Genomic DNA, 57671 nt, shown 5'->3' on the forward strand with positions numbered 1-57671 from the left:
AAAATCGGACGCTCATGACCATCCATGGCAAGCCGTTCACGGTCGGGGAATTTTTCGAAGAATTCGAAGAGTTTCCCGCTAAAGAACGGGAACGTTACGGAGATTTCGAAAGCAAGAAAAAACTCCTCGATAAAATGGTCGATCGACTGTTGCTGGTTGAAGACAGCTACGATCAGATGTTGAGCACGGAGACCAAGGATCAACGTGATCATATACGGCAAGATATCCTCAAAAAGCTACTTCATCAGGAAGAGGTGGACGATCAAATCCAGGTGTCGGAGGAAGAGATGCAAGCCTTTTTCGAGAAGAACTCCGAACTCTTTATCGAACCGCCGCAAGTGCGGATCAACTATATTCGCATAAGTGCCGGTCAAACGGACGCCGAGAGAAACCAAGCCGAAAAGAAAGTCAAAGATGCCTATAGCAAGCTAAAACCCGGACTGTTCAAGAAAGCCGAGCCTTTTGCCAAGATCGCTGAGGAATATTCCGAAGACCCCGAAACAGCGAAAAACGGCGGCGCTCTGGAGGGATGGATTTCCGAAAAAACCGAGATGATCGAAGAAATCGCCAGCCACGGATTCCACGAAAACGTTCTTGGGCTTGGGGAACAGGACATCAGCTTGCCCTTCATATATTTCAACAGCTACTACATCGTCCAAGTGCGGGAACGTCAGGAGCCGAGCCACATGGCTTTTGAACAGGCCCGTGAGACAGTGAAAATGGAGATTAATGCACGTAAACATGAGGAAAAAACTCTGCAAATGGAGAAGGCCCTGCGGAAACAGGCTGGTCTGATCATTTTCGATAAAACTCTAGATTCGATGCTTTAAGACGACGCATAAGGAGGAGGACTCAACGTGCAACTAAACAGAAAAGAGCGAACACTGGCCGTGACCATCGGGGTCAACGTCGGCCTGATACTCATAAAATTCGGCCTGGCCTGGTATTCCGGCAGCCTGGCCCTGAAAGCGGGAGCCTGGCATTCTTTCTCGGATATTTTTGTCTCGGGAATTGTGTTGTCAGGCCTAATCTTGGCACATAAGGAAGACGTGCAGGGCAGCCACGGTATCAGCCGTATTGAAAATGGCGTGGCACTGCTCATAGGTCTCTTGATTCTCTATGTCGGCTACGACATTTTTATGGAAGTTGTCCAGGGCAGCCAAATAGCCCTGGCCAACGTGCCGGTGGTCATCGGTGGCGCCGGTCTGACCATCGTCGTCAGTTACTTCATGGCCCGCTATAAGATTTTTGTGGGCCGTGCAACCGACTCGCCCAGCTTGATCGCCGACGGTTTTCACTCCAAGTTAGACATGTACAGTTCCATTGTAGTGGTCTTCGGATTGATCGGCTACCAAATCGGCCTGACCACCATGGATCGTATGGCGGCGGTTGTCGTGGTTGCTCTGGTAGCCTGGGCCGGATTGGAGATTATGTTCGGCGCATCTCTTGCCTTGCGGGCCGGTGGCTTGCCCGATGTGCTGCACGGCAACTATTTGTTGCGCCATACCGTCAAGTGGACCCCATTTCTCCGTAAGGTCGGTGCACCGATCCTGCTGATAGCCTATTTGACCACCGGCATCTATTCAGTCGGGTCGGATCAGGTGGGTATCGAAAAGCGGTTTGGTAAAGCTACGGCGAAAGATATTCAACCCGGCTTGCACTATCGCTTGCCGTGGCCCTTCAGCACCGTCGATCTTGTCAATGTTGCAAAGGTACGTTCAGCCGAAACCGTGAAATCGCTGATGCTCACCGGCGACGAAAACCTGATCGAAGTCGGAGCCACGGTGCACTATTCGGTGCAGAATGCCTTTGATTTTGCCTACAGCATCGCCGGTCCCGAGAAACTTGTGGCGCTGGCCACTGAATCCGCCCTGCGCCAGATCATCAGTCGCCGGCAGGTGGATGCCGTGCTCACCGAGGGTAAAGCCGAAATACAGGAACAGACGCTCGCCGCAGCCCAGGAAATACTTGACAAGGCACAAGCCGGTGTTCGTCTTATCGCGGTTCAGTTGGTTAAAGCCAAACCGCCTGATGAGGTATTGCCGGCATTTCAGGATGTGGCCAGCGCCAAGGAAGACCAAGTCACCTATCTCAATGAGGCCTATGCCTACAAAAATGAAGTCATCCCGGCCAGCCGTGGCAAGGCCGCCGAAATTACCGCCGTGGCCGAAGCCTACCGAGAGGAAAAGATCACCCGCAGTCGGGGTGACGCCGGTTCTTTCCAAACCCGTCTGACGGCTTTCAATGAAAACAAGGAAATAACCCAAACCCGCCTGTATATCGAAACCATGGAACGCATACTGCCGGGGGTCGACAAGCTGATCGTCGACAAACGCATCGATATCCAGGCCACCGATTTATGGATGCTCAACGGCCGCTTGGATGGCGGACCATTTCTGGAGGGAGTGAAAAAGTGAAAACAACAAAAATGATGGTCATTTTAACAAGTTTTTTAGCAGCGGGGTTTTTCGCTGTCAATCTGATTTTTTTCCAGGTCGACCAGACCGAATATGTTGTGGTTACCGAGTTCGGTAAGCCGGTTCGGGCACTCAAGGAGCCAGGACTTTATTGGAAACTGCCCGATCCGATCCAAAGTGTTCGGCGTTACGATAATCGGGTGATGGTCTACCTGCCGAATCAAACCGAATTTTTAACCAAAGACAAAAAAAATATCGTCACTGAGTCCTACCCCGTCTGGCGCATCGAAGATCCCGTGCTCTTTATGAAGACGGTTCGCGATACGGCCGGCGCCCGTGATCGTCTGACGGATATCATCTCTTCGGAACTCGGTGTGGCCTTTGGTCAATACGATCTTTCTTCATTGATCACCACCGATGAAACCGGAATGAAACTGCCGGAGATGATGGAGCAGGTGACACGTATAGCCAAAGGAAAGGTTGAACCTTATGGCATGAAGGTGGTGGATGTTCGGGTTAAGGTTTTGAATTTTCCGGAAAAAAATAAGCTCAGCGTCTTTCAGCGGATGCGAGCGGAACGCGAGCGCATTGCTCGTAAATACCGCTCCGAAGGTGCCGAAGAGGCGTCCAAGATCCGCGCCGAGACTGACAAGGAAAAACAGGTGTTATTGTCCCAGGCGCGTGAAACGGCCGAGATTATCAAAGGAGAAGGCGATGCCCAGGCTATTCGGGTATACGCGAGCGCTTACCAAAAAGGACCTGAATTTTACCAATTCACCCGTTCTTTAGAGGCTTATGAAAAATTCGTTAATGAAAAAACCACCACCATTTTGCCGAGCGATGCAAAAATATTGAAATATTTCGGCAACAACGGACCGGCAGACAGCAACGAAGGAGGTCTTTTGAAAAATGAACGATCAAAGCGATAAAACACATGAAATAAATTCACAGCCGGACGGGCGCAAGCCGCCGATGGATAGAGTATCGACTGGGGATAGCCCCCCTGTGCTCGCCGAACTTTTCATCCGCGGGGTTGCTTTTTTGCAGACACTTCAAGGGGGTGCCCGCTTTGTGGCCGGCTTTTTTCAGACCGGCAGAGGCGATGGCGGATCGGTGCGGGGAGATGTCCGTCGGGCTTTCGCCAATTTAAGTTTTCGGAAAATATTTATCGGCGGTGGATTGCTCGCCGTTCTGCTCTACGTGGTAAGTGGGGTTTATGTGGTCAATCCCGGCGAGGTTGCGGTGGTACGGCTTTTTGGCAAGGAGGTCGATCAAGGCATTAATGAAGGGATGCACTACCGTCTGCCCTGGCCTTTTCAGGAGGTTGACATCGTCAATGTTGCTACTGTCCGCCGGGAGGGGATCGGCGTTCTGCTGCCGGAGCATGAGTCGATCCACTCGTCACCGGAGGTGATCCAGTTTCTCTCCGGAGACGATAATATCGTTGATATCCAGGCTGTTGTTCAGTACCGCATCAAGGATGCATCCGCCTATCTGTACAATGTCGATTATCGGGATTGCCAGTTGATCAACGAAGTCATACGCAGTTCCATTACCGAAATCGGCGGCGGGATGCGGGTTGATGATATCTTGACTATCGGCAAGGAGCGTCTTCAGGAGCTGATTCAGGTAAAAGCGCAGGGTGTGCTCGATCGATACGGAAGTGGGCTGGAATTGGTGGGGATCAACCTCAATAAGGTGTATCCGCCGGAAGAGGTGGCTGAAGCATTCCGAGATGTCTCAAATGCCAAGCAGGACCGCGAGAAGACCGTCAACGATGCCTGGGGATATCAAAACACCGTTGTCCCTCAAGCAAGAGGCGATGCGGCAAGGATTCTTCAAGAGGCGGAGGCATACAAAATAGCCGCCATCAATAAGGCCGGTGGTGAAGCCGGCCGCTTCCAGCAAATGTTGGCTGAATATGAACAAGGTCTGCAAAAAGGCGCAGCAGATGTCACCGTGACTCGTCTGTATTTAGAGAGCATGGAGAAGGTGATGGCGAAGGTGAAAAAATACATAGTTGACCCACAGGACGGTGGAAAAATGAATTTGCGCCTCCTGCAAAAATAATAGTTTTCAGGATAGAGCGGAGAATTGGTGCTCGCTCTTCAACATCAATCCGGAAGAAATGTGAGAGACCCATATGATTCAGATAATTTTCAAGAATTTGAAACGATCAGAACTGGTAAGAGCAGCTGTAACACGACGGCTGAAAAGCGTGGTCGATAGGTTTCCAGCTTTGAAAGAGTGCCGAATCCATGCTACTCTAGAAATGCACAATTCACCGATACAAGCTCGGCCCGATCTCTTCACGGTCAAAGTCCTTGTTCGAAACGGTCGGTATCGTGGGGTCAAACTGAAGAAATCCGCTCAAAATCTTTATGTCGCACTCGCGGATGTAATGGAACACACGCTTGAAAAGTTCAACCGCTTCGGTGATCGGTTACGTGTTAAAGAGAGAAGTAGAGAAAGACAGAAGAAAGTTTGCCGCTTGGACCAAGAGTCCTGGAGTCTTGAATAGTCAATTTGATAAATTATAGTTTCGTTGGAACAGGGGTGTTTCACCCCGGGGTGAAGGCGGCGCTTGGCGCCGCCTTCCTTTTTGGCGCGGGAACATCGCTTGCCAAAACTCCTGTTGAGCTGTGTTAGCCCCGGATGCTGGCCGGTTTGCTGTATTTTGGTTCAGGTGTTGGTCTTGCGCTATATCGTCTGTTGCGTCATGTCCCTATAGGTGTAGGTTGGCATGAGGCGAGGTTCCATGGTTTGCTGCGCCTATATTGATTATGGCAGCTCTTCACCCCTATATTTTTGCCGCTCTAAGCGGCGTTGGCCTTTGGCTGGCCTTTCCCGGCGGCGGTGCCATGCCCCAGCTGCTGCCTCTTGTATTGGTACCACTGCTGCATGCGGTTGCCGTCGGCTCGCTGCGACAAGCGACTCTTGTCGGTCTCGTCGGCGGCCTCGTCCATTTTTTGTTGCTGCTCTACTGGATCGTTATAGTCCTCAACACTTACGGCGGCTTGTCTTGGTTTTTTTCACTGTTGGCATTGGTGCTACTGGCGTCGTACATGAGCATCTACATCGCCATCTTCGCGGCAATCACCCGTTTCAGTCTTGAGGCTTTACCTCCGGCCATTAACCTCTGGCTGCTACCGGCTCTGTGGGTCGGACTCGACTGGCTGCGCAGCATCCTGTTCAGCGGCTTCCCCTGGATGGACCTCGGCTACGCTTTGTACAACCTTCCCACCGTCATCCAAATCGCTGATCTCGTTGGCCACTATGGGTTAACCTACCTGATCGTCATGCTCAATCTTCTGATATTTTTTTTCAGTAAAAGTCGCCGAAACTCTCTGACCCAGAGTCAGCTTATCCTGCCGGTCTGCCTATTGCTGCTGGTTGTCGTCTACAGCCAGCGGCGGATGCAACAGATCCAACAACAGGCGAATGCGGCACCTCACATGACTATCGGGGTGGTCCAAGGCAATATCGACCAGAGTGTCAAATGGCTGCCGGCGCAGCAAAAAACAACGGTCGATACCTACCTGCGCCTGAGCAATTCCCTTACTAATAGTTCTGCACCGTCGTTGATCGTCTGGCCGGAGACGGCCTTGCCCGTTTACCCGCTTACCGAAGCTCAGATGGCACCTTTGCACACCTTGTTAAGACAAGGAGACTTCGCTCTGCTCAGTGGTGTCCCTTTGCACGAAACCATAAATCGAAACATCAAGCCCAAGCTTTACAACAGTGCTTTGTTACTCAAGCCGGATGGGACCACCGTCGGCACCTATCATAAATCGCACCTCGTGCCCTTTGGGGAATATGTGCCATTACAAGATGTTTTTCCCTTTATATCGCCCTTGGTGCAAGCGGTTGGCAACTTCAGCGCAGGCACCATTGACCAACCTCTACCCCGACAGGAAGCCAAACTCGGTATCCTGATCTGTTTCGAATCAGTTTTTGCCGATCTTTCGCGACAGTGGGTCAAAGCAGGGGCCAATCTTTTAGTGAATTTGACTAACGACGCCTGGTACGGTCGCTCAAGCGCCCCTTACCACAGTTTGGCCATGGCGGTGTTCCGTGCCGTGGAAACGAGGCGCAGCCTGGTGCGCTCCGCCAATACCGGGATTTCGGCCTTCATCGAACCAACCGGGACGATTGCCGAGCAATCGGAGATTTTCATCCAATGGGCCAAATCCGCCGAAATATCCCTTCTCACCGGCAAAACCGTCTGGGTTCGTTTCGGCTACCTTTTTGCTCCAGCATGTCTCACCCTTAGTCTTATCATCAGTGCAAGCACGCTGTCTATTCGACGACTGAGAACATAGCATATTGTCGACGTAGTAGCTTATCTGACAGCAGCACCGACGATGAAGACGGGCTATAGCCGTTCTTGCCCTGCCCGAACTTCCCTTCAATCGGAAGCCGCTCCAGAGCATCCTGTTTTTGCAGTTTCTTTTCCAGTTTGATCTGCGCTGCATTCTGGTTGGTGTGTTTCATCGGTCGCCCCAGTGGCTTGCACTAGGCCGGTTGAGTGTCTTCATTTTGATAAAGATTACTCAATAATCTGCGGTATCCGGTAATACATCTCCAGATCGGGTTCAAAAACATCCATCATTTGGCGTTCGCCTTCCAATTCAGGATGGTCTCCAAATTTTTCCAGGACCAGCTGCTCCGGTTGCGCAGGCGTGTCATATTTCTTGACGATAGTCCGGTCGAGAATAGCCCATTCGGCCACCAGGACACTCTTTTGGCCATATTCGCCGCTGACAACCTTGTCGATAGAATAAGTGTTGACTACCAGAGCTCGGCGGTAGGCGCCAATGGAATCAGGTGCCGGGATCTCTGTCCTTTCAGCCAGTTTCCCCTCGACCACAAGCCTCTCGGACCGTTTAGCTTCTCTGTTGCGTTCTTCCGCCATACGGCTGTTTGCTGCTATTTCAGAAGGTTCAAGCGCTTGGTCATAGATCGCTATTCCGGCCAGGGTACCGCGCCAGCCACCGGCCGGGTCACCAAAACTCAGAGAGTCAACAGTTGTCTCGGAAAAATCAATTTTCCCTGCTTTTTTCCCAAGGCTTTTTCCGTTCGCAAAAAGCTCCAGACTGTCTCCGGTATTGGTAACAACAAGGTGGAGAGGTTTCCCGGCCACAAGGATTCCAGGCCACGAGACCTGCTCACCTACAGTATGTATCAAGAGATTATCCCCTTGCTGCTGAATTATTACCCCTGGTTTCTCTCCAGCCGTTAGAGAGATTATCCTTCCGTGTTGATTTGGTTCCGGTATAAGAGAAAATTCCACTGTGGCCCGACTGGTTCGAGCTAAGGCCGCGCCGACTTTTTTTCCCGTCTCACCTGTATCACCCCATCCGCCATTGGTTGCTATCTGGAAATTATTGGTATGGAGAGATTTACCCCTGAGGTTGATATTGCATTGCAAAAAACCAACCGGACTATTCTCGTCCAGCTGATTGGCAGCCTTCATGTTCTCCCAGACGAACACCAGACGCTCTCGCGAGAAAGGCCAGTTCATGGTCTTAACAGGCGCGCTCTTCTGCGCGACGCTGTCAGCGAGTTTGACTTCGTTGCCTCCTTCAATCCACAGATCGGGATAGAAATCAGCCCGGCCGTTATTGGTCACCTTTAACCAGTCCACGACGTTTCGCGCCCGTTCATCGAAACGACCGATGTGGATCTCGACCTTTTCACCGCCGCCGCCGATCCTGTTGCCGCCATCTCCTTTTTCATAAGGACCGGTGATTACGAAGTAGCGGGGATGGTTGCTCCAACGCGGGTGATACACTTCATAGCCACCAACGTCGGGTGCCCCATTGATCTTCACATTCCAACTGTCTCCGCCGATAACGCTATGCATCTGAATATTACGGTGCAAGCCATCGAAGACCCACAGTAACTTGGAATTATCGGGACTGATCGAGGTCCAACAACCGTTGCCGAGTCTCTGCCACCGCTTATCCTTGGTCCACAGCACACCTGCGTCCGGCCAGGGGAAAACCCCGCCAAGGATCTCTCCGTCGCGAGAAAGCTGGATGTTCGACCAGGCGAGATTGGTCTTGTCCCAGATCAATTCCTTTTTGGCCGGCTTTTCCAGTTGGAAGCGGTAAAGGGGTTGACTCGTGCCGTACTTGTTTTCGGGCTGCGGTCCATCAAAACTATAGACCCAGGTCGTCTTTTTGCGCAACAGGAGACTGGGGTGGGGATCCTGCCAGACCGCCACCGCAACACCTGAACCAAGTTCCAGCACCTTGCCGCTTTCCCACTCCACCAAGTACATCTGCCGCGATAATCGGTTGCTGACGATCACCTGTTTGCCATCGGGGGTGATGAGCGGCAAGAAAAAATTGTCGACATTCGGCAGCAACGGCCGCTCGCCTTTGCCATCTTCGGAATCATAGCCATAGAGTTTGAGATTCTTGCCTAGCGCCAAGGTATCGGCGCCATCACCCTGATCCTGCACCCATACCAATCGGGTGTGTCTGCCGGTCCATTGACCGATTTTGTCGCCGTTTTTTGCCTCACCCATCGTCAGTCCAGGAAACAATGCCACCAGTAGCAACAAGAGACTGACCTGCCAATATTTTCCACATGTTGTCATATTGTTAATCCATTTGTGTCCTTGTGTTCCAAAGTGCGTTTTTCGAGCATACGTCAACAGAAATATTAATCAGGTTAAAGAGTGAAATGTAAAGGGAGAAAACAAAAAGATTGAAACCTAGCCATTATTCATTGTAATTCGACCATTCCCAACTATTTCATCATTCTCCGAGAGGTGGTTCAGGGGATCTGAAAGTTTACCGGCAACAACTACCTCAAAATGAAGATTTGCACCGGTAGTTCGCCCGGTTTCACCTACTTGTCCGAGGAGTTGGCCCTTACTGATTTTTTGGCCCTTGCGAATATTTGTTAGGTTGAGGTGAGCGTACCGGGTTTTTATGCCATTCGGATGAACGATCTCTACAGTTAATCCGTATCCACGCAGCCATCCGGTTCGCGCCACCACACCATTGGCCCAGGCGAACACCTCCGTTCCCGTTGGCCGAGATATGTCGATGCCTTTATGAAACTTCGGACTATTATTAAGTGGATCGGCTCTTTTGCCAAAGCCGGAGGAGATATTGTCATTGTCGGTGAGCTGTTGTAAATCCTCACTACTTGTTGCTTGGTTATTCAATATCTGTCTTTTCTTGGCGACTGGGGATATAACAACCACAGATGTTTTGCGATTGTTGTTGAGCATTTTTTTTCCATGGCTTGCTTTTATTATAACTTTTCCATTCTTGTCTGATTGACGCAGTGGCTTCTCCGTTTGGAGATCTTGGTTATTGATGTATTGATTTGCCGACAAAAACTCCTCAAGGGGGATGTCGGCAGAATCCAATTCATAACTATCTAAAAGCAAAGGTATATCCAGTGTATTTAAAGAAAACATAAGGCAGAGTAATGGCAGTAGTACCGTCATATTATCAAGTCTCGTCAGATGTTTTTAAGCGGCAACAAATTGTCTTACGTGAATTATTTTTTTCTAATGAGCAAATCGGAATGCTTTCAAGTTTGATCCGTTAATAACGGAGTTGGTAGCAAAAGAAAGCCCACCACTCGCTTCGATCAAATCTCGCAAGCCGAGATTTGATCGAAGGTCTACCGCTCAATTAACCTGCGTCGAGCAGGCCCGGTTATTACTTAGCGAGAGGTGTTTTATGAAAAGCTCCATCAAGCATTCAATCAACCTTGAGACTCTCCATCATTTCGTTGGTTTGCTCAATTCCTCGTCGATCAACCTTTGCAGCTCTTCAATGGTGCGTTGATTCAGTTTTTTACCATTGACAAACACGGCGGGAGTTCCAGTTATGCCAAACTTATATGCCTCAGCCATATCCTTGTTGAGCTTTTGGACTAACAGTGGTGATTTCTGGTCAGCGTTGAAACGTTCTTGGTTTAAGCCAAGTTCGGTGGCGATTTTGCTGAAAGAGTCAGTAGTAACTTTTTCTTCGGCAAACAAACGGTCATGAAACTCCCAAAATTTTCCTTGTTCTTTGGCAGCCAAAGCGGCTAAAGCCGCAGGCCCGGCCATTTTGTGATTTTGAAGAGGAAAGTTCTTGAAGGCAATTTTTACAGTTTCAGGATTTCGCTTGAGGGCTTGTTCGAGAATTGGCAATAATTTGCTGCAATAGGAGCATTCAAAATCGGAAAAAACGGCAACGGTGACCGGCGCACCGATTTTCCCCTTGATCGGAGAATCCGAAATGTCTATGTCGAGGATAAAATCGACTGCCAGGGTCGAAAGACGATTATCTTTGCTATCAATAAGATATAGGAATTCACCACGAGGCGAAATATCGATTGCCGACACCCCTTCGCCAGCTGGAATTCGTCCTTGCAGTTTCCCTTGCTGATTGTAGACCAAAACCTGCTTGCTGTCCGTCAGAATAAAGGCGTAATTGCCGTCCAAAGAATAGGCAATATCCAGGGGTTTGTTGGGTAATTGCAGATCACTGACCTGAGTCCATTGAACTCGATCATCTTGACCGTTGCCGGCAGTAGCGGCAAAAGCAGGCAATGTGATTGCGACCATGGCTAACGCCAAGCTGGGGATAATGTATTTGAGATGTTTCATCTAGAATACTCCTTGTATTATTAGTTATTGTGATTGAGCAGGCGACACCAATTTTGCTAGTTCTTTATTAAGCCACTCAGTATCAGTTCAATTGTTGGATTTATCGGATCGTTGGTCTTAACAGTAATTACCCGACGATAGTTGAGGTTTTTTCCCTTGCTTATCGTGGCCTTAATAAGAATATTTCCCTCGCCACCGGCGGGGATTTGTCTCGGGTACGAGACGGCGGCGCAGCCTCAACCGGTTTTTACCTCGGAGATAATCAATTCACCCGCACCTCGATTTTTGATAAGAAAGTCATGAACGACCTCGCGCCCGTTGGCAACCTCGCCGAAATCGTATTGTTTCTCTGTAATTTCAGCTACGGGATCATTGCTCCCGAAAACCGTTGCGGGCAGGTATGTCAGAAAGAGCACTAAAAAACTCATCGCAAATATAAAGCTCATGAGGACAAAACGGTTTGTAACCTGCTTTATCTGTGCGACCTGAACGATGCTAGAGTGTCTTTTTGTATTCATCTTTCTCCTTGTATTTCCGTGTTTATGTTGTTTATGCCAGGGTGTCGTTCTCAATTGTGTTGGTATCATCACCCGCCGCCATAACTATGCAGTCCCGAGAGGAGGAAGTTGACCCCGTAATAGGTGAAAACAACCGACAGTAAACCGAGCAGGGCAATCCAGGCCATGCGGGTTCCGCTCCAGCCTCTCGTGTAACGGGCATGCAGAGCAAGTGCATAAATGAACCAGGTGATGAGTGACCACGTTTCTTTTGGGTCCCAACTCCAGTAAGTACCCCAGGCTGAATTTGCCCAGACCGCACCGGTGATGATTCCAGCGGTCAGCCAAAGGAAGCCGAACATAATCATTTTATAGATTATGATATCGAGTTGCTCCAAATCCATTCCTGTGGTTCCAAGTGTCTGCGGCTTTTGCCGAGCCTTCTTTGCCGAACCTCTGGACCTCACCAGATACAGGATTGCCAAGCCACCCGCTATGGTAAAAGCGGCATACCCGATGAAACAGGTAATGACATGAGCCGCCAGCCAATTACTTTGCAGGGCCGGTAGGAGAGGCTTTATATCCTTTGAGAATTCCGTAGAAAACGAAGCATAGGCCATTGTTAAAAACGCGAAGGATACTATGTAACTCCCCAGGTATTTTGTTTTATAGATATGCTCAATCGCCAGATAAACCATGGCAATCGACCAGGCAAAAAATACCAACGACTCATACATGTTGGAAAGAGGTACATAACCGATACCCTGCTGATAGGACTCGCTCCATCGCAAGCCTATGCCGATGCTATTGGTCAATACACCAATGATTGTCAAGACAGTAGCAAACAGTCCCAGTTTTTCGATCCGGAAAATTGCCAGGGCGACATAGGAAACAGTCGCGGCGAGATAAATAAACGTCGTATATCCTAGAAATTGTGAAGAATCCACGTTATATCCTCCTGAGTTCGAGAGTTTTCTCGTTAAGTAAACCATGGGCAATATCCTCAAGAGTCTTGGAAAATCCAGCCTGGTTTTTATTGCTGGAACCACTCAGGATAATAGTCACTGTTGCTCCGGTTTTTTGGACGGCGAGCCATAACCGCCGATGAGACATGAAAAATGCAACGTACATGCCAAACAGCATCAAGCCGAATCCCGCATAGACGATCCAGACACCGGGATCTTTTACCACCTGAAGCCCTGTGGCAAAGCGTTGCTTCATCGTAAAACTGTATGATGTGTCGCCACGTTTAATAGTCGCCGGCTTTTTGTCTTCGATGACAAGTTCAACGGGTTCTCCCAATTCATCATCGAACCATACCTTATACGGACCATGACCATGTCCATCTGCTCCCGTTCCAACGATTTCGTAACGTACCTGATTGTCTTGCAAAGTGTGTTTTTTAAAGGGTGCAACATAGTTTTTTTGTCCTATACCGGTGAGTTGATTTTTCTCTCCGGAAGGAGATTGTTTGGTGATCTGCACTGTGTACTGGTTGCTCACAGGCTCATAACTCGACTGGTAAAAGGTCATCCCTGAATAGCTGAGGGGATCGTTTACGGTAATCCGCTTTTTCATGATTTCTTTGCCACCTTCAAGGACAACCAGATCAGAGCGGTATTCCTTCGGCATGCCATTGGCGTAGTAATCAATATCAAAAGCGTCACAGCGCAATTTAAACGACAAGGGAATTTGAGTCTCATCATCCTTCCTGCTGGTGATGGCATCGACAGCCTCTCCTTCCGGTACCATCACAAAGGCCTTAAAGCCAAAAGTGCTGCCAATGACGGCACCGAGGATAATGACGAGAATGCTTACGTGCACAAGATATGCCCCTAACCTCGACCAAGCGCACTTTTCTGAAAAGATCAGGAAAAAATTGGCATCGCGCTTCGAGCGTATTTTCCATCCTTTTCTTTCAAGTGCTGCTTGCACAGCGGTTTCGGCGGTTTGCGTGTCGCTGGTGGAGGTGAAGACTATCTTATCTTTGTTTCGCTTTAATTTGCCTACATCATGGCTCAAGTTATCCTTTTTTATAAACTGCAACACTTGAGGAATGCGATCCAACGAACAGACCATAAGGTTAAGACAGAAAATATGAAGGAGGAATTGAAACCATACGGAGGTATACGTGTTGGTGAACCCAAATATTTCAAGAATAATGGTGTTTGCCTGTCCATATTTTTCCACATACAATCCCAATGGCTGCCCTTGGGGAAGAATGGTCCCTATAATAGAGGTCGCCACGAGCAGAGAGATAATGAAGAAAGCAAAACGGACAGAAGAGAAAAGCTCCACGATGGGATTTTCTTTAAATGTCATAATATTACCTATAGTTAAACTGATGCATTTTAGACCAAGATGAGACAGACAGTTATTTGATACGTTCTAATAGCTGCAGAATAGTTTGACCTGTGGAAACGGTGTAATCTGGTCGCAGCTTTGCCACTTCCTGCCATGCCTTTATCGCTCCTTCCTTGTCGTTCATATCGTGAAAGAGGACGACCCCTTTGTTGAATCGCGATTGAGCATGATTCGGGTCAATCTGTGCAGCTTTATCAAAGACCTCGATAGCCTTTTCCGACTGTTTGTTGCGACGGTACAATACTCCGAGGTCGGTAAGGACGTCGGGATTATCCGGAGACAGGGCGAGTGCTTTGAGATACGCATTGATGGCCTTATCAGTAAATTTTGAATCGAAGTAGGCATTGCCGAGGTTTATCCACATTTTGACATCTTGCGGATCTTTAGCTACCTCTGTTTCCATATGCTTGATATGTTTTTCAATTTCTTTTGTCGTGGGGCCATTTTGCTGCGTTTGCGGGATTTTCGCCAGTATCGATGGGACGGTGTAGGCAGCAACAATAACGCCAGCGGCAAATCCGACAAACAGGGCAAGTACAATGGCAATAAAGGGTCGTGACTGACTTTGGGTATTCTTCATAAATAACTCCAGGGAAGGGTTGCTTCCTTCATCCAAATTATTCCGGGTGATGGCTAATGCCGAATGCCAAGGAACAAGCTGGATTTTTCTTAAAATCAAGTATTATCAATTACGTATAGAGTTATTAGCTAATGAATTTCATGAGTTAATAATCTCGCAAAAGTGACGTAACACCGGAAATGGTTTGGAAACAGACAGGCTGTCTGATCGCAGGAATTGAAGTTGTCTTCTTTGATATGGCGGCAACCAAAGAGGACTACGACAAATCAATTAGATTCAGGCAGTAGGGAAGGGTATCAAATGAGAAGAACAACAGTGCGGATGGCTTTGTTTTGCAGGGTTTGGCGTGTGGATGATTGATCAATCACCACTTTGTCGCCTGGCGAAGTAATGGCAAAGGTTTTAAGGGCTGAATATTGTTGAGGGGAGGTAATAGTGTTACTGGGTGGCGGGGAAACGAGAGATTCGATAGAATCATCAAACAGTTTGGTTGCAAGAATTTCAGGCCTGACGTCGTAGCAGGTTGTACAGTGTGGTTTGTCTGTTGAGTGTGTCGTCAGAACGTTGAAAAAAGTGGTATCATCGCAAGTCGAAAAGTCTGAATGGCAATCCGACAAGGCAATGTGGGAACCGACATTCTCGTTCCGACTCTCAACACACCACCCTTGGACGCTTGAAAAGCTCGAGGTTGCAAAGACAAGAATCAGTAATAATGAATAAAAATATGGGATTTTGATTGTTCGGAGCATGGTTATATGTGCCACAATGGAGTATTTCTGATATTTTTACCACGGAAAGAATTCCTTTTCAAGGAGAGTCTCCCCATAATCCATGATATCTTGTCTTTGAGCTTCATATTGGTTCTCCTGTTTTATTGTCTCGTAAACAAATAATAACAGAAAAATCCTTATGAAGCTCAACTATTTCATATACATATTCGAATAACCCCAGAACACCGGCTGAATCGCTACGGTCAATTGCCAGAGACTTTTGCAAGAGGCTCAAGGAGATAATCATATCCTTCCGGTACTGGGGCCAGGGAGCAATGTGAGGCAAAACCCTGTTAAGTAGCCAAGGTGTCTGGACTGCATCCTGGCCGTAGCTCGCTTTGATTTTTCTGTTTCTGACATAGCAAAAGAAAGAGGAATGATAAGTATTTTTCAGAAAAAGAGTGTCAACTTGCGTGTCAGCGTAGGGAAAATTACCTCAAACAGGTACTTGCAGGACTAAAAATCATATATGGCGTAGACGGTTAAGCTGGCAGAGCTGTTTATAAGGATTTAATGTTTACATCTTAAGTTTAGAGTTTGACACCCCCGTCATGCGGCGGGCGGTGGTTTTTCCCCACCGAAATGTTCTTTGAACCCTTTATATTCGCTGGATTGCCCCGAGTTGTTACTTGCTGACAAGAATCCGGCCCCTTTGGTGGCTGGAATTTTCTGTATTTCGGGTTCCACCAGTCCCGAATACGGACATTACTTAAAATATTCTGCAATCCCATCCGCACCCTGCCTGCGGTTACCTGGCTTTTCTTTCTCCAGGGTGTCAAGTCCATCATGCTTTGCACTTGATCACCGCAATACATCGCCAGAAGTTGTGGCAACGCATAGGCAAGAGAAAGAATTTGCGTCCACCGGTGCAGAACCTGCCGTGATTGTTGCCAGGTTTCCCGCCATCCCCATCTGTTCTTCATTTGATTGAACAGGTCTTCAATGGACCACCTTCTCGCATAATGCTGGAAAACTTCCTCGGCAGTTAGCGTGGCACACGTCGAAAGAAGAAGGCGTTGCTTGCTCAACTTGCCGGCGTAATCTTCAAACTGCATCCAAACTGCCCTGACCTTGCGACCCTTCATAAATCTTGCGAGGCAAACCACACTTCGATAGCGAACCCACTGCATCTTCCCGTAAATAAAGACTTCGCGGCGGTGTTCTTGAAGGCTGTTGACGAGTTCCGGAGTGTATTTATCCCCGTACTTTCTCGGTCGACCTTTTCCTCCATGCTGCACAGGCATAGCATACAAAGCCGTATCCCGGCGCACTTGGCCAATGGTATCAATGCCAAGTTTGAGTGCGGAACGGACATACTTCCATTTCATGTACCAGCTGTCGACCAAGGTGAAAACCGGCCCGTTTGCGGTAAAGATTGGAGCAATAACCGCCAGCAGGGAGATCGCCGCATCCAGCTTGCTGACATTGCCGCTGGCCCGCATTAACCGTGACAGAAGAGGCACGGCAGAGTGCCGCACTCCGGCGGTAATGGACAGGGCCACGGTTACCCAACATTGGCCCCTAGCATATTTCGGCCGGTTGGTCTTGTTGCCGTGTTGGTGATGAATCTTGCTTCCCGGAGCCTTCTTCGAACTGCGGTAGATGATGGTGTCGTCAAAGATCAAGAACCAGGCCGATTGCGGGAATCGTGTCACCACCAACCGGGCCAGCTGCACGCCAAGTGCAACCCATGACCACTTGCCTTTCTGGAGCCATTTGTAATAGGCGGTCCAACTGCGCAAGGGCGTAATCGCTAGCCACGCTTCAGTGACGAAGCCGGTTTGCGTCAACATTGCCCCGATCAACAACTCGATAAATGTCGGGACAGAACGAACAGGTAGAACCCTGGCAAGAAATGTGATACTTTCAAACAGGGTGCTGGGGATAGTGGAGTATCCCTTGATTCCCATAGCGGCCTCCAGAAGATGGAATTTGAACTCCTTCTTCTGAAGGCCGCGCTTTCTCAGCCGAATAGCGCTGTATCTACTACTCTCTTCCGCTTTTCGGCTGAGAAAGCGCGGCTACCGCCATTATTTAATGATGTCAATAGCTTTCTTGCTTCTCCATGCGTTTTTTAAGTGAATCTTATGCTGTCGTCGCCATATCTTCGGTACCAGCGCGGATGACCTGAAACTCTAAACTCCAGGTTTACATCTGAAGTGGATGAAAGATGAGTGCATCGTTACGTATTAGATTGAGTGATGAAGTAAAGGAAGATCACTTCACCACATCATTACGATGACCGTCAGTTGGAGCAAAATTGGATTGATCAATCTGAAAAAATAAGTATAAATAAATACTTATTGTGATACAAGCGCAGGATTCCTAAGGCGGCGATACTGCAGTTAAACCGAGTGGGGCGCGTATCAGTTCGATGGAAGAAGCGTTGGTGGTTCTGCAAGGGTTCGCATTTCTTCTGGGACTATCCTCGCCCGGCAAAGGAAATTATTTTATTACGCGAATTTTCATCCCTTTGGCCTTCATTGTTTCGGATAAAATATCGTCAACAGTATCAGAAGCTCGGCGCAAAGCCTCATCCCGGTAATGGATGTAGCGTTGCGTCATTTGGGGGCTCTTGTGCGTCAGGAGCTTTTGCAGGGTAAACATATCCACCTTGCCTGAACTGGCCAGCATTGTGGCGTAAACATGCCGTAAACCATGCAGGGGCCGGAAGTCGGTTGGTAAGCCTGCGGCCTCTTTGATTTCTCGCAGATCTTTGGAAATATCCTTCCGGGGGCCGCCGTTTTTTGCCGGAAACACGTATTCACTTGTTTTTGGAATGGCTGAAAAAACCTCTTCGGCGTTTTTGTTCATCGGTATCTTCTGGCTCTTTCCGCCCTTTGGTTCAACGATAGAAATAAAGCCTCTGTGAAAATCCAGGTCATCCCAGCGTAATTTAAATATTTCTCCACGCCTCATCCCGGTAAAAAGTGCCAGCTTCATCATGGCGGCCGCCGTTTGGTGGGGTGTCGATTCTATGACAGTAAAAAGGGCTTGTAGATGGTCCGGTGAAAGATCTTCGGTCTTGAGGTTGTCAACAGGGGGCAAGCTGATTTTAAAAGGCAGGGGAGGGCATAGGCCGTGGTCTACACCAAAGTTGATTATACGGCGAAGTAGGGCTAGGACATGTTTGACGGTTTGCGGGGATTTGTTTTTAAGCATGTTGATACGCAAGCGGTCCAAATCCAGTTTCACCAGTGTTTTAGGCTCCTTGGGGCCGAAGTTGTTTTTTAAATAGACTTTCCAGAAAGAGATATCAGACCTGTTAGCACCGTCTGATAGGTGAGCTTTGTATTGATCCCATAATCTTTCGATTGTCCATCGATCTGCAAGTTGCGCCTTTGTTTCACGGGTTTTTTGGTTGCTCAGTTGTTTTCCCTCAATTTTTTGCGCTCGGATGCCTGCAGCTCTCGCGGGCGTCATATCATCCTGATATTGTCGGCCTGCCTTTTCCTCCGTCAACTTGCCATCGCGCTTATAGCGGATGTAATAAATCTTCTCGGTGCCGGTTCTCCCCACGGCTATTCCTTCGATGTAAAAAACGCCAGGATATGATGTCTTGAATCTCTCTTTTATTGCCATGCCAGCCCCTAAGCTGAAAGCCTATTCCCCACCGTATTCCCCACCAATTCTATAAATATAACGGTATGGTGTGGGAAGTCAATATAAAAGAAATATGAATTAACATTTTGAAATTATATATATAAAGTATAGTGAGGTAATGCCAGGTAAAAGAAAAAATGCAGCTTCCCAAGCTGAAAGTCGCGCGTTCGAATCGCGTATCCCGCTCCAAAGAAATTTTAAGGCACTTAGCGAGAAATCGCTAAGTGCCTTTTTTGTTTTCCGCTTGTGTAATTATTGGCAGGTCCTGGTGCCCGTTTCTGGGTCTAAGTCAAAGAAGGGGATGGCTTATCCTGGTGGCCACATTTTTCAATCTGTGTCACAGTTTCCAATGGCGGACAAAGATGAACTGAGCAAGTCGCAAAGCGCACTTTACAATCAGACTTCATTTATGATTATGGGTTGTTCTTGGGGCGGAGCCTAGTTAAGCGGCTGAAAAACGGCAAATCTTTTCTGCAGATAAGGACGGATGTTTGTGCAGATTCTGGCAAAGATGTGGAATTAAACCAGATAATCGGATCGATTCAGAAACCCGGAAGTGGCGGTATACTGACCCGAGTTCAATAATTCAGCCTTCCCTAGCACCGCCTTAGTCGTCGCCTCTGCCTCGGTGCCGTTGTTCAAAGCTGATGAAATGCTCTTGAACTGAATAACGTTCCAATCGTACACAAAATAGCCTGAACCCGGATATCCATATTTCTCAGTTATGTCGAAGAACGATTCGTGCCCTTGGTTTACGAAGTAGTCGGTCTCTTCGACAAGAATTCCTTCTTTTTCAAACACGTCCGAAATTCCTTTCATTGCAAAACCGTGCTTCAGCTGAAGCAATTCAAGTGGTTTCCCCTCTTCCGGGTCCACAAGGTGATTATATGGCTCGAATGATACAGTGAAATCGGTTTCGGTCTCATTGAAACTAGCTCGTAGGATGCGGTTATGCTTAGGCTCTGTATCGTACTCCAAATACGAGCCGTTCTCGGTGGGATCTATCTCTCCGATCGTTAGATTGTGGTTTGTGATGGCGTTGTGGACATCAACCTTCTTTTTGATAGTCTTATCACGTGATACTGTAAACAGATTGAATCGTTTCTTTTTTAAACTGCTCCACTGGATGCCCGGGAATTTATCCGTATATTTTTTTTCTTCGCTGCTGTTGCCGATTAACGTGGCCACTACTGGTGCATCCAGAGCCTCAGACAAAGCGACAGCAAAATGCGTGTGTTCAAGAAAGTATGCCTTACCCACTTGTCCACGCTCCTTGTAAGAGCATTCGTGCAATGTAGCGGCAAACTTTATATTGAACCCCTCTTTCCCACTGTGTTTAGCGACGGCAGCGTAGAGCGGTTGAACACCCAGAGGAAACGCCGGCAAAGCTTCTTCCAGTTTAATCTGAAGCACCAGGTCTTCATCGGTGAATCCATCTCGGTTTACAAAGTGGAACACGTTGCACCCCCATATCTTCACGTAAAACCCCGGTGCTCGCTTGTCACGGATGGTCACTAGTACGGACCGGGGCTTGGGTGGCGATGTGGAGAGATCGAAGTAATCGTTGAGGCCTGTCACTTCTGAGTAGCCGAAACCTGCATGTCCGTAGATACCTTGGATACTGGCGTGTGATGCAAAGTGAATGCAACTCACAGTCTCAGGCGCTGGAATATTCCCAATTCCGTTAGCAATATAGTCGAGGACGACGTTCAACAAGCCCTTTTCGGGCTTCGTTATTTCCCCGAAGAGTGGAAATGCATCTTCATCGGCTGTAAATTGCAGCACCAGCTTGTAGAGGCTGAAGAACACTGTCACGGTCGAGATATTATTATAATCGATGTGTCGAAGCAACACCCGTATCGTATGGACGCCCCCGGGATTTTGTGTTTTTTCGCCGTCCGCACCGATTACCAAGATCAGATCGCTCATGGCTGTGTAGAAACCGATGCCGATCCGTTCTGACCTGCATCAAGACTCAAATTCACCGTAACTCCTGGCGGCGCCGTGATTCGGTGTTCTTTCACGGTGTCGATTGCCCGCAGGCGCTGGAAGTCGAGGATTGCTTGATCGTATTCGGCGCGATCTGGGTAATCATCTCGCGCTGGAGCCTGAGCTTTTCGAGTCTGCGACAACTGTTCCTTCTCACGTTCCAAACCGAAAGCTGTACGTTCTATCTCGAGTTCTTTCTGGCGCACATCAAGTTCGCGGTGGCGGGTAGCGTATTCTTCCAGAGCTCCGCATTGTCCGAGCATGTTCTCGGCGTAAACGCCGTTTGTATTAACGACATAGTCGTGTGTCGCTAGGAGTTTTGGCAGGGCAAGGGCTCCTTCTGCCGGAGAAACGTAACGGGAATTAAGAGCTGCTGTCTGCTTCCTGCGAAGATCGAGATTCGGAAGGGGGTGGGCCAGCGCGGTGCCTTCCATCTCGATGCGATCCGCACAAACGAGGGCACCCCGTATCGGTGCAGTATGTGTCCAGTCATCCTGTGTTTTTCCCTCATGAGGCCACAGGTCCGGTGCCTCGACTTTTCCAAAGGGAAACGCACAAACGGCCAATCCTTCGGGTGAGGCTTGACCTCCTCCGATCATGGTCCAAAGCTGTTCGTTGATTTCCCGTGCTTTGGTAAATGACAGGTTTCCGACCAAGAACGCGTTCACGTTGGAAAACGGGATGCTCACCGTAAATGGAGTCGCCAGTATCACGATCACCGCATCGTTGGGAAATTCGTCCCAGAGCTCCGATGGCAGCGGTGCCACCAAACCGAATGCTAGCAGCGATCTGTAATCCACACCTGTTTCCGCTGCGAGGTCAGCGAGCAATGGATGAGCACCCAAAATACGCTCCGCTTCTTGGGTGGTAATGGCGTGAGGAACAAAAATCTTCATGATCGGGAATCTGCCCGATGAATAGTAGAAACGGAGATCGTCCAAGTAGATCGCGGAACGGTGTTTTCGAGTCACCTGGAAAAAGTTTACGGTCAGGTTCTTCTCTTTATTGAGATTGCTATAGGAACGTGTCGTTTTTGTGGACTCCTCCGATTCGCGCTCCACGGTTTTGTCGATTTTAAGATCCAATTGTACCTGCCGCTTTTGTGATAATTTGGTCGAAAGTTTCTGCAGGAGATTGTTCACACGGTCCGAAAAAGCGCGTTCTTCGTCCATGGACGACCATTTCCCGGAAGCTTTGGCATCAATATTTATGATGCCGAACAGATCCCCGGACGCACTTGCGCCCACTTCTGTCTCTGAGGTGTGGCTTTCGCGGTTCTCATTCTGCAATTGTAGTCGCAGATCAGCGGTAAACTCGTCGAGCGTTTCTGTACTCGCTTCTTCGAAGATGTGTTCTGCTGAAGATTGCGTTTCCGTCTCCTTCTGACGAACGCGTGAGGCAATCTCGATGGAAACAGTCTCGCCAGGGAAAAGCGTTTGCGAGTAAAGATGTTTTCCAAGGCCGAAACCGGCGTGTTGAAGTTCGAGGCGATACTCTTTCATTACGCCAACGCTGGGGCGCTGGACAAAAAAATTCGTTTCGCGTGACACCGGAATTCTTTCCAGATATTTACTGGAACCGAGTGCGGAAACGGCGGAAGCAGAACGCAGAACGAGCGGCTGGAAGGAATCTGTGAGGATGCGTTTCTTCTGGCATGCTGCACTGAGAAGGGAAGCGGTGATGGAAGCCCACTCTTGGTAGAAAAGACCGTTGGTCACTTCTTTTTCCACCGCGAGGTATGCGTTGATGTGTTGACGGTGCCGCATGCGAATCGCTTCCAACGCGCGGCTCAGTGCCACTTCGGCCGAAGCATCCAGAGCGACAACGGCTTCAGCCTGCACCTTCACTGTTTCAACGAACAAGAGATAGTCGGAATGTAATTTCCATGGTTTAGCGATCTCCCAGTCCTCGAACAGCTCGCTTGCTGCAGTGAACAAATCTGTGAGATCGACAAGCTGTTGTTTTATCACTGTCTTATTGGCCACATAAAAAGTGGTCGGCGCGGCCAGGAAATTTCGAACAAAATGGATGTCCAAATTGCTAGGAGGTAATCCAAAAACCGGGAGCTGGAGACTCTCTTTGGACTTGCTAGAACTGCCCGCGAAATAGAGGTAACGAAGTGCTTTAGCGGCGAGTGCAATGATCAACCGATCATCTGGCTCTGAGTTTCCCTGAGTTTGCCCGATCGCGCTTGCTAACTCAGAGTTCATATACCCGATCGCCCGGGACCGAGCAGTGGCAATTTCCTGCGACCAGAATTGCTGCGCTCCTTCCCGCAGGAATGGGAGGCGTGAAATCTCCTGTGAGAGCGTTTCCGGTGCGTAAAAGGACGGTGCAGGAGACCGAGGTGTCCACGCTCCGGAAGCGGAGAGGGTCCCCCAGTTAAGAACGTGTTTACGGAACTCGAACACGTCAGCCACAACGTTGCCTCCCAGCTTGCTCACGGCGGATGGCGGGTTGAACAGGAGATGAGCCGTCATACTGTCGCGCAAGCTCTCGCGGAGCTGTGCTGCTGTGGGCGGTTGATCGGTCGCATAGGAGTCCTGCGTTCGCCGAAACATCGAAGCGGATGCCACGTAAAAATAGCGCATCGACCCATGTTTGCTGGCGTAATTGCGCAACAACGTCGCATAGTCGATCGGGGCATCCTCCGGCAAAGAATCAGAATCGAGGGGTTTGCCAGCCAAAAACGCCTCTGCGGGAAGGTCAACGGCTAGAGCATTGCCGAGGGCCAGAGGCGCGAAAATTGTCATGGGCAAGTCGTCCACCTTGCCGTACTTCGCAATAAACCCCGTTTCCTCTGGGGTCAGAGCCTCCACCTCGACACTTTGGCGCGCGCCGGGCTTGATAATGTTTGTTTCCGAAAAGAGCGGTAGCTTGGGAGTGTGTAGCTGTGGGCGGTTCTTCCGAGCCGCCGACAGGCGGTTCGCGATTGCCAAACGGAAATCCTGCTGACCGAGAGTGGATTGAAGCATGCCGCGCCCGCAATCGGCCAGAAGCGCATGAGTGTCGGTAGCGGCGGACGATGATTTTCCGTCGTTTACGGCTCGGAGGGCCTCAGTAGCCTTGCGGAATGCGTTGGCCAGCGACTTGGCTATGGGATCGATTTCCCGGTTCTTCCCTGCGGCGGCGAGGTGTGCTATTTGCTGAAACTGCGCGGCTACTTCAGCTCTGGAAGGAATGGCACTTGCTAAAGCGAGATGTCCCCGCTCGACCAAATCGGCCTGAAGCAAATCGGTCTGTTTCCACTGGTCATCAATCAGGGCTTGATAGCGGTGAAGCTGCTCAATCTGGTCAGCGCCTGGGTTGCGAAGAAGGCTGCGGAGCAATCGGGAGAGGTCCGCTGCGGAAAGAATTGTAAATGGCTTCGGTTTCATAGGTTGCTAGGGAGGTGATAGGTGAGGTGATAAGTAGCTACTTTTCACAGCAGCCCTAAAAAAATCTGCTCTCTGACAGGAACTCGCTCCAATTTATTGTTCTATAATAACTGTTTCTCCCTGATCTAGCAATATTTTCTTGCCACACCTCCGGCAGTGTGTCATGCCCTCGGGCTGTCTGTTTTGCCACCATCTCACATTTGTTTTTCCGCCCAGGATATTTGCCCCACATAGAAACCACAGATTGACATCAAAATTCTGATATGTCTTGATATTCACCAAGTAATTCTATGGTAACAACACGCCCAATATGCAGTTCCACGATTTTTGCACATCAACACATTCCTGCGCACCAGTCAAAGCCCATGCAGCCATATTTGGCGGCACGCAGGGTCATTTCAATATGGTCAGCGGCACCATCCCCACGAATTTTTCGATCGTCCGGTGGTCCTCGAGGTGGTAGGTGACCCTCAGGTCGTTTTCCACCCATGGGGCTGCGTCCCGGGGATTGGGGTAGTAGTCGATGGTGATGTGTCGGGTGCGGGCTAGGACCTGTCGCATGTCCGCTTCGCTGGCAAAACCCATCAAGATTTCGAATCGAGGGGAGAAGCTCATGGATAAGGCTTCAGACTTGCCATCCTGGGCGTCCAGGGCGCGCACGAACTGCGCCTTTTTTTCCGGCGCGGCATTGAAGCGACCGGCCATCTCCTGCCCCAGTCGGATCATACGCGTCATTTGGGCATCCTCAGCCTGGATGAAACATCCGTCTACATCCTCCATGCCGCCGTAGTGGAATGTCAGGGTTTTCCCTTGAGGGGGGTCCACATAGAGCTCCGCCTGCGGATCGCTCTTCACACGCATGTCGATCCATAACCCGTAGAATTCGTAATTGTCCCGCCGGCCGTCCAACAATTGGGCGGTGGAACACGTGATGCCCTGGCGCTGCAGCCCAGCCCGGGCCTTATCCACCTCGGCGGCGATGTGCGGCACCTTGCCAGCAAGAATACATGCTTTTTCCAGGGGCGAAAACGCCACCCGCTTGAAGACATCGACGCAGCTGCCGGCATTGAGTGCGGCAGGCCACCCCCATCCAATAAAGATCAGCAGCAGCATCGCTGGCACGATCCGACGGCGACTGGCCCTCTTTGTTGCAGCAGCATGGGTGGGCATCGGTGCTTCTCCTTTGCTGGCGGGCTGTGGGTCGCGGCATTCCTACCCACAAAGGGTAAGCGGCTGCCCCGTTCTCCAAGTGCGCACAACCTGGCCGTCAGCTGTCTCTGCCAGCGATGACGCCCATTCAACTAAAAGAATTTCAAGTCGTAACTGCTACAGTTTATTTGTTCCCTTCGTAGCCATAGGTCTTAAAAATATCCAGAATCGTTGTGGTGCAGTAGGGCTCCTCTTTATAGATAAAAGCCTGGTTAAAGGCCTTGGTCACCTCAGATATCTTTTTGTAGGCATTATTGGCGCTCTGGTTGAAGTATTGCAGAGATTCCATAACATTGCCGATTTCCGGGATGGTCTCCTCGGGCTTTTCCGCCTGAACGAATTCCTTGATAAGGTGTTCCAGGGAGGCCATATCTTCCTGCATGGATTCCTGCGCCGCGTTGAGTTGCATAAGATGGGTGTTGAGATAATGACACAGCCCCCCGGCGGCATTGCGAAGAACGCTGTTTCTCTGGTCTTCCATGGCCTTACTGATATTGTGGACGATCCCCTCATGGTAGAGTATTTGCCCGGAATCATCCATTTTTGCCCGGGCCGTGATGGCCACTTCGAGAGACTCACCCTTTTTAGTCTTGAATTTTACCTGCCTGCCGACAACATGGCCTTTCCCGTAGATATCCTTAATAAGTTCATTTCGTTCTTCGATATCGACATAGAAATCTCTGACGTTGTTTGCCAAGGCCTCGTCCTTACTCTCAAAACCCAAAAGCTTGAGACCTGCATCGTTGATATCAATAAACACTCCTCCGGGGGAGATGGCAAAGGCCATATCACTGGTTGAGTTGAAGAAATCCTTGTATTTTTGCTCACTTTGCCTGAGAGCATCGATTGCATTCTTCTCCTCGGTGATATCCTTGATTACATGATCAATCCTGCGTGTCGTACCGCCTCGTGCATAGACGACGTGTCCTTCATCAAGGACCCATTTGACTTTTTTGTTGTTGCAGACAATCCGGTATTGCGCCTGATCGAATTCCACCTCGGGCAGGTGATTGTAAAATTTCCTGACCTTGGCAATGTCGTCCGGATGAATAAAATCCATGACATGCTTTTCACCAACGGTAAACTCCTTTACTGAAATCCCATAGAGCGCCTCGGCTGCCGGATTGATTGCAAGGATCTTGTAGCCACTCGGCGACATTGAAACTATGGCCTCATTCATGGCGTGGAGGATACTTTCAAGCCGTTCTTTGACCCGTTGCAGTTCGATCCTCGTCCGGCGCCGCTCAGAAATATCGGTCAATGAACCGAGCAATCCGGGAGCGCCGCCGCACTCCACGACTCTACTTTTCATTTCGATAACCGCATCCCCATCCTCTCGCGGCATGTGGAATTCTATCCTGTCAGGAAGGTCTTCGATAAAGAACCGGTTCGTGCAGTATTCAGCGACCTTAACCTGATCCTCGGCCGCGATAAAATTGGAGAATTCCGCTTTGAGGACCTGTTCCGGCTTTTTTCGGGATATATCATAAAAGGCATCGTTGGCGAAGATGATGATCCCTTCTCTGATGATGACTATGCCTTCGTTGATGTGTTTTACGATGCCTTGGTAATCGATGCCCCCTTGGCATATCTTGATATTTTCGGCATCCTCGAATGTATCGCGACGCTTCATCAGTATCCTCCCGATCTAACAGGAAATAGAATTACAATAAAGGGAAATGCCATCAGTGATGCTTGAAGGGATAACTCATTGTCTTCTTGGCTGTAACGTAATGCAAGAATTATTCTGGTCAACAAGGAGGGGGCAAAGCTTTTCTTTTAGTGATGTGGCCTTTCTCGTTTTCTAATTTTTCAAAACGAATAAAAGAGTTTCATAATCAGCTGCAACCTAACCACTCTTCGATCCGGTCAAAGGCTGCATCGATGACCGGTAATTCGCCGCCAAAGGAAAGACGCAGGTGTCCCTCGCCTCCCTGGCCAAAGGCCCCGCCGGGTATGGTAATGACCTTGGCCTCCCGCAACAGCTTGATCGCGACCTCCTGGGAGGATGCCGTTGCGAAAAGGTATTTGGCCATGATATAAAATGCGCCTTTTGGCGGCACATAGGAGAAATATTTGTGCAGCTTATCGAGCCTGGCACAGCAGAGCTTTTTCCGTTGTATCAACTCGTCACGCATGGTTGCGAGGCATTGCTGGTCGCCGTCCAGGGCGGCAAGTGCGGCAAACTGGGACGGGGTTGGTGAACAGATCGCTGTGGCATCGTGGACTTTCATGATCTGTTCCATCCATGGCCTGGCTGCGGCAACCCAGCCTACCCGCCAGCCGGTGAGGGCGTATTTCTTTGATAACGAAGCGACCGAGATGACGGAGTGACGGAATTCATCAATGCTGAGCGGGTTAAGCGGCATCTTGCCGTCATAGACCATGTAGTCGTAGGCCTCATCGGTGATCACCACGAAATCATGGGCGACTGCCAGTTTGCACAGGGCAATGGTTTCCTCATCGGTAAACACCGTCCCGGTCGGGTTGCCGGGATTGCAGAGCATGAGAGCCCTGGTCCTGGGGGTGATGGCCTGGCGGATGGCCGTAAGGTCGAGACCCCAGGTGCTGGTCAGCGGCACACATTTGGGGATGCCTCCGGCCAGGACAATCTGCTCGATATAGGAGGCGTAGGTGGGGGAGGGGAGAATGACCTCATCCCCTTCGTCGACAACCGTCAGGACGGTGGCCAGCAAGGCCTCCATGCCGCCGACCGTCACGCAGATCTCGCTTGCGGGATCGAGTTCTACCTGTTTTTCCCGGAACATGTATTCGGCTATCCGCCTTCTCAGGGCGGGCATGCCGGGCTGCAGGGAATATTGACCGCTGCTCGGATCTTCTCTCAGGACCCTGGTCACTGTTTCAATGATATGCGGCGGGGTGGCAAAGGATGGGACACCCTGGCCAAGGGAGAGGCAGCCGCCGACCTCCGCCGCGATAATCGCCATTTCCTTGGTGGCCGACGGGGAAATATTTCGAACCCTCTTGCTTATCTGTATTGGAGAACTTTGCCGTGCATTTGTCGTAGGGTTCATGGCCCGTCCTTACATTTCAGGAAAAATTTTCCCGGGGTTGAGGATGAGGTTGGGGTCAAAGAGCCTCTTGATACCTCTTTGCAGCTCTATGCTCCTGTCCGAGAGTTCCATGGCAAGATACTCAGCCTTGGCAATACCGATACCATGTTCGCCGGAAATGGTTCCCTGCAGGCGCAGGGCCAGTTCGAGCAGGGCCTTGGTTCCCTCGCGGGCGAAAGCTTCCCCGGCGAGGTCCTGGGTGGTTATGTTGAGGTGGATGTTGCCGTCCCCGGCATGGCCAAAGGCAAAGACCTCGATGCCATATTTTTCTTCGTAATACGGCAGGGCCTCAACCAGTTCGGCAATAGCCGAGAGGGGGACGACAATGTCCTCCGGGATATACAGTTTGGCGTAGTCGTGAATGCGCAGGCTCACCTGCCGGCGAACCGCCCAGATCTTCTGCCGTTCCTCGGTATTTGCGGCGGTGATCAGTTGAAGAGCGCCCTCGCCTTCGGCAATCCCGCAGATCGCTTGCATTTCCGCGTCTATCTGGACCTCCGGGCCGTCGACTTCAATGATCAGGACGGATGGTTTGATCTTGGGCAGGGGAAAGGGCAGCAGCTCGCCGATGAGCGACAGGCACCTGTGGTCAAGGAATTCTATGGCACTGGGCAGATGGCCTTGACCCATGATTGCCGCCACGCAGTTCATCGCTGCCACCATATCATTGAACACGCACATCATCCCTTTGGTGGCGGCAGGTTTGGCAATGAGCTTTAGGGTCAGCGAGGTGATGATCCCGAGGGTCCCCTCACTGCCGACCAGCAGATTAGTGAGGTCGTAGCCGACAACACCTTTTCTCGTCTGTACCCCGGTTCTGATCAATTGGCCGTTGGCCAGCACCGCCTCCAGGCCAAGAATGTAATCACGGGTAGTGCCATACTTGACACAGGCCGGACCGCCGGCATCGGTGGCGGCATTGCCGCCGATTGTGCTCAGGTCCATACCGGCTGGATCCGGGGGATAAAACAAGCCGGCGGCATCGGCTGCCTGGCGAACCTGCTGGCTGATGACCCCCGGCTCGACCTTCATGATGAAATTTTTGCGATCGATGCTGAGTATCCGGTTTAGTCCGCCGGTCAGCAGTACCACTCCGCCAAGGCTTGGCACGCAGGCGCCGGCCAGACCCGAGCCGCCGCCGCGCGGGGTAACCGGAAAGTGGTGGATGTTTGCCAGTTCCATCAAGGTCTGGATATCCTGAACGGTTTCAGCACGGACCACCAGCTCGGGCATGAAGGACAACTTCGAGGCATCGCTAGCATATTCGCCAAGCAGTTGCGGGGCATCGATGATCAATTGGGGATTGATCCGACCCCGGATTGCAGTCTTGATCTCTTCGGTAATAGGTGAATAGTGAACCATAGCGCTTGGGAGGGAATTTGCTGTACAGAATGTTAGTTGTGGCCGAAACCGGGGACAAAAAGACGCTGTTCAATTTTTTTCAGGATAAGAATGGCCAGGCTTACCAGACCAAGATAATACAGGCCGATGATGCCGAAGACCTCGGAAAAGCGGAAGTATTCGGTGGCGATGGTCTTGCCTTCGCCGGTCAGTTCAATGCAGGTGACGATGAAGGCCAGTGAGGAATACTTGATCAGGTAGATAATCTCATTGCCGCAGCCGTGAATGGCCCGGCGAAAGGCCTGGGGGACGATGATCCAGAAGATGGTCTGAAAGGTGGTGAACCCCAGGGCGTGGGCACCGAGATATTGGCCGCTTTTGATCGACAGCAGCGCTCCCCGCACATATTCCGACTGGTAGGCGCCGCTGCACAGGGTAAATCCGGCAACAGCCGCTACAAACGGTGACAGGTAGATGCCGAGATTGGGGAGACCGAAATAGAGGATGAACAGCTGGACGACCAGTGGCGTGCCACGAAAAACGGCGGCATAGGTGTCGGCAATGGTTCTGCTGAGGGTATTGCCAAAGGTGCGTATGGAACCGGCGAGGATGCCGATGAAGACCCCACCGATTGCCGACGGTACAATCAGGGCAACGGACATGAGCAGCCCCCGGTTTAAACTTGTCAGCAGTTCTTGATAGAAGGGCGACAGCTCCACCATTATCCCTCCATCTCCGCCAGGGCGTTGAGCCGGTCGCAGAATCCCTGGGTTTTGCTCTTGTTGCCGGCGGTCAAGAGGGCCGCAGGAGGGCCCTGCTCGACTATTTTGCCGCCTTCCATAAAGAGTATTTCATCGGCCAGGTTGGCAATCAGGCTGATCTGATGGGTGGCCATGATCATGGTCATGCCGTTGACGGCCAATCCCTTGATGACCGCGATTACCTCGCCGATCAATGTCGGATCAAGGGCCGACGTCGGCTCATCGAGCAACAGGATTTTAGGGTCCATGGCCAGGGCCCTGGCAATTGCCACCCGCTGTTTCTGCCCGCCTGAAAGCTGGGCCGGATACAGTGATTCTTTGTCGCCCAGCCCCACCTGTTCAAGCTCCAGCCGGGCCCGCTGTATGGCCTGTTTCTTGTCCAGCTTCTTCACCTTGCGCAGGGCGATGGTGATGTTGTCAAGGGCGGAAAGGTGGTCGAAGAGATTGAAGTCCTGGAAAATCATCCCAACCTGCTGTCTCAGTCTAGAGAGGTCTTTCTTGCGGCCGTAATCCACCTTCTCGCTGTCGAGCTCGATCTCACCGGAATCGGGTACGACGAGGCAGTTGATACACTGCAGCAGGGTGCTCTTGCCTCCTCCGGATGGGCCGATAAGGACCTTGATCTCACCTTTTGCCAGCCCGAGACTTACCGAGTTGAGAATGGTGATGTTACCGAAGGATTTAGTAATATTGCTGATTTTGAGGACAGGGGGAGTTGGGGAAATCATTGGTTACCATGGTGAGAGTATCCGGGGATACGGACATATTTTTCCAGTTTGCGAAGCGCAATCACGCCGGCCCAGGTGAGCAGGAAATAAATGATTCCCGCCGTAATATAGAGCGACAGATGCTGATAGGTGCGGGAAGCCACAAATTGGGTTCTTGCCATAATCTCCGGCGCACCGATGACAAAGGCCAGGGCGGAATCCTTGAGGATGATGGAATATTCGTTAGACCAGGCCGGGATGGACATTCTCAAAATCTGCGGGAGAATAATACTCTTAATCGCCTGGATATCGCTCATGCCCAGCGCTCTTGCGGCTTTTAATTGACCTTGGGGCAGCGAGAGTATCGCCCCTCTGAAGATATTTGCTTGATAGGCCCCGGTGGTCATGCCCAGGACAATGGTTACCGCGGTAAATGCGCTGAACTGCAAGCCCAGAAAGGTAAGGAGGCCAAAATAAAACAAAAAAAGCAGAACCACTACCGGCACTCCTCTGAAGATCCAGACATAGGCACTCAACAGATATCGGAGAAATTTATTGCCGTAAACCAGACCGACAGCCATGAACACACCAATGACTAGACCGAGCAACATGGCCGCAATAACTATTCCACAGGTGAAAAACGACCCTTGGAGCAGGTAAGGCAAGGAATCAATGACTACTGACAGGGCATTGGGCATTGGGCTGTCAACTACCTGGTTTGAGGAAAAAAGGTTTTGGCAAGGATGAATGTGCCGACCCGCTGTGAAGGCGCGACCCTGTTTTCCCAGGCGGCCAAAGACAGAGCAGCGCGAATATCATGTGGCACCATACACCAGAAGAGTATGCCAGCCGGCGGTTTTAATCATACAAAAGAACGACCTTCGATGGGGTAAAGTCAAGCGCCGGATTATTGAGGGTCTTTTACAATAAAAAGACGGGCGCGGCACAGGGAAGGCCGGCCCGTCGTTGCAGGTTGCTATTTATTCAATTCGAATTTATTGATCAATTCCTGCCACAGAGGAGTTGCCATTAATTTGGTAAGGGCCTTGTTCACTTTTTCCAGCAGCTCTTTATCTTCTTTGCGAACAGCATAGCCAAATTGTTCGTCAGCCATGCCAAAGGTACCGACTATTTGGACTTCTTTTTTGCCGGCAGCATCTTTAGCTGGGGCGTCATCCATGGCAGCAGCGTCGATCCTGCCATTGAGGACATCTTCTACGGCAAGCGGGGAAGAGCTGTAGTAACGAAGCTCAAAATTCCATTGCTTTTTAGCAGCTTCTTCCTTGAGCCATTTGGCCTCGGACGTTCCCTGCTGTACACCGACAATCTTTTTGCCCGTAAGAAGTGCGTCAATAGTAAGCGGTGAACCTTTCTTGGTGACCATGACCTGTTTGATAACCCAGTACGGTACGGAAAAATTGACTTGTTCAGCACGTTCTTTGGTAATGCTCATTCCCGAGGCGATAATATCGATCTTTTTGGTAAGGAGGCTGGTGATGATGCCATCCCATTCGATCGCTTGATGGCTGACTTCGACACCTATTTCCTTGGCCACCCAATTCATGACCTCCACGTCGAATCCGCTTGGCTTGCCGGTCTTGTCGATAAAGGCGAATGGTGGGAAATTCGCGTCTATACCATTGACGATTTTGTCAGCGCCTACGGCTTGTCCGGCGAATGCCAGAACCAGAATACTACACAGCAGAAGTACATTCTTTTTAAGCATTTTTCCCCTTCCTTTGTTTTTTGATTTTCTTTTGAAATTTCTTCAAACCTGTTCTTTGGTACACTCTATGAGCAACCCATTCACCATCACCAGTGGGTATGCAGTAGAAAACGGGCTACATCCTCAGTGCCCATACCGGCATGAACGGTAGCACTGAGTGGATACGCGTAATCTGCTTGATGTCAAATGGCGTGATCATATCTGCTTTTAACGGCTCGGGCAAGTTCTTTGAGGAAGGCTGGGAGGTGAGTTACATATTTATCTCGTCGTTTGCGGGTAGTGAGGCAGTCATCGGTTGCCTGGTATCGATGCACGCTGTCCTGAGATTTTTACTGTTCGTAGAACTAGATAAACATAGTCCTGGCATCAAAGCCGACAATCATTGCCCCCCAATGCCTGCCGTCAATAAAGATCGGCATCGAGAGATCACTGAGAATCTGCCCGGTATCACGCATATAGGTCTGCATCAGCATCGGTTCGGTATGGGAACAGCGTCTTTGCTCCGTGGTATTGCTCATAAAAATTCTTTGGTGCCGGCTGTTGAGAAGGTCTTTCTGCGGGTCACCGGTCATTGGCTGGGAGAATTTTTTATGATGGGTTGCAAGGTAACCGTTCTTATCGATTGCCAGACAGTAAATAGCACCTCCGGTCAGTTCGAGCCTCGCGTCTACAAGCGCTTGCATCTTCTGGGTGAATCGGTCGGAGTACGAGGAGACATATTTCTGTGGATTGGTTTGCGGAACCTTCTTGTAGTTGGTGTCGAAAATATTTACTCCGTCGTCCTTCAGTGCTTTCAACTGCTCGGTATACAGTGTGGTCGTCTCATGGCAGAAATTGATGAATTGATCGAATTTGCCTTCGCCGGTCTTTACTGCCGAAACCATGGATAACATCTTTTCAGTTACGGTATTAAGAGTCTTGATCGATGCCTCCGAAGACTGCATGTCGTTGGCAATGTCTTGGCTGAGACTGGTTATGCCCTCTACCTTAGAAGTGACTTCGTTGTTGTTGGTGGACAACTCCTCGATTGCCGAGGCGATTTTCACTAATTCTTCATTGGCCTGTTCGAAATCGGTCACCATGTTTTTGAAATTCTCAGTAGCCTTATCTAGAATTTCGCCAGTTAGCTTGGAATATTCGCTAATCTCGTCGGTCTCCGCCTGAGTGCGCTTGACAATAGTTATCATGTCGTTGATATTCGAGGTGATTTCCGCTGTCGCTGGTTGAATTCGTTTGGCCAGATCGCGAACCTCTTCAGCGACAACCGCAAAACCCTTTCCATGCTCTGCGGCCCTGGCCGCCTCGATAGTGGCGTTCAGCGACAGCAGGCTGGTTTGTTCCGCTATATCGTTTATCAGCGCAACGATGGTGAGAATATGCGAAGAACTTCGGCCAAGATCATGAACCGTGGCTCGAAAGGATTCGACAGACTGGTTGATCTGTTGCACTTTGCCCGAAACATCAATCATTTCCTCATAGGAGATCTGGGCCAACTGCAGATCATGGGTGGTCTTGCCGGAAACATACTGGGTGCTTTCCGACACCTCGCGGATGGCGTTGTTTGCCTCGTTGCTGGCGGTGAAAACGGTTTCCGACAGATTTTTCTGCGCACTTGTTTTTCTGGCAATGCCAGTGACAGAACCGGCTATCTTAGTTGAATCTATGGCAATGTCTATTCCGATATTCCGGGTATCGGCGATAATTTTTCGCAGCCGCGCCAGAAAGCCGCTGTAGTTTTCATAGACTTTTTTGGCGGCCGGGTTATTCAGTTGAACGGCAGGAACACTCAAGTCCACACGGCCTTCGTCCAGGGCCGAGAAAATCGAATGCAACTCTCCGGCAAGGGCGCCAAGGCCATGGCGCAGAACGGCAATAGACGCCATGCCAACGACCAGGGCCAGAATAAAGAAAAGGCCGGCCAGGGAAAACAGGAAAATCTGCAAATCTGGAAACCACTGGCTAAGCAGTAAGCATCCGGTGCTTAAAAAATTCAGCGACAGCAAAAACGCAACGGCACCGCCGATTGCAGATTCAGGGGTAGAAAAAAGTGCAGTACCACAGCGCACCGAAAAGGAATCTTTCGCCATGAACAACCTCCATGTTAAAAACCTTATAAGTTGTTAAGAGTATAGCGTGCTCCCAGAATTATGCAACTCGGCGTGGTTGTTGGGTGCTCGTCGCGGCGGTAAGAAAATGTTTGCTTGGTTTTCTGAAAAATGACCTGCCTCCGGTGTTCCTGTGAGGTTTTTGTAAGACTTATACCCTACACTCCCGGCATACAGATGAATCTCAGCCAGGGAGTGACCTATGAACCCGCAACAGTATGAAGATTTGCTTGTCGAATTGAGCCGATACGGCACAGCACAGATCCGCAAGATAGTCGACGAGTACCGTAAAGGCCCGCGGCGAAGTGACTGCCAGTACCCTTTCTATGAATTTCTAAAAGAAAAACTGGAAAGAGGAGGGGGCACGAAGAAAAAAAGGCATGCGTGATGTCCGGGAATTTCGTCGGTGGTGCATGGCTATTTTCCCGGATTCTCTTGCGTTTTTATTGATTCGTCAGGAATCTTGGGGAATTTGAGGAGGAGGTAGCGCGAACCGCCGCCGACCGTGAACAGGCCTTTAATATCGAGTTCCATCTGCAGTCCGACGATTCCGCGGCTGAGATCTATATAATCAATGGCCCAGCCCTCGGCCATAAACATCTGGCCTACCCCCATCCAGCTTGCATAATACCTGGGCATTGTCACCATCATCCCGCCGTCCACGACCTTCGCCTGGCACTGGTTCTCCATGACGTACATCGGGGTGCCGATAAATGTTGTTCCCCGGTTGTCCTTGGTGAACTCCAATTGGTTGTCGCTAAGCGATATCTTGCTGAATACATAGACCGTCCTGCCACCCGTTCCGGGAATCGGCCCACCGAGAACAAAGACGCCGAAGCCATTGTCGGTGCACTCTCTCGACTCTCTGGTCGCAGTACACACGGGAATTTCCAGACCTTCATTGGTCTTGAGGAGTTGATACAATCCATCGAGCAGCAATTTCCTTTGTGCCTCGGTATCGATATTTTCCTCCTTGGCTGCCGATACCAGTTGGAACTGCTCGATGGTGGGGATCTGTACATTGGCGACACAACCCGGAAGCAGGCAGACGATGATGCACAAGAAAAATGCCTTGGCCAGTTGGCGACTGGCTGGAAAACCCCTGAATGGTAAACGACAAAGCCGGTTCATTCTGCTCTCCTCCGGTGAAATGAGAAATTATTCTATGAATATCAAGAAATAGATTGGAGTTGCGACCCACCTTTCATCTTCTTTTGCACCTTCCTTTGTTGCTGAACCTCGCCGGTTAAAGACCGTCACGTTGCGGATACTCCTTGATAAAGCGCATCCAATCCTTTTCAACCGGAGTGTCAGGGCCCTCCACCCCTTGGATGACCCGGACGAAATGGCTATGGATAGGATCGATCGGTTGTATCCTGCCTGCCGCCAAGGCCTCCAGCCAATGGCCAATGTTGTGAATGCAGTACTTGCCCAGTGGAGAATAGTCGTCGCCAAGGGGTATCTTGTAGCCTCCTTTGATCAGTTCATTGATATGGTCGTCTGGATACGGCGGCCGGACAGTTTCAATGATGGCAACGATCCGTTTAATTGCATCGGCATTATTCAGAATGCCGGTATGGGTATCGTTGAAACCGAACTGCGCTGTCGATTCGTTTTGCGCATGGGGGCTCAGCTGACTTGACAGCGGTACCACCCCGTCGCTGTTTTCACCGAGCTTAACGGTATTTTCGTTACCATAGGCATAAAGCAGGTGGAATTCGAGTCCATCGGGAAGTTTTTGGCGACGCAAATGGCGCATGAACTGGCTGTTGGGATCGACATCCCGCCAGGAAGGAATGACAACCGGCGCCTGGGAGGCCATGGCAGCGGCCGGGTGCCCGCCAAGCGGGCTGGCGATGGTGATGAGGCGGGTGACTTTGGTCTCTTTTTCCTTGCCGGACCGACGGCTCAAGGCATCGCGCACGACCAGGCCACCCATGCTGTGTGCGACAATCACCATAGGCATAACGGTGCCGAGGTTCACGGTGTTTCCGGAAAGAAAGATATTGTAAAACATCTCGCTCAACTGACTCAAATCGTTGCCGGAAGGATAGTGAAAGAACCACGGACGATAGCGGCTGCGGTCAAGATTTGCCACAATATCCGCGAAATCACGGGCACTGCCGTCGATGCCATGGACAAAGACCACCGGTACTTTGTATCCCTGATCCTCCTCCATCGCATAGAACATCATCGGTGCTTCTTCAAGGAAGGCCGCCGGTTCATACATGCCGAGGCTTGCCATCCGCCTCGAAAAGATTTCGTCGTCGAGGTTTCTGATTGAGCCCTTGGGAAAGAACAGCGATTCGGCCAAGGCCTCGGGTTGCCGCACCTCGGTACGAAAGGTGATGGTGGATCGAAAGACAAACGGGGTATCGAGATCAATATTGAAATCGCCGAGTACCTTCGCTGGAATCTGGTCCAGGTTCAGTGTCACGGTTTTGCCGCCGACAACCTCGGTTGCATCGAAGTAGCCATCGCGGTTGAGGTCGCTTACCACCAGGAGCTGGTAGTTTCCTGCCGGCAGGGTCAGGCCGTAATAGGAGTTTATTCGGGAAAAATGGCTGATATCGACCATTTCGCTTTTTTGATAAAGATCGGAGACGGCAATAACCGCCGTTGCTTCTTCGTTGAGGGCCTTGCCGTTTTCAACCTTGCCGAATACAAAGAAATTGTCGGTTTCAAGCATATGCTTGTAGAGTCGCTGAGTAGGGGCCTGCTTGCGGAGCATGGAAAGGTGGGTCTGCTTGAGGGTGCTTTCGAGGTACGAGCAGCCGCACATCGCGAGTAATAGGGGCAAGACAAGAAGAAATCTGGGTAGTATCATGGTCGTTGCAAAGTGTCGGCAGGGCGGAGGATATTTCAGGGCACCCGGCAATTTCTCATCACAAGGTGACGATATCCAGGATACACGCGGACAGCGTCCTGGTATAATGGCCCAGAAATCTTACACTAGATTTGGCCGGGAGGGCATCCAGTTTTCATCGATTTTTCAATAGTACAGGAAGCAGCCAGATACTGCCGAGTCGGCATAGTGTTGCCTGTGAGGCTGTTTCCGCCGCTGCTGGTCATTGCCGGAGCGCGGTCGTTTAGTACCTTAAGCTGTTTTTCCAGGGAGCAACAATGAGTATTAAAAATGTTGTTTTTATTGTCGTTTTTGCCGCTTTTATCGTTTACTACGCCTCCGTCAATAAGGATTTGAGTGGCTATGGCAACGAAGCGGTTACCTTTGTCCAGAACCATGTGCGTCAGCAACTGCCAAATCCTGGCAATGCCCATTTCGAAATGGCCAAACCGCCGGTGGTTTATGGCGGGGAAGGTAAGTACGAGGTGCGGGGAGTGGTTGAATACCGTAATGATTCCGGTAAGGTGGTTCGTTCCAGCTATCTCGCTGTTGCTGTGTTTTCGGGTAAAGAAGGCGTCGATTTTACTCTCGAAAAGTTTGAAATGCAGGAATAATACCCCGTCGGAGGTGGCCCTATCCGATTAAGCGACAGGCCTCCAGAGGCGGGGTATGGTAATGGACCAAGGCGAAAACGCCATGCTGCTATTTCGACAGGCGTTTGGAAATCCGGTTGTAGGTTTCCTTCAGCTCCTCGCCGACGATCTTGGTCTTGGCTATGAAGTCGTCTGAAGTTTCCACCGCATCATCGGCTATCTCAGACGCCTTCGCCTTCACCTGACGCCACTTCTTCTCCGCCTCTTCATACTCCTTTTTGGCGTCCATCGAGGCGAGGTGGATCTTCAGGTTTATTTCATCCCGTTCCATTTTCAGTTTTTCGATGAGTCTGTTGACCTCTTCCTTCATATCCATAGCTATCCTCGTATGTGATGTTGTTGTCTTTAGGCGATTATATCAATTATTTGACCAGTGGTGCCGGTGCCGGCCGCGACCGGGACGCCGTCGGCTGGCGCTGGCGTTGGGGCCTGGGTCCCTGCTAGGGTCTGGATAAGAAGCTCCAGGGCAAGTTCCGGCTGCTTATTGGCCGAGCGCAGTATAGATATCCCAGCGGAATATTGGGCTGCGCTGATGCTGTTACTGGTATCCATTTGTTCTACCTGGTATTGCCCGTGTAAGCCTTGTTGGCGATCGTCGCTGTGCTGGCGTGCCGCTTATTTGCCGATGTGCCCCATCCCGATGCGCACTGTTACAGTATCCATTGACGTATTGACAATGGTGTTTCCTCATTTCTCTGCTAAAGGTAAGCTTTCCCGGCCAACAAGTCAAAAAAACAGAGGGCATTGCAGATAACAATTTTCCCAAGGAGGTGATACAGCATCGACATCTCCAGCCATGCTTGCAGTAAATGGCATCTCAGAGAATTCACTGTTTGTTTTAGGACAAGCAAGAGGTTCAACCCGGCAGTTCCCGGCCTAATAACGACGATACTCCGCAAGATACTAATATTGCATGCAATTTTTAAATGGTTCGTGCAGTAATTTGTCCCTTGTGCAAACTCTGCGGCCCTGGGAGTATCAACTTTCCATTGTTCTATGGAAAAAAGGCTGCTCAGATGCTAAAAAAATCATTATATCAACCGATAACGCAGAGTATCAAAGAAGATTCTAGTCTTTGGCTATTGCGAAATTGGCAAGAGTCTGGTTGCAAATTTCTCAATTGGCGTCTACTATTTTAGATACACATTTCTTGATATACATAGTATGTGAATTCGTGAGGTTGGCATGCAAACCATTGCACAACAGCAAACGCAGCAGTGGAATCCCGAAAGAAAAAAAGGCGCCGGCAAAGCTGCTAAAGTCCAGTTGCTGTATCGCCCCGAGATAGTCGCCCGTGACGGCAGATACGTCGCCTTCGCCAACGGGGTGGTCTGCGATTGTTTCAGCGGCTTGGAATGGCTTCCGGGACCGGACAAAGACATGAGCTGGGTGGAAGGCTGTCGTTGGGTCAAGGGCCTGTCAACAGGCGGGGGCGGCTGGCGGTTGCCAACCCTCAGTGAACTGCGGGGCCTCTATAAAATGAATAAAAAGAAGGACAACCTCTCTCCTCTTTTTGGCATTAGCATGACCGATGTCTGGAGCAGTGAAATCCAGGATGATGCATCTGCCTGGGGATTCAATTTTCTTCCCGGCAACCAGTTTTGGACCTGCAAGACCCTGTCCAGGCGGTTCAGGGTCCTCGCCGTCCGGCAGAGAAATTATCACGCCTTTGAGAAGGGCTCCCCTTCGATGTCCGATTGAATTAACTCTTGATCATCGCGGTTCCAGTCCGTATTGCACTGTTGTGTCTGGCCGCGACCCGCTTGCAGGTGCTTTGTCATCTTGTTTTAATGATCGTTTAATTTCCAGCTGATATGGTAATGTCCACATGGTGGTCGTGCCCGGAATTTTCCAGTTCGAGCCGCCAGAGATGTTCGTCTAACCCTGGAGGCACCAAGACTAGGGCCTTCATGTTAAAGAGCAGAGCACCACTATTCGGTGCCCGGGTATTGCCGGTGTCCATACTTTCGATGCTGATGCCCCGTACAGCCAGGGAGTGGGCGATATCGTGGACGATGCCCTCGTGGTCGGCGCCGTGCACCTCGATCCGGTACGGCAGCCAGCTGGGATGGGTGGCCTGGCCGTCGTCTCTGGTGGGGGTGGTGGTGACCTTGTAACCGCGGGCCGTCAGATTGGCGACGGTATCCTGCAGGGCCATTTCCTTGCCGGCGGGAAAGGTGACGAGCATGAGCACGGCGAATTCTCCGCCGAGTCTTGCCATTCTGCTGGTTTCGATATTGCCGCCCAGTCCGAGCAAGCTGCTGGTGATTTCATCGACGAGGCCAACCTTGTCGGTACCGGTGAGAGTGAAAACAATGCTGATTCCCATGATCTTCAGTCCTTTTTAAGGTTCATGTTGTTTGCGACAAGGTCGCAAGGGAGTTTTCCGGGTCGATATTTTCATCCGTCTGCTCGCGAAGAGGCAATCGCCTTGGTCGCCGCCTCCATGACCTGCAGGCTTTTCGCCCCACCCTCGGTATCGGTAGTATTTGTACCGAAAATAGTGACCACGATTGCCCGGTAGAGGTCACCCTCCACCTGTGAAGCGGGGAGCAGCCGGCCATCGGATTGCGAGACATGAACCAAACCGGCCTGGCGAAGCTTGGCCAAGACCTCGGAGATAACCGCCTGGTCGTAGTCAGGTAGGCAGGATGCCAGCTTATCCGAATGTATCGCCCTGGCGTCGGTAAAGGCCGAGACAATACGGTCCATGATGTCAAAGGCCGCTCCAAGTTTCAAGGAGGGGACGACAGCGAGCGGCAAGAATCTGTAGGTCGTCATATGCTGACAGGCAAAGGCCACCTGCGCACCGCCCAAGATGAACAGCCATCCCAAGTAGATCCATACCAAAAAGAGCGGCAAGCTGGCAAACGACCCGTAGATGGCATTGTAGTTGGCCACCCCGATCTGCAGAGAGATATAGATATCCTGCACCGCCGTCCACAGCACAGCCGCCAAGGTTGCTCCGACCAGGGCAGGCAGGGTTTTGACCTTGGTGTTTGGGAAAAATATATACATGATGTAGAAGGTCAGGGTAATGATTACCACAGGTATCGCTTTCAGCAGAAGGGCCTGCAGCCAGGCAAAGGGCAGAAGAATATCGATTTTGGCGATCATTGCCGGGCTTTGCAATAAGGCACTGGCGGCGAAGGCGACGTTGATGGAAATCGGCAAAAGAATGAGAAGGGTCAGGTAGTCGGCAATCTTACGGAGCAGCGACCTGCCGCTTGCCACCCGCCAGATGCTGTTCATGGCCTCTTCAATGAAACTGAGAACCAGGATGACACTGAGGAGGATACCAACAACACCAAGAGTGCCAAGGGTGGCGAAATTGGTTCTATCCACATAATCAAAGAGTTGATCAACTGCTGATCGCAGGTGGCTGGTGAGGCTTATCGGATGTTCTGGGACCTCGGTTTTAGTGAGTAATGGGCTATTTTGGGTCTGGCCGGGGGATTTCCCTCCCCTTTCCACCAGGGTGTCGATATAACTATGTGCCGCTTTTCGCAGCTGATCGCCGCCGCCGAGGCCTTTTACAACAGCGGTGCTCATTGCCAGGATGGGTACAAGCGACAGGAGCACGGTGTAAGTCAGGGCCGCCGAGCGCATTGACAGGGCATTTTTGTCAAATTCCGTGGCGGTGATGAGCAAAAGACGCACAACCACACGCCACAGGCCACTTCCGGAAAAGGAGGTGGAATGGCTGCGATCGGCCCATGCTTGAAGCCGTGAATGGCAGGAAGGCGGTGTCGGAGGGGGTGTCTTCATCCCTTTCAGTTTTGTAGTTGCAGCCATCGTTCAAGGACCTGAAAGACGATCTCTCTCTTGATCGGCTTGGTCATATAGTCGTTCATTCCTGCCTCAAGGCATAGTTCCTTATCGCCCTTCATGGCATTGGCGGTCATGGCGATAATCGGGATATCGGTAAAACCCTGCCGGCGGATCTGTCGCGTCGCTTCATAGCCGTCCATTTCCGGCATCTGGATGTCCATGAGGATGGTGTCGAACGATTCGGGATTTTTGGTGAAGGCCTCCACCGCCAGTTTGCCATTGGCTACTATGGTAACCTTATAGCCGGCCTTGGAAAGCATCACCATCGCCAGCTTTTGATTGACCGGATTGTCTTCGGCAAGGAGAATTCGCACCGATTGCTTCAGCTCCTCACGCAGTGAATACTGGGTGACAAGTTTTTTGTCCTCGGAAGGCTGTTGAGCGTCTTCCTTGGCGCCGAGAATCCGCGACAGGGTGCGAAGGAGGATGTTGCGCCGGGCCGGCTTGGTGAGAAAGGCGGTGAATCCGGCCTCCTTGCACCGCAGTGCCACTCTTTCCGTAGACGATGTGTAGGCAAGAAGGGGCAGGGCCGGATTGGCAAGTTTTGCCGTTCGGATCCGGGTTGCCAGGTCATAGCCGGAGATAAAGGGCATCTGCAAATCGAGAATGGCCGCATCAAAGGGTTTTCCTTCTTTTTCGGCACGGATGAGTTCGGCTATGGCGGTTGTGCTGTCGAGAAGGGTCATTACCTGCATCTCCGCCTTTTCCAGCATCCCTCGGAGGATTTCGTTGTTGGCCCGATTGTCATCGACGATGAGGACCTTTTTGCCCATGAGATTTTCGACGGTAGGCCGGTGCGAAAGCTGGATGGATGACTTCTGCATGACGGCGGTGAAGAGAAAGGTTGTTCCTACCCCCGGCGTTGATTCTACCCAGACCTTGCCGTTCATGAGGCCGGCTATTTTCCGGCATATGGTCAGGCCAAGACCGGTACCGCCGTATTTTCTGGTGGTTGTGCCGTCCGCTTGCTTGAAGGCCTCGAAGATTGAAGTGAATTTATCTTCGGCGATACCGATCCCGGTGTCGCGGATCTTCGACAGGATGGTAATGGTATCAGGGGTTTCCTCAGCGACCTCGATACTGAGCTCCAATTCGCCTTTCTCGGTAAATTTTGCGGCATTGCCAAGGAGGTTGACGAGCACTTGCCGGAACCTGCCCGGATCGCCCTTGATGTTTGCCGGTAATAGATCGTCGATGCGGCAAAGGACCTCAATGGGTTTGTTGACAACCCGGGGACGGATCAACTCGCAGACATCATGGGCGGTTATTTCCGGATCGAAATCGATATACTCAAGGGTCATTTGCCCGGCCTCGACCTTGGAAAAGTCAAGGATATCATTGATAAGTGACAGGAGAGACTCGCCGGAGCGCTTGATGGTCAGGGCGAAATCCTTCTGCTCCTCATCCAGCTCGGTTGCCAGCAGCATGTCGGTGAAGCCGATGACCCCATTCATGGGCGTGCGGATCTCATGGCTCATCGAGGCGAGGAATTGACTTTTCGCTACGTTTGCCGCCTCCGCATCGGTTTTCGATTTGCGGAGTTCATGGGTTTGTTTTTCTATCTCCGATTTGAGCGTTCGGGAGTAGTTGTCCTGTTGTTCCTGGATGGTCAGGTAGCTGCGTTGCGCCTCTTCCAGCATTTTTTGGTGTTTTTCATCCATTACCTGGAATTTACGCTTGAATTGGTTTTTTTGAATGGTGATTTTCTTGTGCAGCTGTTCAACTTCTTTTTGGTTGAAATACCCCTGGATTGCTAGGCGGAGAAGGCCTTCCATGCCTTTTGAACGAAAATCTTCCGGCTCCGTGCTGCAGAAGAGGGTGGCCTTTAAGGCGGGAAGGGGGATGGTGAGGGAAAGTTTGCCGCCGGCAAACAGAGGCTGGTCAATGCCCGATTGTTGGCAGCCGAACTTCGCTTTTCCCTCTGCTTGCCCCCCGGGAAATGAGGAGGCTTGATTCTCGGGGATATGTGATCCGTCATCGGTGACGGCAAGTACTTCCAGGCCTGGAAGATTCTCTTCCAGGTAGGCGAGCAGTTCCTTGACTTGACTAACGGGGGTGACAACTTCACTGAAAAGACCGGTCATAGACACCTCTCTCAGCCGTAAATCGCCTGAGCCTTCGCCATTTCTTCAGGAAGGTCTTCAATGAGCACGTTGTATTCATCGCTGTTATCTTCCAGGTGTTTCATTAAGAGGGGGGATATCTGAGGTGGCATATCCGGCAGGGTAGTATGGTTCAGCTGACCGGCGATGTATTCGGATATCTGGATGATTCCGGTGAGGTTCGAAGGCGTCAAGGTGGCGGAGATGGTATGATGATCGCGGATGGCCTCCTGGATGGTGATTGGCATGTTCCAGTCCAGGGTCATGCAATAGCCGATCTGACAGTGATCGGTGCCAAAGGCCTGCTGTTCCATGCCGATGAGGTCGGCGGCAGACGTGCAGGAGGCACAGATATGATGAAATGCCTGGCGATCAACTTGTTCCTCCACGATCAGTCCAAAATCGTGGAGAATGCCGCAGAGAAAGGCATCATCGCCGTTGATGCCAAAGATTCGTTCAGCCACCATCTTGCTGCAGATGGAGACCGCTGCACTGTGCAGCCAAAGAAGTTTCTTGGAAAAAGGCGAGGACTTGATCTCTTTGGTGACGAAGAGGGTTTTCAGGGCGTCGGCGACAATAAGGTTGTGCAAATTCTTCATCCCGAGAAAGGCAACAGCCCTGCCAATGGAATCAACGGTTTGGGTTAGACCGTAGAAGGGGCTGTTGACCAGACGGAGCAGACGCGTCACCAAAACGGGGTCCATCTTGATGACTTCTTCAAAATCCTTCATGGTCGACTCATTGTCGGCGATCAGTCGGGAAATTGTCGTGACTATATGGGGGAGGGGGTGAACTTCGGAAAATTTTTCAATAAAACTAATTGTTTTCTGCATAGTTCTCCTCCTGCTGCCTGGGCTTGTTCCCAGCGGCACGTAAGTGATGCCTGTGCTTCAGGGATGGAATATAAAACTGAGTCAAGCAGCTTGTTTGCTCAAACGAACCGTATGCCCTTGCGGTATGAAGAGGGCTTCTGAAGAATTATTCGTCAAGAGATGGCCCTTTTGCAAGGGTCATTTGAAATTCTGTTTGCCGTTTTTAGGCAGAAAAGATTTCCCTTTTCTGCACCGCCTCCGCCTTGATCCTGTCAAGCAGTTCGGCAAGTACCGGCTTTATATTCTCCCGAATATCTCCCGCCACGATGATGTAGAGGAGGTCGTCGCCCGGCTGCATCGTGCCGTTTTTGGCTTCAACGAGTATTTCAAAAATGCCGGGTCGTTGCAGGTACTCTTGGCGGAGAGCCTCAATTTTCTCTAGGTTTGGCTGGACCTCAAGGGCGGAGACCTTGGCCCGATCCTGCCGCGACCAGTCGCGGACCACGCCGTTGTGGATAAGGATCATACCGACATTTTCAGTGAATCCGGGACGTTTTTTAAGCTCTTCTATGGTTTTGGTTATGTCCATTTGTTTCCTGTTGCATTCGTAAAGAGGAGGATTTTTAACTGGGGCTATTTTCAGTTGTTTTGCCAGGGTGCGCCACTCTTGTCTTGCTGCGGGGTGGGGCGAATTGATGCGTTATACCTCTTTTGGAGGTAAGGTTTCCTTGGTGGTCAAATTCCTTTGAACGTTTATCCGAGTAGAACCGGTTTTAGTTCTGGAGTCGTTATCGATGCTCGCCTCAGCTTTTCCCGGAAGCAGCAAACTCTGTCCTGGGCGGATGGAGGAAATTTTCTCGAGGTTGTTGGCTTTGGCCAGGCTTTTCAAGGAAACCTTATACAGTCGAGCGATGCTGTTGACGGTGTCGCCCTTTCGGACCAAGTGATATTGGCTTGATTTTTGATCGTTTTTAAAGAGTGATGAGGAGAGAGCTGCTACAAGTTGGTTGGTTTTACCGCCGGCGGGAAGCCTGAGGGTATACCCTTTGGGAATGAGCTTATCGCCGCTGATGATTGGCGGTCGAAGTGCCGGGTTGATGTCTTCAATGACTTCTACCGGCAAGCCGAAATGACGGGAGATATCCCGAATGTGAACGTATCCGGGAAGTCTCAGGTAATAGAAACGTGACTCGACTGCGTGACTTCCCTGGTAATTATTCTCCACATAGGTTGCGACATTTTTAGCGGCAAGGAATTCCGGATAGAAATTTCTCGCGGCAAATTTGAAGTAGCCCTTGTTATAGTTGGTGAAGATCCTTTCGTAAGAGCCCTCTTCGTTTACCGCCCGCATCGTACCGCCAAGGCCGTAATTATAGGAAGTAATCGCCAGCGGCCAATTGTTGAGGGTTCGATAGCTTTTGGCGAGGTATTTGGCGGCAGCATGGGTAGCGGTGATGGGGTCAAGTCTCTCGTCGATGATATGGTCGATTGTCATGTATTGTTTGCCGGTTTCTCTGGTGAACTGCCAAAGGCCGGCCGCCCCGATGCGGGAGTAGGCGCGGAAATTGAAGGATGATTCAACATGGGGCAGGTGGGCCAGTTCCTCCGGCAGGTCATAGCTACGAAGAATCTTCCTGATCTCGGCAATATATGGCCGTGAGGCGATCACTCCGGCGAGGAATCGCTCTTTTTGGCCGGATTGGCTGCGCACGGTATTTGCGGCCAAGGCCATATCCTGCCTGGCGTTCTTTCCTGTAAAAAGAGCTGCCACCCGCTGCTCCTCGGCGGAGCTTGGCGGTTGTATTGCCAATCTGCTGAGCATGGCGCTGTATCTTTCGCAGGCTTGCTTCTGAATGATGGTATTTTGTTGCCGCCCTCCCGGCGCATTGGGGTCAGCAAGAGTTACCACCTGGTATATCTTTGATAAATCTTCCGAGTCATGTATAACTGCCTGTCTGAGAGAATAGACGGCATAGATCTTTTCCCAGAATTGCACGTTCTTGCTAATTGTCGGATATTGCGGAAAGATCTGGCTGGTTGTTTGGGCGAACCCCGCTGTCGTAAAAAACAGCAAACTCCACAGAAGGGTGAAATACAACAGCGGCTTTGCAAGTGCAATGCGGTGGAGAGCGGTTGCGGTCATTGTGTGCGAATAATCGTATTGCCTGAGAGAATTGTCGATCAACCTTGAGTACCCTTGCAGGTTACTAGATTATTTATAGCATAAGAGAGAGAACATCGGAATATGTATATTGATTTTCAGAACGAAATATGGGGGTGGGGATGTATACACCAATAATTGCAACCTTGGGGTACATATTGTCTCCCGATCGGCAAAAGACCTTGCTTGTCCATCGGAACAAGCGGCCTGAGGATCAGCATCTCGGCAAATACAACGGCCTGGGAGGGAAAATGCTGCCGGCTGAGGATATCTATCAATGTTTGGTGAGGGAGATATTCGAAGAGGCTAATATTCACTGTGAGAAAGCGGTGTTACGTGGAACAATTAACTGGACCGGATTCGGACCGCACGGAGAAAACTGGTTTGGGTTTATCTATTGCGTCGAGCAGTTTAGTGGTACACCGGAGATGACCAACGAAGAAGGTGATCTGGTGTGGGTCGATGTCGCTGATATCTTAAAGTTGCCGATGTGGGAAGGAGATAAATATTTTTTACCATTGGTTTTTGACAATGACCCCAGGGTTTTTCATGGCTTTATGCCATACGAGAATGCTCGTCCTATAAGCTGGAGCTACTCGCGAAACTGATAGAGGTTGCAGTGCACAGACCGCATGGTATATTCCGAGTCTGGTAAGTTTTGATAGATTCTCAAGGGAATTTTGTCGTTTGGCATTTTCGAAAAGCCAACCGGCAAGAGTCTTTAAGGGCAAAAATACTTGAGGGGTGATTGACATGAGTCATGAAAGTGAACTTCGTCGTCTTGAGCAGTTTGTTGAAAAGCTCTTGGCGGGTTTTACCGAGTTGCGTGCGGAGAAGGCACGGTTACTTGAGGAATTGCAACAGCGTGAGCTTCAGATTGACGAGTTGCGGGCCAATTTGTCCTCTAAAGAAATAGAGCGCAGCGAAATAAGTCAGCGGGTCAGCAAAATTGTCGAACAGATTGAGGAATGGGAGTCGGGACTGGTGGAAGACACCGTCGAGGTGCCCGAACCTGAAGCCGTCGAGGAGATCGTTGCCAGTGAGGAGGATGAGGGTGCTCAGGATAGCGAGCTCTCGCAGGAACGGAAGGCGACCTCTGAACGTCGCGGCGAGGAAGAGGGAAGGGTACAGCAAAACCTTTTCTCGATCGGTATGCCAACCGGCCATACTTCCTGAAAGTTGAAGTTGGGGGGATGCGCTGCGGCGGGAAAAGTAATCGGGGCTGAGCTGCTATGACGGATACGGAAAGATTGGTCAAATTCGAGCTGCTGGGGCAGGAATTTAAATTTTATACTGCGGCCTCGGAAGATGAATTGCGACTGATTCTTTCAATGGTTCGGCAGCTTGTCGAAAGCGGGACCAGCCAGAGTACCGGCACCTTGCCGGTCGGTCGGATAGCCATTCTGGCATGTATGAACATTGCTTCTCAGTATATCAAACTGAAGCAAGAGTATGAGGATTACCGGTGGGATTCTGAGCAGAGGATGATTCGTCTCAGTGAGGACATCCGAGCGAAGCTTTTGACCGAATGAGGCATTCACTATAAAATGTTTTCGTTTGCCGGAAAGTCTGCTATAATTTAGTTGTTCTCTTGGCTTTTGAGCACATTAATATGCGTGGTTTTGAATCGGTAAATTTGGTTTATGGAGGTTCTTCCCCGGATTGGGAATGGGGATGGTTTTTTGGAAGTATTTTTGAGCATTAAAGATTTCGCCCGATTTTCGGGGTAGTTACGACTTCTCCCTGCACTGTTGGTGATCTTCAGTGTGTGTTGAGCCAACTCCCATAAAAAGGGCAACTCCGCTGGTGGCTGAAGGAAAATCGTTCTGCGAATTTCCCGATGCCATTATGAGGTGCCCACCTATTCATTTAGGTTTAACTTTCCTGGTGACACGGCAGTGTGGGGAAGATTTTCAACAGACGGCATTGACCGCCTGTGTTTTTCTATCTGGTTGAAGGGTTCCTCAATGGTACATGTGGTTCAGCCTTTGGCCGGTTAAACATATAATAGAAGATTGGCTTCAGCAGAAAGGTGCTGTCGGTACAGAGTACGAATACAGGGAAGCAGGATTGCTTTTTTAGATACTCTTCCAGATGAATCGGCGCATAAGGTGGTATCTGGATCAACTATTCTCACGATGGCAGGTGGGATAGCTCCTTTAATGGAGCGATATACTGGGGTTTGTTTCTACTGGTATTATGTTATCTGAATGATTAGCTGCTTGGTCGGTTTCATCCTGAGTGAAGAGAACTCCGAGGTGCAGTCCTTACGCGGGCGTGACCAGGGCCAATAGGCCCGGATGGGGTCTTGGGACCGCTTGTGTGTTTGAGGGGGATAGCCAGGGAAGGTATGTATATCCCTTCTTTGGATTACTGGTGTGGTTTTGTCGGCGCAGGGTGTTGCATGTGCTTGGTCAATGCCTTTAAGCATCGGTTATTATTCTGATATAGTCTCTAGTTAACTCAAAGTCCCTCCTGTCGTTTCTGTTGTCCTTTGCTCCCTCCTTTTTCTGTCCTGTCAATCTTCATTACGATAGGATTATTCTATGAGTTCATTAGGTTATCCATTTCTTTTTGCCTGTGCCGGTATTCTCGTCGGCTTGCTTATCGGGTTTTACCTGCGGAAGCGTGTCACCGAGAGCAATGAAAAAAGTATTAAAATTCAAAGCAAGCAGATTATCGAAAACGCCATAAGCGAGGCAGAGCGCCTGAAAAAAGAGGCCCTTCTGCAAAGCAAAGAGGCCGCCTATCAGGTCAAGCAGGCCCTCGAAGAGGAGCTTAAAGCCGAAAGAGAGGAGTTGAAGGACGAACAGCGGCAACTTAAAAGAAAAAGAGAAGGCCTGAAAAGAGAGTGGGACAGTTTTGATCGGAAACAAAATGAGCTGCTTGAAAATGAGCGTCGAGTCAGCCAGCAGGAAATCGAATGGCAGGCAAAGCATAAAGAAGCCGATGAACTGATTTCCAAGAAACGCTATGAACTGGCAAAACTTGCCGGGATAAGTCAGGAAGAAGCGAAGAAGATCCTTATGGATTCACTGGAAAGTGAGGCCAGGATGGAGGCCGCTAAAAGGCTTGCCAAAATTGAAAACGAAATGAAAATGGAGGCCGATCGCAAAGGCAAAAATATTCTCGCATTGGCCATCTCCAGATATGCCGGTGATTATGTCGCCGACCGGACGGTATCGATGGTGCCGCTACCGAACGATGAAATGAAGGGTCGGATTATCGGCCGCGAGGGCAGGAACATCAGGGCTATTGAGGCAGCGACCGGCATCGACATCATTATCGATGATACCCCCGAAGCGGTGATATTGTCCGGGTTTAATCCGGTACGACGGGAAGTAGCCCGTCAGGCCCTGTTACAGCTCATTAACGATGGCAGAATTCATCCCGGCCGGATTGAAGAAGTTGTCGATAAGGTCACCAAAGATCTGGAAATCACCATGCGCGAGGCAGGTGAGCAGGCGACCTTCGATGTTGGTGCGCACGGGGTGCATGTTGAGCTGATTAACCTCCTTGGCCGGCTGAAATACCGTACCAGTTATGGTCAGAACGTTCTGCAGCATTCCCTGGAGGTTTCTTTCCTCTGCGGAATTATGGCTTCGGAATTGGGTGTAGATGTGAAAATGGCCAAACGGGCCGGATTGCTCCATGATATCGGCAAGGCGGTTGATCACGAGGTGGAGGGCTCCCACGCCATTATCGGCCGGGATCTTGCCAAGAAATACGGCGAGCCGGAAGAGGTCGTTTATGCCATTGGTGCCCATCATGAAGAACAGACTCCGCAGAGTGTTATTGACATCCTGGTGCAGTCGGCGGATGCTTTGTCCGGGGCAAGACCCGGGGCCCGGAAGGAAATGCTGCAGAGTTATGTCAAACGCCTTGAGGATCTTGAGGCCATTGCTAATGATTTCAGAGGAGTGGAGAAATCTTATGCGATTCAGGCCGGCCGGGATCTGCGCATAATTGTCGATTCGAACAAGGTCAAGGATGAAGAGGCGACAGTGCTCAGTCAGGACGTCGCCCGGGCTATAGAAAGCAAGTTGACCTATCCCGGACAGATTCGGGTGACCGTGATTCGAGAAACCCGTGCCGTCGAATACGCAAAATAACGAGAACCATCCAAGTGACACCAACGGTTTGTAAATATGGCTTCAATTAAAGAACAGCTAGAGTTGATTGAACGGGGTGCGGTTGACATCATCGCCCGCGATGAGCTCATCAAAAAACTGCAAAAATCCGAGGCAACCGGTATTCCCCTAAAGATCAAGGCGGGATTTGATCCGACCGCTCCCGATCTGCATTTGGGACACACCGTCTTGTTGCAGAAGTTGAAACATTTCCAGGAGTTGGGGCACGATGTCTATTTTCTGATCGGCGATTTCACCGGGATGATAGGTGATCCGACAGGGAAATCCGATACCCGTAAGGCCTTGACCGTGGAGCAGGTTGCGGCGAATGCCGAGACCTACAAACAGCAAGTATTCAAGATCCTTGATCCTGAAAAAACCCAAGTAGTATTCAATAGTTCGTGGCTTGGAAAACTCACCTCCATCGACATGATCAAATTGGCCTCGGAGTTGACCGTGGCCCGGATGCTTGAACGGGAGGACTTTCGCAACAGGTTTGACACCGGCAGGCCGATCTCGATTCACGAGTTCCTCTATCCGCTGATTCAAGGATATGATTCGGTTGCTATGCAGGCGGATGTTGAACTGGGTGGCACCGATCAGCTGTTTAATGTCCTCATGGGCCGGGATCTCCAACGCTCAAGGGGAATGGAGCCCCAAGTGGTATTGACCATGCCCCTTCTTGAGGGTTTGGACGGGGTCAACAAGATGAGTAAATCACTGGGCAATTATATCGGCATTAGCGAATCGGCGGATGATATTTACGGTAAGATCCTCTCTGTCTCTGATATCCTGATGTTTCGGTATTATAACCTGTTGAGCGATCTGAGTACCAACGAGATAGCCGACCTACGGGCAAAGGTCGAGGCAGGCGAGGTTCATCCGAAAGAGGCGAAAAAGCGTCTCGCCCGGGAGCTTACCGCTCGTTTTCACAGCCCGGAGGCTGCCCAGGCCGCTGAAGATAATTTTGAGAAGGTCTTCCAGAAGGGTGGGGTGCCGGATGATCTGGCGGAGAAGCGATTTCCCGCCGGTGAGCCAATAGCTCTACCGCAGCTCATGGTTGAGGCCGGTCTGGTAAACTCAACTTCTGAAGGCCGTAGAATGATTCAGCAGGGCGCTGTTACCATTGATGGGATAAGGGCAACCGATGTAAATATGCTCCTTCCCCCTGAAGGAGAAAGACTTGTTAAGGTAGGGAAAAGGCGATTTTGTAAGGTTCTCTTCGGCTGAGAGAATTGGGAATTTTTATGGCAATGGGGAAAAGGCGAGCGTTATCCGCCTTTTCCCCATTGCTTTTTTGCTGTTCTGCAACGATTCAAAAACTCAGTGCAGAGGAGACTTCTTCTGCTTCTTAGAGCATTCCCTGCAGATTCCTGAAAATTCAACGTGATGGCCGAGGATTATATAGTTGCTGGCCTTCTCGGCGGCAAGATTAATCTGTTCCTGGACCTCCATGTCGATGTCGTCAACCTTTCCACAGGTCGAGCAGCGAATATGATAGTGAGGTTCAACCGTCGCATCAAAACGCTTCTGTGTGCCGCCAACTTCCAGTTTCAGTATAATACCGCTATCAGCCATGAGCTCAAGATTCCTGTATACTGTCCCCAATCCAATTCGTGGCAGGCGTTTGCGTACCATGTCGTAGACTTCATTGGCAGTCGGATGGGAGGTCACTTTCCCAAGTTCCTCAAGGATGATTTGCCGTTGCGTTGTCAAACGCATGTTTGGCAATTGTTCCATGGTTATTTGCTCCATTCCTGTGGTTAATGATAAGCTTTCTTAAGTGGCATATTATCCTAATTGTTAATAGTTGCAAAGAATATTTGTCTTTTTACAAGAGAAAGCGCTTTGAACCTGGCTCGGTTATCGGCTGTTAACGGGAGCTGCCCGCTAAGGTGGAGGGAATGATGTTGTCAGGTTTCTGGGGGTTGAAATAACCGAAACGAAGAAAGGGGAATTCTTCGCGGATGCGAGTCAACCATTGTCGAATGCCTAGAGCCACAGAATTTTTGGGAAAATCGAGGGACTGGAGATACCATTCCGGGTCAATATTCAAGTTCCGTAACTGCAGGAAGTCAGGACGATGGCTGCGGATCAGGTGACGCAGTGCAGCGAACTCCAGTTCTGCATCGGTGAAGCCGGGGAGAATAAAGTAGTTCAAGGAAACAAAACGGCCATGCTCCTTCATAATATCGATTGAGCGCATAACATCGGAAAAGCAATAACCTGCCGGCCGGTAATACCTATTGTAGAACAACTCCTGTGCGGAGTTGAGACTGACCCTGATACTGTCCAACCCGGCCAAAGCGAGGACCTCAACACCCTTTGGTAAGCTGGAATTGGAATTGAGATTGATTGTTCCTTTGTCCGTATGGTTGCGAATGAGCCGAATGGCCTCGGCGATGGTGCCGGTTTGCAGAAGCGGTTCACCCTCACAACCCTGGCCAAAACTGACAATAGGCGTCTCAGCTGTTTCCAGATGCGCTATGGCCATTTCCGCAATTTCATTGGCGCTTGGCACGAAGGTGATTCTGTCCTGGGTTGAGGGGCAGCATCCTGACGGCTGCAAGGAAATGCAGCCTAAACAACGGGCATTGCAGGTCGGCGAGGTTGGCAGCGGGGCCTCCCAGCGTCCAAGGAAATAATTACGTGCTGCAGGACAATTATAGGTGAGGCAACATTTGCCCAAGTGCTGGATGAGCCGGTTATTTGGGTGTTGCTTGAGCTTTTTCCGGGTCCGGCTTGCAACGGATTTTGGCCGGTACTGGTCGGCATCCTGCCGTTTGTCGGCATCGCTGCGAAATCCGGCCACCCAGAATCTATCGCGGTACCAGCCGACAGCCGTATAGGCAAAGAGCGGAAGGATCGGGGCGCCTGGTTGCGTCTGGTAGCTGCCGGTTAGAATGGCAGTGTGCGCGGGAGCCATAAAGGCGGCAACGGCCTGCACCTTGCCTCCAGTATAGGGATTTTCGGTAAGAACAACCGGCTCGTCGGTTTCTCGATCCCAACCTACGGGGAACCTGCCGGGGAGAGTAAATAGCTCACTTCCTTGCGGCAGGGGAATGAGATCCTCAGCGGAAGGGCGTATGTATGCGCCATTGCTCATTCCGGCCATGAGCAGTTCGGGAAATTCGCTTATGTTACCATCTTGATCAGCGATGAGCAGGCAGGGACTGGAGTCGGGGTGGCGCATCTACTCTCTGAGGACTCTAAATACAGAGTCGACAGCTCTGTAGATATCCAGATCATCACCGAATACATCCTGGATGGCCGGGTTCTGGATGAGATCTTCGACTATGTACTGGGTGAAATACAGGCTCACTACATTAGGATCTTGGGCAACGGTACGAACCGGAGCAATTTTCATCTGTAATTCGAATTCTTCGATGTAACCGAGTTTCAGCAGCTGGCTCTCGAAGGCTTCCTTGACGGCAGTAACTGAATTTGTCTCAATAATTTCCCGGTCAAGTAAGCGCTGAACGAGTTTTGCGGCAAATTCTTGGGCATGATCCTTCGCGCGAAGGAACATCTTGCGGCGCTCCTGTTCTCTTTTTCGATCAATGGTACGTATAGTTCTATCGGTAGCCCTGTTGGGGCTTATATTCGCTTTGGCCATTAAACTCTCCAATTGTTTGCATCACCAAAAAGTGGTGGAAGGTCGGAACCGGGACATCCGTATAATGGACTTTATAATCTGAAAAGCTAATTATCACTAGCCTAAATTTGCAATTGATTTGCTAAAATACCGGAGCTACGTGTACGATGCAGGGGAAGTTTACGTGTTTAGCAGGGATCGATTGAAAAATTCTCGATGGAGGGAGGGAATTGGCACCGTAATGACAAGAAAAAAGAGGTTTGATTGTGTACGATTTCTGTTGAAGTATGAATGATTTCCTTATATATTGCCTAGCTTGTCACAACAATGCGACCGGTCCCCCTCCGGCGCAAAATCACCACATCACATCATTTTTCAACCTAATTCATATTAGAAAGACTGGAGGTCCCCATGGTAAGAAAAGAGAGATTTGTGTTGCCCGCGTTAGTTTGTTTGTCAATGTTGGCCTTGACCGCTTGTGGTTCCAAGACTGAAACCGATCAGGCAATGAAAGTTGAGCCAAAAGCTGCAGCTGGCCCGATGGAGTCACTTGACTCAAAACCGCTGGGTATCAGCGAAGGCCGTACCACCGAAGGAATGCTGCCTGTTTACTTTGATTTTGATAATGCCAATGTTAGAAAAGATCAGGTAGCCCGTATAGAAGTAAATGCCGATTTCATTAAGAAATCCCCGAAATATGAGATCAGAATCGAGGGCAACTGTGATCCTCGTGGTACCAATGAATACAATATGGCCCTTGGCGAGCGTCGTGCTCTGAGCGCCAAGAAGTATCTGATGAATCTTGGTGTAAGTGAGGCAAAACTCAGCACCGTAAGCTACGGCGAAGAGAGATTGTTGCTGCAGGGCCAGGATGAGATGTCTTGGGCACAGAACAGAAGGGCCGATTTCGTAGTTGTACAGTAAGCGCAATCTGGAGATGCTCATGGCTTATAAGAGAATCCTGTCGGCGGGAGTGTTTTTCCTTCTTGCCTGTTTCGCGGCCCATAACAGTTTCGCCGCTGACCTGAAGATCGGTGTTATCAATGTTCAGAAGGTCATTGTTTCGTGTGAATCTGGAAAAGCGGCGAAGGAACGGTTTGATGTAAAGATGAAGGAACTGCAGGGAAGCTTCAAGAAAGAAGAAGAGGCTCTGAAGGTTCTTCAGGATGAGATTAAGAAAAAAAGTTCCGCCTGGAGTGAAGAGAAAAAGGCCGAAAAGGTACGAGAGTACCAGAAAAACGGCCGGGAACTTCAAGCAAAAACTGATGATGCTCGATTTGAGATGAAGCAGCTACAGGATAAGGAACTTGAACCGATCCTGAAAGCCCTCGAAAAGGTCGTCGAAAAATTCGGCAAGGAGAAAGGCTATACCGCAATCCTGGATTCAAAGAATGGTGTTGTTTATTTCGATGATGCAATCGAGATAAGCGATGCCATTGTTAAAAAGCTGAATGAGGCAATGGCTGGTAAGTAGATTCCTGTTCGTGTTATTGCACTATTGCTGGTATTACAAAACGATGTAGAGGGGTTTCTCTCTACATCGTTTTGTTTTTTTACGGATACGCACTTTAAGGTGCTCAGTACACTTTCAACCTACGTAGCTTCACAAAAAACAGAAACTAAAACAAATGTGTTCGCTTTTGGTACACATAAAGATCGATAGTAAGGGATGACATGGCGATTAAGAGTATGACCGGTTTTGGCCGTGGCGAGATGAGCAGCGGTGGGAGAATTTGGACCTCTGAGGTTCGATGCGTAAACAACAGATATCTTGATCTTAAAATGAAACTGCCCCGGGGCTATACTTCGTTGGAAGATCGAATTCGCCGCAAGGTTGGTGCTGCCTGTCAACGCGGACGCATTGAACTTTTTCTCTCGGTAGCCGGTGACTTTTCAGATCTCCAAGAGGTGAAAGTCCACCTGGCACTCGCCTCTGCATACAAAAATGCCCTTCAAACCATTGCCGAGGAATTTCATCTTGCTCTCGAGTTAACGCCACAGCTTATTGCCTCCTTCCCTGAAGTGTTGCTGAGGGAACAGAAGGAAGATGATCTCGAAGAGATTTGGCCATTGGTGGAAGTTGCCATTGACCAGGCAATTGGCCAGTGTGATGCCATGAGAATGCAGGAAGGTGATGTTTTGGCGGCAGACCTGACGGCTCGGGTACAATCCTTTGCTGCAACCGTGGATACCATTGAGAAAAGCATTCCGGAGCTCCTTTCGCAGCGGCGAAACTCTCTTAACGATCGTCTTGAAAAGCTGCTTGGCAATGTCCAGCTTGATCCAGGCCGTCTAGCCCAGGAAGTTGCAATAATGGCTGATAAGGTCGATGTTACCGAGGAAATTGTTCGATTGCGCTGTCACATTAAACAGTTTACCCTGTTTCTGACTGAAGA

General features: G+C 50.3%; 51 protein-coding genes and 1 other RNA gene (2 of these 52 cut by a window edge). 18 read left to right on the plus strand and 34 right to left on the minus strand.

What is annotated here, in order from left to right; translation table 11 throughout:
* The 6 genes from OEL83_15045 to lnt form a co-directional block, all read left to right on the plus strand.
* Positions 1 to 830: the 3' portion of a peptidyl-prolyl cis-trans isomerase gene (locus OEL83_15045; protein ID MDK9708358.1), read on the plus strand. The gene continues 721 nt to the left of window position 1, outside the view; 830 of the gene's 1551 nt are visible here — the last part of the coding sequence; its start codon lies beyond the left edge, outside the window; its stop codon occupies positions 828 to 830.
* A 27-nt stretch (positions 831 to 857) separates the two neighbouring features.
* The gene (hflK, locus tag OEL83_15050; GenBank protein ID MDK9708359.1) at positions 858 to 2417 is read left to right on the plus strand and encodes an FtsH protease activity modulator HflK; all 1560 of its coding nucleotides are present in this window, start codon (positions 858 to 860) and stop codon (positions 2415 to 2417) included.
* Complete coding sequence (hflC, locus tag OEL83_15055) at positions 2414 to 3346, plus strand: protease modulator HflC (protein ID MDK9708360.1); 933 nt, start codon at positions 2414 to 2416, stop codon at positions 3344 to 3346. Before hflK (OEL83_15050) ends, hflC begins: the two co-directional genes overlap by 4 nt.
* On the plus strand, positions 3327 to 4487 hold the full coding sequence (gene hflK / locus OEL83_15060) for an FtsH protease activity modulator HflK (protein MDK9708361.1): 1161 nt from the start codon (positions 3327 to 3329) through the stop codon (positions 4485 to 4487). The genes hflC and hflK (OEL83_15060) overlap by 20 nt, the downstream gene beginning before the upstream one ends.
* Positions 4488 to 4560: 73 nt before the next feature.
* Positions 4561 to 4938, plus strand: coding sequence for an HPF/RaiA family ribosome-associated protein (locus OEL83_15065; protein MDK9708362.1), 378 nt, complete (start codon positions 4561 to 4563; stop codon positions 4936 to 4938).
* Between the two features lie 262 nt (positions 4939 to 5200).
* Positions 5201 to 6739: an apolipoprotein N-acyltransferase gene (gene lnt, locus OEL83_15070; protein ID MDK9708363.1), complete on the plus strand. Its 1539-nt coding sequence runs from the start codon at positions 5201 to 5203 to the stop codon at positions 6737 to 6739.
* Here the strand turns inward: lnt and OEL83_15075 are convergent.
* The 21 genes from OEL83_15075 to OEL83_15175 form a co-directional block, all read right to left on the minus strand.
* Positions 6717 to 6911, minus strand: a complete 195-nt coding sequence (locus OEL83_15075; protein MDK9708364.1) for a hypothetical protein — start codon at positions 6909 to 6911, stop codon at positions 6717 to 6719. The two genes, lnt and OEL83_15075, sit on opposite strands and share 23 nt — an antisense overlap.
* Before the next feature lie 55 nt (positions 6912 to 6966).
* A complete protein-coding gene (locus OEL83_15080) occupies positions 6967 to 9024 on the minus strand; it encodes a LamG domain-containing protein (protein MDK9708365.1) in 2058 nt (685 codons plus the stop codon).
* Positions 9025 to 9141: 117 nt separating this feature from the next.
* On the minus strand, positions 9142 to 9888 hold the full coding sequence (locus OEL83_15085; protein ID MDK9708366.1) for a M23 family metallopeptidase: 747 nt from the start codon (positions 9886 to 9888) through the stop codon (positions 9142 to 9144).
* A gap of 282 nt (positions 9889 to 10170) precedes the next feature.
* On the minus strand, positions 10171 to 11043 hold the full coding sequence (locus OEL83_15090; GenBank protein ID MDK9708367.1) for a thioredoxin domain-containing protein: 873 nt from the start codon (positions 11041 to 11043) through the stop codon (positions 10171 to 10173).
* 236 nt (positions 11044 to 11279) lie between these two features.
* Entirely contained in the window at positions 11280 to 11561 is a 282-nt protein-coding gene (locus OEL83_15095; GenBank protein ID MDK9708368.1) for a DUF1573 domain-containing protein, read from the minus strand.
* Between the two features lie 68 nt (positions 11562 to 11629).
* A complete protein-coding gene (gene ccsB, locus OEL83_15100) occupies positions 11630 to 12487 on the minus strand; it encodes a c-type cytochrome biogenesis protein CcsB (GenBank protein MDK9708369.1) in 858 nt (285 codons plus the stop codon).
* Between the two features lies 1 nt (position 12488).
* Positions 12489 to 13862 carry a cytochrome c biogenesis protein ResB gene (locus tag OEL83_15105; GenBank protein ID MDK9708370.1) on the minus strand — a complete coding sequence of 458 codons (1374 nt, stop codon included), beginning with the start codon at positions 13860 to 13862 and terminating at the stop codon, positions 12489 to 12491.
* A gap of 52 nt (positions 13863 to 13914) precedes the next feature.
* Entirely contained in the window at positions 13915 to 14583 is a 669-nt protein-coding gene (locus OEL83_15110; GenBank protein ID MDK9708371.1) for a tetratricopeptide repeat protein, read from the minus strand.
* 1201 nt (positions 14584 to 15784) lie between these two features.
* The gene (locus OEL83_15115; GenBank protein ID MDK9708372.1) at positions 15785 to 17164 is read right to left on the minus strand and encodes a transposase; all 1380 of its coding nucleotides are present in this window, start codon (positions 17162 to 17164) and stop codon (positions 15785 to 15787) included.
* 535 nt (positions 17165 to 17699) lie between these two features.
* The gene (locus OEL83_15120; GenBank protein MDK9708373.1) at positions 17700 to 18836 is read right to left on the minus strand and encodes a site-specific integrase; all 1137 of its coding nucleotides are present in this window, start codon (positions 18834 to 18836) and stop codon (positions 17700 to 17702) included.
* Between the two features lie 540 nt (positions 18837 to 19376).
* Positions 19377 to 20786 carry a hypothetical protein gene (locus OEL83_15125; GenBank protein MDK9708374.1) on the minus strand — a complete coding sequence of 470 codons (1410 nt, stop codon included), beginning with the start codon at positions 20784 to 20786 and terminating at the stop codon, positions 19377 to 19379.
* Positions 20783 to 24223 carry a hypothetical protein gene (locus tag OEL83_15130; GenBank protein MDK9708375.1) on the minus strand — a complete coding sequence of 1147 codons (3441 nt, stop codon included), beginning with the start codon at positions 24221 to 24223 and terminating at the stop codon, positions 20783 to 20785. The genes OEL83_15125 and OEL83_15130 overlap by 4 nt, the downstream gene beginning before the upstream one ends.
* A gap of 393 nt (positions 24224 to 24616) precedes the next feature.
* Positions 24617 to 25393: a hypothetical protein gene (locus tag OEL83_15135; GenBank protein ID MDK9708376.1), complete on the minus strand. Its 777-nt coding sequence runs from the start codon at positions 25391 to 25393 to the stop codon at positions 24617 to 24619.
* Positions 25394 to 25556: 163 nt separating this feature from the next.
* Complete coding sequence (locus OEL83_15140) at positions 25557 to 27065, minus strand: PAS domain-containing protein (GenBank protein ID MDK9708377.1); 1509 nt, start codon at positions 27063 to 27065, stop codon at positions 25557 to 25559.
* A 205-nt stretch (positions 27066 to 27270) separates the two neighbouring features.
* Positions 27271 to 28467, minus strand: a complete 1197-nt coding sequence (locus OEL83_15145; protein MDK9708378.1) for a pyridoxal phosphate-dependent aminotransferase — start codon at positions 28465 to 28467, stop codon at positions 27271 to 27273.
* A gap of 9 nt (positions 28468 to 28476) precedes the next feature.
* A complete protein-coding gene (locus tag OEL83_15150) occupies positions 28477 to 29868 on the minus strand; it encodes an FAD-binding protein (GenBank protein MDK9708379.1) in 1392 nt (463 codons plus the stop codon).
* 32 nt (positions 29869 to 29900) lie between these two features.
* Positions 29901 to 30569 carry an amino acid ABC transporter permease gene (locus OEL83_15155; protein MDK9708380.1) on the minus strand — a complete coding sequence of 223 codons (669 nt, stop codon included), beginning with the start codon at positions 30567 to 30569 and terminating at the stop codon, positions 29901 to 29903.
* The gene (locus tag OEL83_15160; protein MDK9708381.1) at positions 30569 to 31336 is read right to left on the minus strand and encodes an amino acid ABC transporter ATP-binding protein; all 768 of its coding nucleotides are present in this window, start codon (positions 31334 to 31336) and stop codon (positions 30569 to 30571) included. Before OEL83_15160 ends, OEL83_15155 begins: the two co-directional genes overlap by 1 nt.
* Positions 31333 to 32013, minus strand: a complete 681-nt coding sequence (locus tag OEL83_15165; GenBank protein MDK9708382.1) for an amino acid ABC transporter permease — start codon at positions 32011 to 32013, stop codon at positions 31333 to 31335. Before OEL83_15165 ends, OEL83_15160 begins: the two co-directional genes overlap by 4 nt.
* Positions 32014 to 32291: 278 nt before the next feature.
* Entirely contained in the window at positions 32292 to 33041 is a 750-nt protein-coding gene (locus tag OEL83_15170; protein MDK9708383.1) for an ABC transporter substrate-binding protein, read from the minus strand.
* Between the two features lie 344 nt (positions 33042 to 33385).
* Positions 33386 to 35128, minus strand: coding sequence for a methyl-accepting chemotaxis protein (locus OEL83_15175; GenBank protein MDK9708384.1), 1743 nt, complete (start codon positions 35126 to 35128; stop codon positions 33386 to 33388).
* Positions 35129 to 35348: 220 nt separating this feature from the next.
* Between OEL83_15175 and OEL83_15180 the strand changes: the two genes are divergently transcribed.
* On the plus strand, positions 35349 to 35534 hold the full coding sequence (locus OEL83_15180) for a hypothetical protein (protein ID MDK9708385.1): 186 nt from the start codon (positions 35349 to 35351) through the stop codon (positions 35532 to 35534).
* 29 nt (positions 35535 to 35563) lie between these two features.
* Here the strand turns inward: OEL83_15180 and OEL83_15185 are convergent, their stop codons facing one another.
* Both OEL83_15185 and maoP read right to left on the minus strand, forming a co-directional pair.
* On the minus strand, positions 35564 to 36277 hold the full coding sequence (locus OEL83_15185; protein MDK9708386.1) for a hypothetical protein: 714 nt from the start codon (positions 36275 to 36277) through the stop codon (positions 35564 to 35566).
* 115 nt (positions 36278 to 36392) lie between these two features.
* Positions 36393 to 37973, minus strand: coding sequence for a DUF413 domain-containing protein (gene maoP, locus OEL83_15190; protein MDK9708387.1), 1581 nt, complete (start codon positions 37971 to 37973; stop codon positions 36393 to 36395).
* A gap of 296 nt (positions 37974 to 38269) precedes the next feature.
* Here maoP and OEL83_15195 point away from each other — a divergent pair, with 296 nt between their 5' ends.
* A complete protein-coding gene (locus tag OEL83_15195) occupies positions 38270 to 38605 on the plus strand; it encodes a hypothetical protein (protein MDK9708388.1) in 336 nt (111 codons plus the stop codon).
* Positions 38606 to 38693: 88 nt separating this feature from the next.
* Here OEL83_15195 and OEL83_15200 read toward each other — a convergent pair whose 3' ends face one another.
* On the minus strand, positions 38694 to 38960 hold the full coding sequence (locus tag OEL83_15200) for a hypothetical protein (protein ID MDK9708389.1): 267 nt from the start codon (positions 38958 to 38960) through the stop codon (positions 38694 to 38696).
* A gap of 29 nt (positions 38961 to 38989) precedes the next feature.
* The gene (locus OEL83_15205) at positions 38990 to 39196 is read right to left on the minus strand and encodes a hypothetical protein (protein ID MDK9708390.1); all 207 of its coding nucleotides are present in this window, start codon (positions 39194 to 39196) and stop codon (positions 38990 to 38992) included.
* 633 nt (positions 39197 to 39829) lie between these two features.
* Here OEL83_15205 and OEL83_15210 point away from each other — a divergent pair.
* Positions 39830 to 40345 carry a DUF1566 domain-containing protein gene (locus tag OEL83_15210; GenBank protein MDK9708391.1) on the plus strand — a complete coding sequence of 172 codons (516 nt, stop codon included), beginning with the start codon at positions 39830 to 39832 and terminating at the stop codon, positions 40343 to 40345.
* 97 nt (positions 40346 to 40442) lie between these two features.
* Here OEL83_15210 and OEL83_15215 read toward each other — a convergent pair whose 3' ends face one another.
* The 6 genes from OEL83_15215 to OEL83_15240 form a co-directional block, all read right to left on the minus strand.
* Positions 40443 to 40973: a hypothetical protein gene (locus tag OEL83_15215; GenBank protein ID MDK9708392.1), complete on the minus strand. Its 531-nt coding sequence runs from the start codon at positions 40971 to 40973 to the stop codon at positions 40443 to 40445.
* A gap of 71 nt (positions 40974 to 41044) precedes the next feature.
* Positions 41045 to 42412 (minus strand): YihY/virulence factor BrkB family protein, encoded by a 1368-nt coding sequence (locus tag OEL83_15220; protein ID MDK9708393.1) that lies wholly within the window; start codon positions 42410 to 42412, stop codon positions 41045 to 41047.
* 5 nt (positions 42413 to 42417) lie between these two features.
* Positions 42418 to 44559 carry a response regulator gene (locus OEL83_15225; protein MDK9708394.1) on the minus strand — a complete coding sequence of 714 codons (2142 nt, stop codon included), beginning with the start codon at positions 44557 to 44559 and terminating at the stop codon, positions 42418 to 42420.
* Between the two features lie 11 nt (positions 44560 to 44570).
* A complete protein-coding gene (locus OEL83_15230) occupies positions 44571 to 45410 on the minus strand; it encodes an HDOD domain-containing protein (GenBank protein MDK9708395.1) in 840 nt (279 codons plus the stop codon).
* Between the two features lie 202 nt (positions 45411 to 45612).
* A complete protein-coding gene (locus tag OEL83_15235; protein MDK9708396.1) occupies positions 45613 to 45978 on the minus strand; it encodes a molybdenum cofactor biosynthesis protein MoaE in 366 nt (121 codons plus the stop codon).
* A 111-nt stretch (positions 45979 to 46089) separates the two neighbouring features.
* The gene (locus OEL83_15240) at positions 46090 to 47532 is read right to left on the minus strand and encodes a transglycosylase SLT domain-containing protein (protein ID MDK9708397.1); all 1443 of its coding nucleotides are present in this window, start codon (positions 47530 to 47532) and stop codon (positions 46090 to 46092) included.
* A 140-nt stretch (positions 47533 to 47672) separates the two neighbouring features.
* On the opposite strand from OEL83_15240, the gene OEL83_15245 reads away from it, so the two are divergent.
* From OEL83_15245 to tyrS, 6 genes are all read left to right on the plus strand, one after another.
* Positions 47673 to 48158 (plus strand): 8-oxo-dGTP diphosphatase, encoded by a 486-nt coding sequence (locus OEL83_15245; protein ID MDK9708398.1) that lies wholly within the window; start codon positions 47673 to 47675, stop codon positions 48156 to 48158.
* 145 nt (positions 48159 to 48303) lie between these two features.
* Positions 48304 to 48726: a hypothetical protein gene (locus OEL83_15250; GenBank protein ID MDK9708399.1), complete on the plus strand. Its 423-nt coding sequence runs from the start codon at positions 48304 to 48306 to the stop codon at positions 48724 to 48726.
* A gap of 56 nt (positions 48727 to 48782) precedes the next feature.
* Complete coding sequence (locus OEL83_15255; protein ID MDK9708400.1) at positions 48783 to 49082, plus strand: cell division protein ZapA; 300 nt, start codon at positions 48783 to 48785, stop codon at positions 49080 to 49082.
* Between the two features lie 205 nt (positions 49083 to 49287).
* Positions 49288 to 49461: non-coding RNA, 6S RNA (gene ssrS, locus OEL83_15260), on the plus strand.
* A 635-nt stretch (positions 49462 to 50096) separates the two neighbouring features.
* Positions 50097 to 51662 (plus strand): ribonuclease Y, encoded by a 1566-nt coding sequence (gene rny, locus OEL83_15265; protein ID MDK9708401.1) that lies wholly within the window; start codon positions 50097 to 50099, stop codon positions 51660 to 51662.
* Positions 51663 to 51698: 36 nt separating this feature from the next.
* A complete protein-coding gene (gene tyrS, locus OEL83_15270; protein ID MDK9708402.1) occupies positions 51699 to 52910 on the plus strand; it encodes a tyrosine--tRNA ligase in 1212 nt (403 codons plus the stop codon).
* 93 nt (positions 52911 to 53003) lie between these two features.
* Here the strand turns inward: tyrS and OEL83_15275 are convergent, their stop codons facing one another.
* From OEL83_15275 to OEL83_15285, 3 genes are all read right to left on the minus strand, one after another.
* Positions 53004 to 53420 carry a transcriptional repressor gene (locus OEL83_15275; protein ID MDK9708403.1) on the minus strand — a complete coding sequence of 139 codons (417 nt, stop codon included), beginning with the start codon at positions 53418 to 53420 and terminating at the stop codon, positions 53004 to 53006.
* A gap of 133 nt (positions 53421 to 53553) precedes the next feature.
* Entirely contained in the window at positions 53554 to 54873 is a 1320-nt protein-coding gene (locus OEL83_15280; GenBank protein MDK9708404.1) for a radical SAM protein, read from the minus strand.
* Positions 54874 to 55296 carry a hypothetical protein gene (locus OEL83_15285; protein ID MDK9708405.1) on the minus strand — a complete coding sequence of 141 codons (423 nt, stop codon included), beginning with the start codon at positions 55294 to 55296 and terminating at the stop codon, positions 54874 to 54876.
* Positions 55297 to 55686: 390 nt separating this feature from the next.
* On the opposite strand from OEL83_15285, the gene pal reads away from it, so the two are divergent.
* The 3 genes from pal to OEL83_15300 form a co-directional block, all read left to right on the plus strand.
* Positions 55687 to 56199 carry a peptidoglycan-associated lipoprotein Pal gene (gene pal / locus OEL83_15290; protein MDK9708406.1) on the plus strand — a complete coding sequence of 171 codons (513 nt, stop codon included), beginning with the start codon at positions 55687 to 55689 and terminating at the stop codon, positions 56197 to 56199.
* 19 nt (positions 56200 to 56218) lie between these two features.
* Positions 56219 to 56749, plus strand: coding sequence for an OmpH family outer membrane protein (locus tag OEL83_15295; GenBank protein ID MDK9708407.1), 531 nt, complete (start codon positions 56219 to 56221; stop codon positions 56747 to 56749).
* A gap of 200 nt (positions 56750 to 56949) precedes the next feature.
* Positions 56950 to 57671 carry the 5' portion of a YicC family protein gene (locus OEL83_15300; protein ID MDK9708408.1) on the plus strand. 160 nt of this gene lie beyond the right edge of the window, so the window shows 722 of its 882 coding nt (coding positions 1–722); its start codon is at positions 56950 to 56952; its stop codon lies off the right edge, out of view.

It is taken from the genome of Desulforhopalus sp., from assembly GCA_030247675.1.
Classification (GTDB): domain Bacteria; phylum Desulfobacterota; class Desulfobulbia; order Desulfobulbales; family Desulfocapsaceae; genus Desulforhopalus_A.

Coding starts and splice junctions, on each gene's coding strand:
- OEL83_15245 (MDK9708398.1), top strand. CDS start 47,673: ATGTATACACCAATAATTGCAACCTTGGGGTACATATTGTCTCCCGAT.
- OEL83_15255 (MDK9708400.1), top strand. CDS start 48,783: ATGACGGATACGGAAAGATTGGTCAAATTCGAGCTGCTGGGGCAGGAA.
- OEL83_15205 (MDK9708390.1), bottom strand. CDS start 39,196: ATGGATACCAGTAACAGCATCAGCGCAGCCCAATATTCCGCTGGGATA.
- OEL83_15080 (MDK9708365.1), bottom strand. CDS start 9,024: ATGACAACATGTGGAAAATATTGGCAGGTCAGTCTCTTGTTGCTACTG.
- OEL83_15210 (MDK9708391.1), top strand. CDS start 39,830: ATGCAAACCATTGCACAACAGCAAACGCAGCAGTGGAATCCCGAAAGA.
- lnt (MDK9708363.1), top strand. CDS start 5,201: ATGGCAGCTCTTCACCCCTATATTTTTGCCGCTCTAAGCGGCGTTGGC.
- OEL83_15215 (MDK9708392.1), bottom strand. CDS start 40,973: ATGGGAATCAGCATTGTTTTCACTCTCACCGGTACCGACAAGGTTGGC.
- OEL83_15105 (MDK9708370.1), bottom strand. CDS start 13,862: ATGACATTTAAAGAAAATCCCATCGTGGAGCTTTTCTCTTCTGTCCGT.
- OEL83_15180 (MDK9708385.1), top strand. CDS start 35,349: ATGAACCCGCAACAGTATGAAGATTTGCTTGTCGAATTGAGCCGATAC.
- hflK (MDK9708361.1), top strand. CDS start 3,327: ATGAACGATCAAAGCGATAAAACACATGAAATAAATTCACAGCCGGAC.
- OEL83_15145 (MDK9708378.1), bottom strand. CDS start 28,467: ATGAACCCTACGACAAATGCACGGCAAAGTTCTCCAATACAGATAAGC.
- OEL83_15285 (MDK9708405.1), bottom strand. CDS start 55,296: ATGGCCAAAGCGAATATAAGCCCCAACAGGGCTACCGATAGAACTATA.
- OEL83_15125 (MDK9708374.1), bottom strand. CDS start 20,786: ATGAGCGATCTGATCTTGGTAATCGGTGCGGACGGCGAAAAAACACAA.
- OEL83_15140 (MDK9708377.1), bottom strand. CDS start 27,065: ATGAAGCGTCGCGATACATTCGAGGATGCCGAAAATATCAAGATATGC.
- rny (MDK9708401.1), top strand. CDS start 50,097: ATGAGTTCATTAGGTTATCCATTTCTTTTTGCCTGTGCCGGTATTCTC.
- OEL83_15250 (MDK9708399.1), top strand. CDS start 48,304: ATGAGTCATGAAAGTGAACTTCGTCGTCTTGAGCAGTTTGTTGAAAAG.
- OEL83_15280 (MDK9708404.1), bottom strand. CDS start 54,873: ATGCGCCACCCCGACTCCAGTCCCTGCCTGCTCATCGCTGATCAAGAT.
- OEL83_15165 (MDK9708382.1), bottom strand. CDS start 32,013: ATGCCCAATGCCCTGTCAGTAGTCATTGATTCCTTGCCTTACCTGCTC.
- OEL83_15065 (MDK9708362.1), top strand. CDS start 4,561: ATGATTCAGATAATTTTCAAGAATTTGAAACGATCAGAACTGGTAAGA.
- OEL83_15115 (MDK9708372.1), bottom strand. CDS start 17,164: ATGGGAATCAAGGGATACTCCACTATCCCCAGCACCCTGTTTGAAAGT.
- OEL83_15220 (MDK9708393.1), bottom strand. CDS start 42,412: ATGAAGACACCCCCTCCGACACCGCCTTCCTGCCATTCACGGCTTCAA.
- OEL83_15170 (MDK9708383.1), bottom strand. CDS start 33,041: ATGCTTAAAAAGAATGTACTTCTGCTGTGTAGTATTCTGGTTCTGGCA.
- OEL83_15095 (MDK9708368.1), bottom strand. CDS start 11,561: ATGAATACAAAAAGACACTCTAGCATCGTTCAGGTCGCACAGATAAAG.
- OEL83_15240 (MDK9708397.1), bottom strand. CDS start 47,532: ATGACCGCAACCGCTCTCCACCGCATTGCACTTGCAAAGCCGCTGTTG.
- OEL83_15160 (MDK9708381.1), bottom strand. CDS start 31,336: ATGATTTCCCCAACTCCCCCTGTCCTCAAAATCAGCAATATTACTAAA.
- OEL83_15155 (MDK9708380.1), bottom strand. CDS start 30,569: ATGGTGGAGCTGTCGCCCTTCTATCAAGAACTGCTGACAAGTTTAAAC.
- OEL83_15175 (MDK9708384.1), bottom strand. CDS start 35,128: ATGGCGAAAGATTCCTTTTCGGTGCGCTGTGGTACTGCACTTTTTTCT.
- OEL83_15295 (MDK9708407.1), top strand. CDS start 56,219: ATGGCTTATAAGAGAATCCTGTCGGCGGGAGTGTTTTTCCTTCTTGCC.
- OEL83_15185 (MDK9708386.1), bottom strand. CDS start 36,277: ATGAACCGGCTTTGTCGTTTACCATTCAGGGGTTTTCCAGCCAGTCGC.
- OEL83_15090 (MDK9708367.1), bottom strand. CDS start 11,043: ATGAAACATCTCAAATACATTATCCCCAGCTTGGCGTTAGCCATGGTC.
- OEL83_15130 (MDK9708375.1), bottom strand. CDS start 24,223: ATGAAACCGAAGCCATTTACAATTCTTTCCGCAGCGGACCTCTCCCGA.
- OEL83_15120 (MDK9708373.1), bottom strand. CDS start 18,836: ATGGCAATAAAAGAGAGATTCAAGACATCATATCCTGGCGTTTTTTAC.
- OEL83_15195 (MDK9708388.1), top strand. CDS start 38,270: ATGAGTATTAAAAATGTTGTTTTTATTGTCGTTTTTGCCGCTTTTATC.
- OEL83_15275 (MDK9708403.1), bottom strand. CDS start 53,420: ATGGAACAATTGCCAAACATGCGTTTGACAACGCAACGGCAAATCATC.
- OEL83_15075 (MDK9708364.1), bottom strand. CDS start 6,911: ATGAAACACACCAACCAGAATGCAGCGCAGATCAAACTGGAAAAGAAA.
- maoP (MDK9708387.1), bottom strand. CDS start 37,973: ATGATACTACCCAGATTTCTTCTTGTCTTGCCCCTATTACTCGCGATG.
- OEL83_15235 (MDK9708396.1), bottom strand. CDS start 45,978: ATGGACATAACCAAAACCATAGAAGAGCTTAAAAAACGTCCCGGATTC.
- pal (MDK9708406.1), top strand. CDS start 55,687: ATGGTAAGAAAAGAGAGATTTGTGTTGCCCGCGTTAGTTTGTTTGTCA.
- OEL83_15150 (MDK9708379.1), bottom strand. CDS start 29,868: ATGGTTCACTATTCACCTATTACCGAAGAGATCAAGACTGCAATCCGG.
- OEL83_15200 (MDK9708389.1), bottom strand. CDS start 38,960: ATGGATATGAAGGAAGAGGTCAACAGACTCATCGAAAAACTGAAAATG.
- OEL83_15230 (MDK9708395.1), bottom strand. CDS start 45,410: ATGCAGAAAACAATTAGTTTTATTGAAAAATTTTCCGAAGTTCACCCC.
- OEL83_15225 (MDK9708394.1), bottom strand. CDS start 44,559: ATGACCGGTCTTTTCAGTGAAGTTGTCACCCCCGTTAGTCAAGTCAAG.
- OEL83_15135 (MDK9708376.1), bottom strand. CDS start 25,393: ATGCCCACCCATGCTGCTGCAACAAAGAGGGCCAGTCGCCGTCGGATC.
- OEL83_15085 (MDK9708366.1), bottom strand. CDS start 9,888: ATGACGGTACTACTGCCATTACTCTGCCTTATGTTTTCTTTAAATACA.
- tyrS (MDK9708402.1), top strand. CDS start 51,699: ATGGCTTCAATTAAAGAACAGCTAGAGTTGATTGAACGGGGTGCGGTT.